Annotated in this window: 48 protein-coding genes and 2 tRNA genes (1 of these 50 running past the window's edge); 25 read left to right on the top strand and 25 right to left on the bottom strand. The window is 69.7% G+C overall.

Features of this window, described 5'->3' with window-relative positions:
• The 3 genes from AC5L30_RS21920 to AC5L30_RS21910 form a co-directional block, all read right to left on the bottom strand.
• Positions 1 to 247, bottom strand: partial view of a glycosyltransferase family 87 protein gene (locus tag AC5L30_RS21920; RefSeq protein WP_494869493.1) — the 5' end (the start) only. 1,262 nt of this gene lie to the left of the window's left edge; only the first 247 of its 1,509 coding nucleotides appear in the window; the start codon lies at positions 245 to 247; the stop codon falls past the left edge of the window.
• A 126-nt stretch (positions 248 to 373) separates the two neighbouring features.
• Complete coding sequence (locus tag AC5L30_RS21915; RefSeq protein WP_494869492.1) at positions 374 to 3,253, bottom strand: transglycosylase domain-containing protein; 2,880 nt, start codon at positions 3,251 to 3,253, stop codon at positions 374 to 376.
• 197 nt (positions 3,254 to 3,450) lie between these two features.
• Positions 3,451 to 3,900, bottom strand: a complete 450-nt coding sequence (locus AC5L30_RS21910) for a DUF5318 domain-containing protein (RefSeq protein WP_494869491.1) — start codon at positions 3,898 to 3,900, stop codon at positions 3,451 to 3,453.
• A 175-nt stretch (positions 3,901 to 4,075) separates the two neighbouring features.
• Here AC5L30_RS21910 and AC5L30_RS21905 point away from each other — a divergent pair, with 175 nt between their 5' ends.
• Together AC5L30_RS21905 and AC5L30_RS21900 are read left to right on the top strand one after the other, a co-directional pair.
• Entirely contained in the window at positions 4,076 to 4,714 is a 639-nt protein-coding gene (locus tag AC5L30_RS21905; RefSeq protein ID WP_030331823.1) for a PadR family transcriptional regulator, read from the top strand.
• Positions 4,715 to 4,737: 23 nt separating this feature from the next.
• Complete coding sequence (locus AC5L30_RS21900; RefSeq protein ID WP_494869489.1) at positions 4,738 to 5,817, top strand: inositol-3-phosphate synthase; 1,080 nt, start codon at positions 4,738 to 4,740, stop codon at positions 5,815 to 5,817.
• A gap of 152 nt (positions 5,818 to 5,969) precedes the next feature.
• On the opposite strand, the gene AC5L30_RS21895 is transcribed toward AC5L30_RS21900, so the two are convergent.
• Together AC5L30_RS21895 and AC5L30_RS21890 are read right to left on the bottom strand one after the other, a co-directional pair.
• Positions 5,970 to 6,449: a methylated-DNA--[protein]-cysteine S-methyltransferase gene (locus AC5L30_RS21895; RefSeq protein ID WP_494869488.1), complete on the bottom strand. Its 480-nt coding sequence runs from the start codon at positions 6,447 to 6,449 to the stop codon at positions 5,970 to 5,972.
• A gap of 185 nt (positions 6,450 to 6,634) precedes the next feature.
• On the bottom strand, positions 6,635 to 8,719 hold the full coding sequence (locus AC5L30_RS21890) for a S8 family serine peptidase (protein ID WP_494869487.1): 2,085 nt from the start codon (positions 8,717 to 8,719) through the stop codon (positions 6,635 to 6,637).
• A gap of 216 nt (positions 8,720 to 8,935) precedes the next feature.
• Between AC5L30_RS21890 and AC5L30_RS21885 the strand changes: the two genes are divergently transcribed.
• Positions 8,936 to 9,457, top strand: a complete 522-nt coding sequence (locus AC5L30_RS21885) for an NfeD C-terminal domain-containing protein (RefSeq protein WP_494869678.1) — start codon at positions 8,936 to 8,938, stop codon at positions 9,455 to 9,457.
• 29 nt (positions 9,458 to 9,486) lie between these two features.
• Entirely contained in the window at positions 9,487 to 11,010 is a 1,524-nt protein-coding gene (locus tag AC5L30_RS21880; RefSeq protein WP_494869486.1) for a flotillin family protein, read from the top strand.
• Positions 11,011 to 11,137: 127 nt separating this feature from the next.
• Here the strand turns inward: AC5L30_RS21880 and AC5L30_RS21875 are convergent, their stop codons facing one another.
• From AC5L30_RS21875 to AC5L30_RS21865, 3 genes are all read right to left on the bottom strand, one after another.
• Entirely contained in the window at positions 11,138 to 13,210 is a 2,073-nt protein-coding gene (locus tag AC5L30_RS21875; RefSeq protein ID WP_494869485.1) for a S8 family serine peptidase, read from the bottom strand.
• Positions 13,211 to 13,521: 311 nt separating this feature from the next.
• A complete protein-coding gene (locus AC5L30_RS21870; protein WP_494869483.1) occupies positions 13,522 to 15,834 on the bottom strand; it encodes a DUF8189 domain-containing protein in 2,313 nt (770 codons plus the stop codon).
• Between the two features lie 604 nt (positions 15,835 to 16,438).
• Positions 16,439 to 17,899, bottom strand: a complete 1,461-nt coding sequence (locus tag AC5L30_RS21865) for a CCA tRNA nucleotidyltransferase (RefSeq protein WP_494869482.1) — start codon at positions 17,897 to 17,899, stop codon at positions 16,439 to 16,441.
• A 126-nt stretch (positions 17,900 to 18,025) separates the two neighbouring features.
• Between AC5L30_RS21865 and murJ the strand changes: the two genes are divergently transcribed.
• The 7 genes from murJ to AC5L30_RS21830 all read left to right on the top strand — a co-directional run bounded on the left by murJ (position 18,026) and on the right by AC5L30_RS21830 (position 26,405).
• Complete coding sequence (murJ, locus tag AC5L30_RS21860; protein WP_494869481.1) at positions 18,026 to 19,777, top strand: murein biosynthesis integral membrane protein MurJ; 1,752 nt, start codon at positions 18,026 to 18,028, stop codon at positions 19,775 to 19,777.
• Between the two features lie 445 nt (positions 19,778 to 20,222).
• The gene (locus AC5L30_RS21855; RefSeq protein ID WP_494869479.1) at positions 20,223 to 21,830 is read left to right on the top strand and encodes a protein kinase family protein; all 1,608 of its coding nucleotides are present in this window, start codon (positions 20,223 to 20,225) and stop codon (positions 21,828 to 21,830) included.
• A gap of 43 nt (positions 21,831 to 21,873) precedes the next feature.
• On the top strand, positions 21,874 to 22,590 hold the full coding sequence (gene sigM, locus AC5L30_RS21850; RefSeq protein ID WP_494869478.1) for an RNA polymerase sigma factor SigM: 717 nt from the start codon (positions 21,874 to 21,876) through the stop codon (positions 22,588 to 22,590).
• Positions 22,587 to 23,591, top strand: a complete 1,005-nt coding sequence (locus tag AC5L30_RS21845) for an RsmA family anti-sigma factor (protein ID WP_494869477.1) — start codon at positions 22,587 to 22,589, stop codon at positions 23,589 to 23,591. The genes sigM and AC5L30_RS21845 overlap by 4 nt, the downstream gene beginning before the upstream one ends.
• A 184-nt stretch (positions 23,592 to 23,775) precedes the next feature.
• A complete protein-coding gene (trxB, locus tag AC5L30_RS21840; RefSeq protein ID WP_452304120.1) occupies positions 23,776 to 24,726 on the top strand; it encodes a thioredoxin-disulfide reductase in 951 nt (316 codons plus the stop codon).
• A 31-nt stretch (positions 24,727 to 24,757) separates the two neighbouring features.
• Positions 24,758 to 25,081: a thioredoxin gene (gene trxA, locus AC5L30_RS21835; RefSeq protein WP_030331849.1), complete on the top strand. Its 324-nt coding sequence runs from the start codon at positions 24,758 to 24,760 to the stop codon at positions 25,079 to 25,081.
• A gap of 160 nt (positions 25,082 to 25,241) precedes the next feature.
• Entirely contained in the window at positions 25,242 to 26,405 is a 1,164-nt protein-coding gene (locus AC5L30_RS21830) for an N-acetylmuramoyl-L-alanine amidase (protein WP_494869475.1), read from the top strand.
• A 14-nt stretch (positions 26,406 to 26,419) separates the two neighbouring features.
• On the opposite strand, the gene AC5L30_RS21825 is transcribed toward AC5L30_RS21830, so the two are convergent.
• Positions 26,420 to 27,085, bottom strand: a complete 666-nt coding sequence (locus AC5L30_RS21825) for a GNAT family N-acetyltransferase (RefSeq protein ID WP_110564833.1) — start codon at positions 27,083 to 27,085, stop codon at positions 26,420 to 26,422.
• A 295-nt stretch (positions 27,086 to 27,380) separates the two neighbouring features.
• Between AC5L30_RS21825 and AC5L30_RS21820 the strand changes: the two genes are divergently transcribed.
• Both AC5L30_RS21820 and AC5L30_RS21815 read left to right on the top strand, forming a co-directional pair.
• Positions 27,381 to 28,694, top strand: a complete 1,314-nt coding sequence (locus AC5L30_RS21820; RefSeq protein ID WP_494869473.1) for an aminotransferase-like domain-containing protein — start codon at positions 27,381 to 27,383, stop codon at positions 28,692 to 28,694.
• Between the two features lie 7 nt (positions 28,695 to 28,701).
• Positions 28,702 to 29,703 (top strand): D-alanine--D-alanine ligase family protein, encoded by a 1,002-nt coding sequence (locus AC5L30_RS21815; RefSeq protein ID WP_494869471.1) that lies wholly within the window; start codon positions 28,702 to 28,704, stop codon positions 29,701 to 29,703.
• Between the two features lie 92 nt (positions 29,704 to 29,795).
• On the opposite strand, the gene AC5L30_RS21810 is transcribed toward AC5L30_RS21815, so the two are convergent.
• The 9 genes from AC5L30_RS21810 to rpmH all read right to left on the bottom strand — a co-directional run bounded on the left by AC5L30_RS21810 (position 29,796) and on the right by rpmH (position 38,572).
• Positions 29,796 to 30,809 (bottom strand): hypothetical protein, encoded by a 1,014-nt coding sequence (locus AC5L30_RS21810; protein WP_494869677.1) that lies wholly within the window; start codon positions 30,807 to 30,809, stop codon positions 29,796 to 29,798.
• Positions 30,810 to 32,380: 1,571 nt separating this feature from the next.
• A complete protein-coding gene (locus AC5L30_RS21805) occupies positions 32,381 to 33,400 on the bottom strand; it encodes a ParB/RepB/Spo0J family partition protein (protein WP_494869470.1) in 1,020 nt (339 codons plus the stop codon).
• 27 nt (positions 33,401 to 33,427) lie between these two features.
• Positions 33,428 to 34,501 (bottom strand): ParA family protein, encoded by a 1,074-nt coding sequence (locus AC5L30_RS21800; RefSeq protein WP_494869675.1) that lies wholly within the window; start codon positions 34,499 to 34,501, stop codon positions 33,428 to 33,430.
• A gap of 508 nt (positions 34,502 to 35,009) precedes the next feature.
• Positions 35,010 to 35,720 carry a 16S rRNA (guanine(527)-N(7))-methyltransferase RsmG gene (rsmG, locus tag AC5L30_RS21795; RefSeq protein WP_494869673.1) on the bottom strand — a complete coding sequence of 237 codons (711 nt, stop codon included), beginning with the start codon at positions 35,718 to 35,720 and terminating at the stop codon, positions 35,010 to 35,012.
• 148 nt (positions 35,721 to 35,868) lie between these two features.
• Positions 35,869 to 36,486 (bottom strand): Jag family protein, encoded by a 618-nt coding sequence (locus AC5L30_RS21790; RefSeq protein ID WP_494869469.1) that lies wholly within the window; start codon positions 36,484 to 36,486, stop codon positions 35,869 to 35,871.
• A gap of 212 nt (positions 36,487 to 36,698) precedes the next feature.
• A complete protein-coding gene (yidC, locus tag AC5L30_RS21785; protein ID WP_494869672.1) occupies positions 36,699 to 37,688 on the bottom strand; it encodes a membrane protein insertase YidC in 990 nt (329 codons plus the stop codon).
• A gap of 2 nt (positions 37,689 to 37,690) precedes the next feature.
• Positions 37,691 to 37,987 (bottom strand): membrane protein insertion efficiency factor YidD, encoded by a 297-nt coding sequence (yidD, locus tag AC5L30_RS21780; RefSeq protein WP_494869468.1) that lies wholly within the window; start codon positions 37,985 to 37,987, stop codon positions 37,691 to 37,693.
• The gene (rnpA, locus tag AC5L30_RS21775) at positions 37,984 to 38,400 is read right to left on the bottom strand and encodes a ribonuclease P protein component (protein ID WP_494869466.1); all 417 of its coding nucleotides are present in this window, start codon (positions 38,398 to 38,400) and stop codon (positions 37,984 to 37,986) included. The genes yidD and rnpA overlap by 4 nt, the downstream gene beginning before the upstream one ends.
• Before the next feature lie 34 nt (positions 38,401 to 38,434).
• Positions 38,435 to 38,572: a 50S ribosomal protein L34 gene (gene rpmH, locus AC5L30_RS21770; RefSeq protein ID WP_007453904.1), complete on the bottom strand. Its 138-nt coding sequence runs from the start codon at positions 38,570 to 38,572 to the stop codon at positions 38,435 to 38,437.
• Positions 38,573 to 39,194: 622 nt separating this feature from the next.
• Here rpmH and dnaA point away from each other — a divergent pair.
• The 5 genes from dnaA to AC5L30_RS21745 all read left to right on the top strand — a co-directional run bounded on the left by dnaA (position 39,195) and on the right by AC5L30_RS21745 (position 45,576).
• A complete protein-coding gene (gene dnaA, locus AC5L30_RS21765; RefSeq protein ID WP_494869670.1) occupies positions 39,195 to 41,024 on the top strand; it encodes a chromosomal replication initiator protein DnaA in 1,830 nt (609 codons plus the stop codon).
• A gap of 775 nt (positions 41,025 to 41,799) precedes the next feature.
• On the top strand, positions 41,800 to 42,933 hold the full coding sequence (dnaN, locus tag AC5L30_RS21760; protein WP_196920367.1) for a DNA polymerase III subunit beta: 1,134 nt from the start codon (positions 41,800 to 41,802) through the stop codon (positions 42,931 to 42,933).
• A 40-nt stretch (positions 42,934 to 42,973) separates the two neighbouring features.
• Complete coding sequence (gene gnd, locus AC5L30_RS21755) at positions 42,974 to 43,846, top strand: phosphogluconate dehydrogenase (NAD(+)-dependent, decarboxylating) (protein WP_203122499.1); 873 nt, start codon at positions 42,974 to 42,976, stop codon at positions 43,844 to 43,846.
• 16 nt (positions 43,847 to 43,862) lie between these two features.
• Complete coding sequence (gene recF, locus AC5L30_RS21750; RefSeq protein WP_494869464.1) at positions 43,863 to 44,996, top strand: DNA replication/repair protein RecF; 1,134 nt, start codon at positions 43,863 to 43,865, stop codon at positions 44,994 to 44,996.
• Entirely contained in the window at positions 44,986 to 45,576 is a 591-nt protein-coding gene (locus tag AC5L30_RS21745) for a DciA family protein (protein WP_494869463.1), read from the top strand. Before recF ends, AC5L30_RS21745 begins: the two co-directional genes overlap by 11 nt.
• A 10-nt stretch (positions 45,577 to 45,586) precedes the next feature.
• On the opposite strand, the gene AC5L30_RS21740 is transcribed toward AC5L30_RS21745, so the two are convergent.
• Positions 45,587 to 45,814: a hypothetical protein gene (locus AC5L30_RS21740; RefSeq protein ID WP_210782103.1), complete on the bottom strand. Its 228-nt coding sequence runs from the start codon at positions 45,812 to 45,814 to the stop codon at positions 45,587 to 45,589.
• A gap of 125 nt (positions 45,815 to 45,939) precedes the next feature.
• Here AC5L30_RS21740 and AC5L30_RS21735 point away from each other — a divergent pair, with 125 nt between their 5' ends.
• Positions 45,940 to 46,428: a MarR family winged helix-turn-helix transcriptional regulator gene (locus AC5L30_RS21735; protein WP_494869462.1), complete on the top strand. Its 489-nt coding sequence runs from the start codon at positions 45,940 to 45,942 to the stop codon at positions 46,426 to 46,428.
• On the opposite strand, the gene AC5L30_RS21730 is transcribed toward AC5L30_RS21735, so the two are convergent.
• The gene (locus tag AC5L30_RS21730; protein WP_494869460.1) at positions 46,413 to 46,967 is read right to left on the bottom strand and encodes a hypothetical protein; all 555 of its coding nucleotides are present in this window, start codon (positions 46,965 to 46,967) and stop codon (positions 46,413 to 46,415) included. The two genes, AC5L30_RS21735 and AC5L30_RS21730, sit on opposite strands and share 16 nt — an antisense overlap.
• Positions 46,968 to 47,488: 521 nt before the next feature.
• Between AC5L30_RS21730 and gyrB the strand changes: the two genes are divergently transcribed.
• The 6 genes from gyrB to AC5L30_RS21700 all read left to right on the top strand — a co-directional run bounded on the left by gyrB (position 47,489) and on the right by AC5L30_RS21700 (position 53,521).
• The gene (gyrB, locus tag AC5L30_RS21725; RefSeq protein ID WP_494869459.1) at positions 47,489 to 49,435 is read left to right on the top strand and encodes a DNA topoisomerase (ATP-hydrolyzing) subunit B; all 1,947 of its coding nucleotides are present in this window, start codon (positions 47,489 to 47,491) and stop codon (positions 49,433 to 49,435) included.
• A gap of 130 nt (positions 49,436 to 49,565) precedes the next feature.
• The gene (gyrA, locus tag AC5L30_RS21720; protein ID WP_124776802.1) at positions 49,566 to 52,088 is read left to right on the top strand and encodes a DNA gyrase subunit A; all 2,523 of its coding nucleotides are present in this window, start codon (positions 49,566 to 49,568) and stop codon (positions 52,086 to 52,088) included.
• A gap of 4 nt (positions 52,089 to 52,092) precedes the next feature.
• Positions 52,093 to 53,007: a DUF3566 domain-containing protein gene (locus AC5L30_RS21715; protein WP_494869458.1), complete on the top strand. Its 915-nt coding sequence runs from the start codon at positions 52,093 to 52,095 to the stop codon at positions 53,005 to 53,007.
• Between the two features lie 150 nt (positions 53,008 to 53,157).
• Positions 53,158 to 53,231: transfer RNA gene (locus AC5L30_RS21710), tRNA-Ile, on the top strand.
• 42 nt (positions 53,232 to 53,273) lie between these two features.
• The gene (locus AC5L30_RS21705) at positions 53,274 to 53,402 is read left to right on the top strand and encodes a DLW-39 family protein (RefSeq protein ID WP_209444550.1); all 129 of its coding nucleotides are present in this window, start codon (positions 53,274 to 53,276) and stop codon (positions 53,400 to 53,402) included.
• Positions 53,403 to 53,445: 43 nt separating this feature from the next.
• Positions 53,446 to 53,521: transfer RNA gene (locus AC5L30_RS21700), tRNA-Ala, on the top strand.
• Between the two features lie 91 nt (positions 53,522 to 53,612).
• Here the strand turns inward: AC5L30_RS21700 and AC5L30_RS21695 are convergent.
• The 5 genes from AC5L30_RS21695 to AC5L30_RS21675 all read right to left on the bottom strand — a co-directional run.
• On the bottom strand, positions 53,613 to 54,899 hold the full coding sequence (locus AC5L30_RS21695) for a tyrosine-type recombinase/integrase (RefSeq protein ID WP_494869456.1): 1,287 nt from the start codon (positions 54,897 to 54,899) through the stop codon (positions 53,613 to 53,615).
• On the bottom strand, positions 54,823 to 54,993 hold the full coding sequence (locus tag AC5L30_RS21690; protein ID WP_494869669.1) for a helix-turn-helix domain-containing protein: 171 nt from the start codon (positions 54,991 to 54,993) through the stop codon (positions 54,823 to 54,825). The genes AC5L30_RS21695 and AC5L30_RS21690 overlap by 77 nt, the downstream gene beginning before the upstream one ends.
• A 49-nt stretch (positions 54,994 to 55,042) precedes the next feature.
• Complete coding sequence (locus AC5L30_RS21685; RefSeq protein WP_494869454.1) at positions 55,043 to 56,836, bottom strand: replication initiator; 1,794 nt, start codon at positions 56,834 to 56,836, stop codon at positions 55,043 to 55,045.
• On the bottom strand, positions 56,836 to 57,102 hold the full coding sequence (locus tag AC5L30_RS21680; RefSeq protein ID WP_494869453.1) for a hypothetical protein: 267 nt from the start codon (positions 57,100 to 57,102) through the stop codon (positions 56,836 to 56,838). The genes AC5L30_RS21685 and AC5L30_RS21680 overlap by 1 nt, the downstream gene beginning before the upstream one ends.
• On the bottom strand, positions 57,099 to 57,671 hold a 573-nt coding region (locus AC5L30_RS21675), incomplete at its 5' end, for a hypothetical protein (RefSeq protein ID WP_494869452.1). The genes AC5L30_RS21680 and AC5L30_RS21675, both read right to left, overlap by 4 nt.

Genomic DNA, 57,671 nt, shown 5'->3' with positions numbered 1-57,671 from the left:
AGGCACCGTCCTGGCAGGGCGATTTCTGCACCCAGTGCAGCGCGAGCGTGAGGCACGTCAGCGCCAGCACGATCCGCACGGCGGTCCAGAAGCGACGCTCCCGGCCGGCCGGCCGATCCAGCGCGGTCGCGTGGTCGCCCAGCGGCCCGCCGATGACGCTGGAGACGCCGCGGACGAACCCGTCGGAGCGGGACGGGTGATCAGTGGTTCCGGCGTCGTCGATGCCGGGCGTCGACTGGGTGCTCATGAAGAGGCATCCTGCCGTACGACAGGGGCGCCCGTCCCGTCCCGGCGCGGAGTTCGGGGTACGAAAACGCCGCCGCCGGCCAGGACAGGTCGTCCGGCCGGCGGCGGCATCGTGCGCTGTTGCGGGTCAGTTCCGGTTCGGTGGCAGGCTGGGCAACAGCCCGCCACCGCCACCGCCGGGGTTACCACCAGGGTTCCCGCCGGGATTGCCCCCAGGGTTGCCGCCCCCGGGGTTGCCGCCCCCCGGGTTGCAGAACAGATCGATCAGCGGGTTACAGGGGGTGCCCTGGCCGGGCAGACCCGGGTTGTTCGGTGGCGGAGGCGGCGGCTCCTTGCCGTTGCCCTTCGTGACGTCGCCCTCGCCGGTGACGCTGGGCAGGGAGATTTCCTCCTGGCCCTTGAGGGCGGTGTTCATGTACTTCTCCCAGATCGGGCCGGGGAGCGTCGAACCGCCGATGTCCTTACCGCTGGCGAGCCGGATCTGCGGCTTCTTCGGATCCCGGCTGCCCACCCACACCGCGGTGGCGTTCTGCGGGGTGTAGCCGACCGTCCAGGCGTGCGAGTTGTCCTTGTTGTCGTACTCCCAGGTGCCGGTCTTGGCGGCGGCTTGGCGGCCGTTCTCCAGGGAGATGTTGTTGGGGCGAGGGATCTGCTTCAGGACGCCGGTGACCTCGTCAGTGATCTTCTTGGGGATCCGCTGCTCCGGCTTGATGCGCTCGCTGCCGACCACCTTCCACTTGCCGGTGTCCTTGTCCTGCTGCTCGATCTTGACAACGAAGTGGGCCTTGATGTACTTGCCGTCGTTGGCGAACGTGGCCATGGCGTTCGCGTGGTCGAACACGGTGATCGGGTACTTACCGAAAGCGGTGTAGTTGTCGAACGGGTTCGACCCCTTCTTCGACAGGTCGAAGGCCTTTGGCGGGTCGACGCCCCACATGGTGGTCACGCCGGCTTTCCGGGCCATGTCGACGACCTTGTCGGCGCCGATCGTGTCGGCGACCCAGTAGAAGGGCACGTTGTACGACTGGACCGTCGACTCTTCGAGAGTGCAGTACTTGCCGCACTTGAGGTTGGTGCGGCCGGCGTTGCCGATCGCAACCTTGGAGCCCTCAGGCTTGTACGGCGTGGGGTCCCAGTGCGACTTGACCGAGATGCCGGCCTCGATGGCGGCGGCCAGGGTGTACACCTTCATCGAGGAGCCCGGCTGGTGCCCACCGGTCAGGTCGCCGTTCTTGTCGATGTTCTTGCCGGCGTAGTCGAAGTCGGCACCGCTGTCACCGCCGTAGTAGGCCAGCACGCGCCCCTTCGAAGGGTCGATCGACACCACCGCCGCCATCAGGTTCTTTGGCTGGTCGTTGAGCTCGGAGCCCTTCTTCGACTGCATCGCCGTGTTTTCGGCGGCGGCCTGGAGCTTCGGGTCGATGGTGGTGGTGATCCGGTAGCCGCCATCACGCAGCGCGTCGACGCAGCTCGTCTTGCCCTCCGCACCGCTGTCGGAGCAGAGGCCCATCTCGTCCATCTCTTGCCGGACGTAGTTGATGACGTTGCCGCGCGGGCTGTCGACACCGAAGCCGACGCCGTCCTTCTTTGGCGGCAGCACCTTCGGGTACTCGGTGGGCGCCGCGGGGTGGTTGGGGGAGTCCAGCCACCCCTCCTTCTTCATGCCGCCGATCACGTAGTCCCACCGCGTCTTGGCATCGGTCGGGTTGACCGCCGGGTCGTACCCCCTGTGAGTGTCGGTCGCCTGCGGCTGCTTGATCAGCGCGGCCAGGACCGCTCCCTCGGCGGGAGTGAGCTTGATGGCCGGCTTGCCGAAGTAGGTCTGCGCCGCCGCCTCGATGCCGTACGCGCCGCGACCGAAGTAGATGACATTCAGGTAGTGCTGCATGATCGTCGGCTTGTCGTACTTGTCGTTCAGCTTGGAGGCGAGGATCGCCTCCTTTACCTTCCGGCCGTACGTGTCGTCCTTGAGGTTCTCGAACGCGTTACGGGCGTACTGCTGGGTGATCGTCGAGGCACCCTGCTTGTCGCCGTTGGAGACGTTGTTCCATGCGGCCCGGACGATGCCCTTGTAGTCGACGCCCGAGTGCCGGTAGAAGTTCCGGTCCTCCGCCGCGGCGACCGCATCCTGCACGTGCTGCGGAATCTGCTGGATGGTCACGAAGGTGCGGTTCTCGCTGCCCAGCTTCGCGAGCTGCGTCTTGCCGTCCTTGGCGTACACGGTGGTGGACAGCGGCAGCGGCATCTCGTTCGGCATGACCACGTTGGTCGAGTAGTAGGTGAACCCGACCACGCCGATGCCGGCGAGCATGATGAAGACAGCCATCCCGGCGATCAGCAGGTTCATCCGCTTGCGCTTCTTCGCCCGCGCCGCAGCGCCCGAGTCACCCGGACCGCGACCGCCCCGACCGGGACCGCCCGGTCCGCCCGGTCCGCCCGGCCCACCGGGACCGCCCGGCCCACCGGAGACCGGTGAGACGCTCGCCCGGGCAACCGCCGCACGGCCACCGACCGCTGCGGAGCCGACGCTGGCCCGACCCGCCGACGCGGAGCCGACGCTGGCCCGACCCGCCGAGGCGGCGCCGACCGCGGCCGCACCGACCGAGGCCCGACCTGCCGGTGCGCCCGGTGCCGGGGAGACGGGCACCGAGGCCCGACCGGCGCCGGCGCGGCCGGCGGCCACACCCGGTGCCGGCGACACCGGCACCGAGGCCCGACCGGCCCGACCGGTCGCTGCCGAACCCACCGAGGCCGACCCGGCGGCCGCGCCGCCACGCGGCGGCACCGAGGCCGCACCACCGACCGTGGCGCGACCACCGGCAGCGCGCGGCGTCACCGAGGCACGGCCCGGGGATGCCGCGCCGCTTTCCGAGGCTGACCAGCCGCTCCCGCCGGAGTCACCGCCGGGTCTGCGGTACGCGTCGTCCGCGCCCGGTCCGGGGTCACCGGCTGGACCCGAGTGCTGGGTCCGTCCGCGCGCAGAACTGGGATCGCCGTACGAGTTCATTCCTCACACCCTGCCGGTCGCGGTGGGGCGCGGCTGCGCCGCCACCGGGTTGCCGTGAGTTGCTTCACCCGGGACGCCGGCACGGGGGTGCCGGATGACCGGGGTCATTGCCGTATCAATCGGGTCAATCGGACCAACAAGCGGTCGACCGTCCCGGGTTTCGTCTGCGGCCCCGGGGCCGGTCCAACCAGCTGTGATCACCGTTGCGCCTCTCGCCTCCGCCGACCGGCGCCGTCGGCGCCCGCCGCGTCCTGTTCGCTGGTGCCGTCGCTGTCGCCGGTCAGACCGTCCCGGCCGAGCAGGTACTGCTCGACGAGATGGTTCCAGTCACAACCGAGGCACACCTCCACCACGAAGACCTGGAACTCACGCAGCGTCATCGCCAGCACGGGCAACTCGGTCAGTGTCCGGGCCTGCCCGGCGGACTGCTTGAGTTCGTCACCGTAAATGTAGTGGACGAGGGTCAGGTTTTCGCTGCGGCAGATCGGGCAGCGCCGGTCGGTCGGCTCGCCGTGGAAGCGAGCGGCGTTCTTCAGGTACGGCGACGCGTCGCAGACGTCGTACGTGCCGACTCGACCGGCCAGGAGTTCACGCAGCACTGCTCGCTTCTGAAGCGAGTAGTCCACGACCTGGCGCTGCGTACGCATGCGGAGAAGGGTACGCGGTCCAGCCCGAGCAGGCGACCACGCTCACAATCCGTGACGGCAGCATCTCGGAACGGGGGTTTGCCCTGGCCCGCGTGAACCGCTAACGTGCGATGTATCGGTCCGATACATCGCGGCGGTTACCACCTCACGCCGGAGGGTAAAGAGAGGGTGGCCAGTGCTTGAGTTCGCCATCCTCGGCCTCCTGCAGGAGTCTCCGATGCACGGCTATGAGCTGCGCAAGGAGTTGACCGCCAAACTCGGCGCGATCCGGGCGGCGATCAGCTACGGCTCGCTCTACCCGACGCTACGCAGGCTCCAGGCGGCGGGATGGATCACCGAAGCTGCTGAGACACCCGCCACCGCCGAGGAGGTTCCCGCGCTGACCAGCCGACGAGGTCGGGTGGTCTACAAAATCACCGCGGAAGGCAAGGAACGCTTCGCCCAGCTGATCGCACAGGCCGGGCCCGAGACGTACGACGACACGGGCTTCGGGGTGCACTTCGCGTTCTTCGCCCGGACCGACCAGGCGACCCGACTGCGCATTCTGGAGGGTCGCCGCCGCAAGATCGAGGAGCGTCGCGAAGGGCTTCGTGACGTGCTGGGCCGGGCGGCCGAGCGCCTCGACGCTTACACGCTGGAACTGCAGCGCCACGGCCTTGATGCCTGTGAGCGCGAGGTCCGCTGGCTGGAGGAGCTCATCGCCAACGAGCGCTCCGGCCGAGCCCCGACGGTCCCGAACATCGGGACAGCCGGCGGCCGACGAGAAGACAACAGCCCGCCTCCGCCTGGAGAGACCAGGAATGAGCGGCCGTGACAGAAAAGAAGGAGGCAGACGCTATGGGCTCCGTCCGCGTCGCCATCGTCGGTGTGGGTAACTGCGCCTCGTCCCTGGTTCAGGGCGTCGAGTACTACCGGAACGCCAACCCGAACGACCGCGTCCCGGGTCTCATGCACGTCGCCTTCGGCGACTACCACGTCAACGCCGTGGAGTTCGTCGCGGCATTCGACGTGGACGCCAAGAAGGTGGGCATGGACCTCGCGGAGGCGATCGTCGCCAGCGAGAACAACACCATCAAGCTCTGCGACGTGCCGCCGACCGGCGTCAGCGTGCAGCGCGGTCCGACCTTCGACGGCCTGGGCCAGTACTACCGCGAGATCGTCGAGGAGTCGGACGCCACCCCGGTCGACGTGGCGCAGGCGCTGCGCGACGCGCGGGTCGACGTCGTTGTCTGCTACCTGCCGGTCGGCTCCGAGCAGGCCGCCAAGTTCTACGCCCAGGCGGCCATCGACGCCGGTTGCGCGTTCGTCAACGCCCTGCCGGTCTTCATCGCCTCGGACCCGGAGTGGGCCCAGAAGTTCACCGACGCGGGCCTGCCGATCGTCGGTGACGACATCAAGAGCCAGGTCGGCGCCACCATCGTGCACCGCGCCCTCGCGAAGCTCTTCGAGGACCGCGGCGTCGAGCTGCTGCGCACGTACCAGCTCAACTTCGGCGGCAACATGGACTTCATGAACATGCTGGAGCGCAAGCGGCTGGTCTCGAAGAAGATCTCGAAGACCCAGTCGGTCACCTCGCAGATCCCGCACGAAATGAGCAAGAGCGACGTGCACATCGGCCCGTCGGACCACGTGCCGTGGCTGGACGACCGCAAGTGGGCCTACATCCGCCTGGAGGGCCGCTCGTTCGGTGACACCCCCCTCAACGCCGAGCTCAAGCTCGAGGTGTGGGACTCTCCGAACTCGGCCGGCGTCATCATCGACGCGGTCCGGGCCGCGAAGATCGCCCTGGACCGGAAGATCGGCGGCCCGATCCTGTCGGCCTCGTCGTACTTCATGAAGTCCCCGCCGGTGCAGTACGCCGACCACGACGCCCACCAGGCCGTCGAGGAGTTCATCGCCGGTGAGGTCACCCGCTGACGCGCTGAACCAGCAAGCAGGTCGAAGGGCCGGGTCCGCACGGACCCGGCCCTTCGCCGTGGGTCCGCTCCGGTCCTGGGTACGAAAGCTGTCCGGTGATCCCCGCCCCCAGTCAACGCTTCCTTCCGGCCGGGGGGACGCCGCGGGACGACTCAGGACCAGGCGTGTCGCAGGGCGACCCCGGCCTCCAGCTCCAGCAACGTGACCTTGCGGGGCAGACCCCCGCCGAAGCCGACCAGCTTGCCACCCGCGCCGACGATCCGGTGACACGGCACGATCACCGGCACGGGGTTGCGGTTGCAGGCGACGCCCACGGCCCGTGCCGCCCCGGGATCGCCGACCAGGCGGGCCACCTCGCCGTACGTGAGCGTCTCCCCGTACGGAATCCGCGTCATCTCCCGCCACACGGCACGCTCGAAGTCGGAGCCGCGCGGCGCCGACACCGGGACGGTGAACGCGGTCAGCTCGCCGGCGAAGTACGCCCGCAACTCGTCGACGGCCTGCCGGGACAACGCGTCGTCGGGCTCCTCGGTGGCCGCCTCGACGCGGCCGAAGTGCGCGCCGCAGACGCTCGTGCCGTCGGTGGCGACGGTGAACTCGCCGATCGGCGAGTGGAGCACGGTCCAGCGCATCAACCCATTGTCCCCGATGCCGCTGTTGCACGGGACAGGCCCGCCCGGTCCCGGGGCGGGTGCAGAACCACTCGGAGTGCCGCCCGTTGCGCTCGAAGTGGCCAGACGGGCGGTGCCCGCCGGAGCCGCCCGGTAAGGGCGACGCCGGCGGGCACTGAGAACTGATTCGGTGGTGCGAAGGCCGATCAGGCCGGGTTGACGAAGAAGCGCTCGCCAGCCGTGAGACCGAAGTCGTCGAGAGCGGCGTTGAAGTTCATGTTCGGGATGAGCTGGCTGGTGCCGGCGCTGCCCGCGCTGACCGCCTGCCCGTCGATGTACGCCCGCAACCAGATCGATCCGTCGCCCCGGTACCAGCGGACGTCGAAGACCTCCCAGTCGGCCACGGCGGGACCTGACGCAACCAGTGGCTTGCTGCCGGCGCCCTCGGCGCTGACGTACTTGCCGTTGGCCAGCGAGCGGAGCGCGAAGAAGCCGAAGTCGATGTCGACCATCTCGAACTTCTCCCAGGTGCTGACCGAGGCGGCCAGCGGGATGAGCGGCTTCGAGCCCGCACCGTCGGCGGAGACATACTTGCCGCTGGCGGCCGACTTGATGCTGACGATCGGGTTCGGCGCCTCGACGTCGAACTTCTCCCAGGTGCTCGCGCTCGGCCGGCTGGCGATCAACGCACCACCGGTGTTCGGTGCGGTCACGAACTTGCCGTTGATCGTGGCCTTCAGACTCACCGTGCCATCCGAATTGTCGATCAGCTGGAATCTCTCCCAGGAGCTGATCGACGACCGGTTGGCGATCAGCGGCTTGCTGCCCGCGCCGTCGGCCGAGACGAACTTCCCATTGACCTTCGCCCGCAGCGCGACCAGACCGCCACCCGCGTCGACGACGTCGAGCTTCTCCCACCCGCCGAGCGCGGGGCCATTGTTGACCAGTGGCTTGCTGCCAGCGCCGTCGGCCGAGACGAATTTTCCGTTGGAGCGTGCCCGCAACCCGTGCGAGTCACGCGCCGGCGAGACGGCAGCCGCAACGTTCAGCAGTCGGTCCGTACCGCCCCACGGGTTGTGCACGGCACCGGCGATGCCCCTGGTGACGATGGTGTCCCGGACCTGCGCCGGGGTCCAGATCGGATTGGCCTGGAGCAGCAGCGCCGCGGCCCCCGCGACGTGCGGGCTGGCCATCGACGTGCCGTTGAAGGACACCGAACCGTTGCCGGTGCCGGCTGCGGCGGAGACGATGCTCATGCCCGGCGCGTAGATGTCGATGCATCTGCCGTAGTTGGTCCACCAGGACCGGTAGTCGACCATGTCGGTCGCGCCCACGGTGATCGCGGCCGACACGTTCGCCGGAGTGTAGGAGCAGGCATCGTCAAAATCGTTGCCGGCGGAGACCGCATAGGTCAGGCCGTAGGCGACGGAGTTGTTGATGGCGTTGGCGACGGCCTGGAAGGTGCCGCTGTCGTAGGCACCGAGGCTCATGTTGACCACGGACGGACCGGTCTTGTGCGTGGTCGCCCACTCGATCGCGGCGACGATGTCGTCCGTACGGGCGTTGCCGTCGCAGTCGAAGACCCGCAGAGCGACGAGCTTGACCTCCTTGGCCACGCCGAACCGGGTGCCGCCGATGGTGCCCGCCACGTGGGTGCCGTGCCCATCGCAGTCCTCGGCGACGTCGTCCTGGTCGGCGAAGTCGTACCCGGAGACGGCCCGGCCACCGAAGTCCTCGTGGGCCACGTCGATGCCGGTGTCGATCACGAAGGCGGTGACCCCGGCGCCCGTGTTCGGGTAGGAGTACGAGCCGTTCAACTTCGGCGAGACCTGATCGACGCGATCAAGGCCCCACGAGGGTGGCGCGGTCTGCGTCCCGCTGGTCGACAGGGTCCGTACCGGCTCCACGTAGGCCACGTCCGAGTTGGTTGCCAACCGGGACGCCTGCTGACGGGTCATCGTGACGGAGTAGCCGTTGAGTGCCTTCTCGAAGACCTGACGGACCGTGCCGCCGTTGCTCTTGGTCAACGCCGAGGCGGCGGCCCTGCGCTGCCCTGGAGTGGCCTTCTTGTCCTTCAGGACGACGATGTAGCTGTCCGGCACGACGGCACTGGGCTTGGTCTGGGGGCGCTTGGCGTGCGTCTCCGCAGCCTGCTGGGAAGACCCCGCCGAGGAGGGGGCGGATGGTTTGGCCAGCGCGGCGCCACCGGTGCCGGCGCTGACGATGAGGGTTGCGGAGGCGAGTGCTAGGCCCGCCACCGCCGAGCGGCGAATGACGCCACGACGTTTCACAGAAAGAACTCCCCGTGTCTCGTTGACCATCCCCCGCGGATGGTCAGACATGCGCACGGCCGGTATCGCATCGATGCGTGCGACTGCGGCGGCGCTCAGTCATGATGGACGATCGCCAGCCACACCCACCTCGGCTTTTCGGTCGACACGCACCCGTGTCGTCGTCGGTTGGCCGACAGAACCACGGGCATCGAAACGTTGCGGGACGTCGATACCGTGCTGGTCGTGGCAACGGGGACGCTCATCTTCCTGATCATCGGCGGGGCGGGCATCGGCGTGCTCGCGCTCGCCCTGCTCGGCACCGAACTGCTCCACTTCGGGCACGCCGACGTGGACGGGCCGATCTCGGTCGAGACGGTCGCCGGCTTCGCCGGGGCGTTCGGGTTCGGCGGCGCCATCGTCAACGAACTGCTCGGCGCGCGTACACCTGGCATGGTCGTCGGGGCGGTGGCCGGCGGCGTGCTCGCCGCCGTGCCCACCGGCTGGTTGGCCTCCCGGCTGAGCCGGGCGGCCAGGAACATGCGCACCGACCCCACCCCCACCCGCGACGACCTGGTCGGAGCGCTCGGCCTGGTCGTCACGCCGGTGCCGGCCAACGGGTACGGCGAGGTTCGCATTCGCCTCGCCGGCCAACCGGTCAAGCTCAGCGCCCGCGCGGACCAGCCGATCCCGATCGGCGCCCAGGTCTTCGTCGTACAGGCGCTCAGCGAGACCAGCGTGCACGTAGAGACCTACTGACCTCCCCCCTCGTAGACGGGACTCCTTATATGGCTCTACTCATCGCCATCGGTGGCGCGGTCCTCCTCGTGCTCATCCTGGTGCTCTTCGTGCTCTCCCGGATCAAGGTGGCCGGCCCGAACGAGGCGTTCATCGTCACCGGTCGCAAGGGCCGCACCACGCAGACCGCCGACGGTGGGCGGTCCACCGACAACTCCGGGCAGAAGGTCGTGCTGGGCGCCTCGGTGTTCGTGCTGCCGGTGGTGCAGAAGCTCCAGTCGCTCGACCTGTCCAGCCGGCGGATCGACGTCGGCATCCGGGGCGCCGTGAGCAAGCAGGGCATCCGCGCCGACCTGCACGGCGTGGCGATCGTCAAGGTCGGCGGCACCGAGGACGCGATCCGGGCCGCCGCACAACGGTTCCTGCACCAGCAGGACGAGATCGACAACTTCACCCGGGAGGTGCTGGCCGGCGCGCTGCGCTCGATCGTCGGCCGGCTCACCGTCGAGGAGGTCATCCGGGACCGGGCGGCGTTCGCCAGCGCGGTCGCCGAGGAGGCCGAGCACTCGATGACCAACCAGGGTCTGGTGCTGGACACCTTCCAGCTCCAGGACATCCTCGCCGAAGGCTCCTACCTTCAGGACCTGGGCCGACCCGAGGCCGCCCGGGTGCTCAAGGACGCGGCGATCGCCGAGGCGCGGGCCCGGCAGCAGGCGGAGCAGGAACGGCTGCTCGCCGAGGAGGCCATCGCCGAGGCGAACCGCAACCTGGCCCTCAAGCAGGCCGGCATCCAGGCCGAGATCGACGCAGCGAAGGCGAAGTCCGCGGCGGCCGGACCGCTCGCCCAGGCCGAGCGGGACCAGGCGATCCTCTCCGAACAGCAGAAGGTGGCCGAGCGCAACGCTGAACTCAAGCAGCGCCAACTCGACACCGAGGTGCGCAAGCCGGCCGACGCGGCCCGGTACAAGGTGGAGCAGGAGGCCGAGGCGTCCCGCAACGCGGCGGTGCTGCACGCGGACGCGCAGCGCCAGTCCGTCATCGCCGCCGCGCAGGCCTCCGCCGAGCAGGCCCGCCTCACCGGTGAGGGTGAGCGGGCCCGGCGGGCCGCGCTCGCCGAGGCCAACGCCATCGAGGGTGCCAAGGAAGGTGAGGCCGAGCAGCGCCGACGCTCCGCCATCGCCGAGGCGGTGGAGCGGGAAGGTCAGGCCGAGGCCGCGGCCATCCTGGCCAAGGGTGAGGCCGAGGCCGACGCGATGGCGCGCAAGGCCGAGGCGTTCGCCGCGTACGGGGAGGCGGCCGTGCTGGACCTGCTGGTCAAGGTGCTGCCGCAGGTCGTCGAGGCGGCCAGTGCCCCGATCGGGGCGATCGACAAGATGACCGTCATCTCCACCGACGGCGCGTCGTCGCTCACGAAGTCGGTGGCCGGCAACGTGGCCCAGGGCCTCCAGCTCGGCAGCGACCTCACCGGGATCGACCTGCCCGGCCTGCTGGCACGGCTCGGCGCCGGACGGACCGACGCCACCGCGCCGGCCACCGGGGTCGACACGGTGGACGGCAGCACCATCTCGCGCTGAGCCCGAGGGACCGGCCGACCGTCAGGGCTCTGACCGGCACCAGATGACCCACGAACGGCCGGCGCCCGCAGGCACCGCCTCCCGAGGGAGGGGTGCCGGCGGGCGCCGGTGGTAATCAGTGACTGGTTCAGGCGAGGTTGAGGACGTAGCGCTCGCCCGCCGAGAGGCCGAAGTCCGGAGCCCAGAAGTCGAAGTCCTTGTTCGGGATCAGCTGGCTGGTGCCGGCGCTGCCGGCACTGACCGCCTGCCCGTCGACGATCGCGTTGATCCAGCCCGACCCGTCCGTGGCCCCAACACCGCGGTGCCAGAAGGTGAATGCCTCCCAGGCATCGATTCCGGCGGCCGAGGCAACCAGCGGCTTCGATCCAGCACCGGTCGCCGAGACCCACTTGCCGTTGGCCAACGAACGCAGGCCGAAGTAGCCGTAGTAGTCCAGATCGAACAGCTCGAACTTCTCCCAGGTGCTCACCGACGCGGCCAACGGGATCAGCGGCTTGCTCCCGGCACCGTCCGCGGAGACGTACTTGCCGCTGGCGGACGATTTGAAGCTGACGATCAGGTTCGTCTCGAGGTCGAACTTCTCCCAGGTGCTGGCGGTCGCCGCGCTGGCAATCAGCGGGCCACCGTTGTTGGGAGCACTGACGTACTTGTTGTTGACCGTGGCCTTCAGGCTCACCGTGCCGTCGATGTTGTGAACCAGCTGGAACCTCTCCCAGGTGCTCACCGACGCGGCTGCGGCGATCAGTGGCTTGCTGCCGGCACCGTTGGCGCTGACGTACTTACCGTTGACGTTCGCCCGCAGCGCGACCAAGCCGCTGCCAGCGTCGACGATGTCGAGCTTCTCCCAGCCGCCCAGCACTGGGCCGACGGCGGCCAGAGGCTTGCTGCCCGCACCGTCAGCCGAGACGAAATAGCCGTTGGAACGCGCCAGCAGGCCGTGCGAGGTACGCGCGGGAGAGAGGGCCGACGCGACGTTGAGCAGACGGTCCACCCCGCCCTGCGGGTTCAGCACAGCGCCAGCGAGCCCCCGGGTCACGATCGTGTTGCGCACCTGCGACGGGGACCACGTCGGGTTCGACTGAAGCAGCAGCGCAGCGGCTCCGGCCACGTGCGGTGCCGCCATCGAGGTCCCGCTGAAGGCCACCGACCCGTCGGTGGTCCCGCTTGCCGCCGAGACGATGTCCACGCCCGGAGCCCAGACGTCGACACACGGACCGTAGTTCGAATCGAAGTATTCGGTCGAGGCCCGACGGTCGATCCTGTCGGTAGCTCCGACGGTGATCGCCGCCGACACCCTGGCCGGGGTGTACGAGCAGGCATCGTCCGCTTCGTTGCCGGCGGCCACCGCGTAGGTGAGACCGGTGGCGATGGAGTTGCTGACCGCGTTGGAGATCGCGGGGTAGTCCGGGTCGTGCGGCCCGCCGAGGCTCATGTTGACCACGGCAGGCTTCTGCGCATTGGCGGTCACCCAGTCGATCCCGGCCAGGACCTGCTCGGTGGTGCCAAAACCCTCGCAGTCGAGCACCCGGACGGCGACCAGGCTGGCGTTCTTGGCCACGCCGTACTTCGTGCCTCCGACGGTGCCCGCCACGTGCGTGCCGTGACCGTTGCAGTCCTGCGCCACATTGTCCTGGTCGACCGCGTCGTAGCCGTACGAGGCACGGCCACCGAAGTCGCTGTGGCTGATGTCGATGCCGGTGTCAACGATGTACGCCTTCACCCCGGCACCGGTGTTGGGGTAGGTGTAGCTGCCACTCAGCTTGGGCGAAACCTGATCGATCCGGTCCAAGCCCCAGGAGGGCGGCGCGCTCTGCGTTCCGCTCTTGTGGAAACGGACCACCGGCTCCACGGATGCGACATCCGGGTCGGCGGCCAGCCTGCCGGCCTGCTTCGCGGTCATCGCGGCGGAGTAGCCGTTGACGGCGTTGCTGTACAACCGGCGAACGCTGCCGCCGTTCTCCTTGGCCAGAGCCGAAGCGGCGGCCTTGATTTTGGCGGGGGTGGTCTTCTTGTCCTTGAGGACCACGATGTAGCGATCCGGTACGACCTCGGCTGGCTTGGCTGCGGCCAACCGGGCGTCCGGCTTGGTCAACTTGGTTGCGGGCTTCGGCGCCATCGGAGCGGACGGTTCGGCCATGGCGGCCCCACCGGTCGCGGCGCTGACGATGATGGTTGCGGAGGCGAGAGCAAGGCTCGCCACCGCCGAGCGGCGTATCACGCCACGGCGTTTCACTAGGTGATCTCCCCGTTTGGTCGTCGCCCGTCCAATCCGGACGGCCGGACGGGCGGTGGGGTCGGCGGCGGTGTCAGTGCACCGGTAGCCGACGGACGCCCAGCCATCATGGATGACGATCAAAGGGCTACACCTCAGCCATTCGGTCGATCCGCTCGCGTTTCGTCGTCGACCAGACAGCTGTGGTCTGCGTCATCCTTCATCGCCGTCGGCCACGTCCTGCACTGACGGCTCCTGCCACCTCACGGTGGCGGGAGCCGTCAGTCAGGCTGACCGGGTCAGGAGACAGGCGTCGGTAGGGCGTGGCCGGAGAATTCTCGAGTCGACGCGATGGACGCACCGCCTGAAGGAATCTGACGGTCGTACACGCGAATCCCGTTGTTGAGGTTTCGGTAAACGATCATCCAGCCGTTGCCATTACTGCTGCTGATCGGTGCGACCGAAGGGTCGGTGGCGGCCGGGTCGCTCAGGTCCGGACTGACGCGGGCCCATTCCCCCCAGGTGCCCGAGCCGAGAGTGGTCTCGAAGACCCGGTAGATCTCGTTGTCGACACCCCGGACCACCACCGCCGTCCGGCCGAGTGCCGGGTCGATGATGACGGCCGGTGAACCTGCGGCGGCCTGGGTGCCCACGCTGATCCAGGTCGACGACCATGCGCCTCCCAGGTCCTGCTGCTTGGTGACGACAGAGCCGTCGGCGGCCCTGGCGAAGATCGCCGTACGGGGACCGGGGTAGACGACCGCGGCGGGGCTTCCTGTGAGCACGCCACCTAGGTCGCGCCAGGCCGCCAAGGAGCCGTCGTTGGCGTAGATCGCAGTTTTGATCGAACCTGCCGCGGTCGTGCCGATGATCTGCACACCGGTGCCAATGTTCGCCGCAGTGACCGAGCCGACCAGGCCAGCGCTACCCAGAACCGACCACTGCGGATTAGCGCCTGACTGTCGGTAGTGCCAAAGCCGACCATCGATGTCAATGCCGAAGACCACGCTGGTGCCGTCGCTGAGCGTCACCGCAGTCGGTGAACCGGCCATTGACCCGCCAATGGTGGAGATGGGGCCCCAGGTCGCCGCGCCCTCGGCCGTCTGACCACCGGCCCAGATGGTGCCGTTGGTGTGCCGAGCGGTCACCTGGACCGGCTTGCCGCCGGGCTGGTTCAGTGCCGGCTGCCCGGTGAGCGCCTCCAGTCCAGACGCTGCGTTCCACTGGATGGTGCTGAAGTCGTCCGGGCTGGTCTGGTGTCCGATCCGCAATTGTCCCGAGTTATCCACGTACGCGTACTCGATGGCTCCGACGGCGGTGCCGGAAGGCCGGGCTTGAAGCACCGAGGTCCGGGCGTACGCGGCGATCGGCAGCGGCGGAACAGCCTCTGCGAACCAGCCCTGAAGATCGATCACCACGTGGACCGTTCCACTGGAATTGTTCCAGATACGCACCTTTCCCTCTGCGTCCACTTTGGATACCAGGAGGCTGGATCGCGCTAGATGACCAGCTGTGAAGTTAAGCGTCGACCCCGGGATCGGGGGATCGGTACCGGCTGGCGGCTGTCCGATCCTGAAGGCGCCGTTCGCAACAGGGTTCACCGCCGTGACGTTGAGAACGACGCCGGCGATTCCCCTGGTGGGCAGCCCATTGCTGCCACCCACCGCAACGTCGATGTAGTTACCAGCAGCGACCGGAACAGCACCGTTGACCGTGCGGGTGTCGAGGAGCCGGCTGGCAAGGATCGGACGCAAACCGGCGCCGGTGGTCGGTTGATCGGTGAAGTAACCCTGTACCGAGATGACGACGTCGACTGCCGATCCGTTGTTGGTCAGTTGCACCGTTGAGCTGCCGTTGAGCTTGACGCTCAATCCCATCGACGTGCTGCCTGGCAGATAGTCGATACCGGTTGCAGAAAGGGCATCGGACCCTACGGTCAGCCAGCCACGGTCCGTCGCCCCGATCACTGACACGTCCAGCATGACTGCTTTGGCTGTACTCGGCAGCACAATCGGATCTGACCCGACCCTCCTTTGCTGCAGGCTGACGTTGCGCGTCTCGCCGCTCGCCAACTTCTTGGGAAGTCCCCACAGTCGGTCCCGAGTGTCCGTCATCACGACGTGGTCCATCGACACGAATCCAGAGCCGATGGTCCCGGTGTTCGTAGTGAAGTAGCCCTGCACGTCCAACTTGAGGTGAACCTTGCCGGCCTGGTTGTGGACGGCGACCTTCCCGTTGGCGCCGAGCTTCACCACGACGGAATTGGAGATGACCTCTCCTGGGGAGGCATGGATCGACGAAGCGGTCGACCTGGTCGTCTGGTCAGGGTAAACGGTCACGACGGTGTTGAGGGTCGGGCTGATAGCCGACACATCGACCAGGAGGGCGCTGACCCCGCTGGCCGGTATCCCAGGTACGCCGAGGGCGACCACCGTCGCCACGGTGTTCGCGTCACGAGGGCCGGTATAGCCGCCGGTGCCATTGCGCGTGTCCAGCAAGACCGTTTTGTTGATCGGTACGTAGTCGCCGCCCTTGCCTGCCGCATCGCCGTAGGCGGCGGGTGCAGGAAGGCCGACCGCGCCAGCGGTGACCAAGAGCAGGACAGCCAGCAATCTTCCGATTGCCAACCGGCCACTGGTTCGAGATTGCAACGATACCGCCCTTTCACAAGTAACACCGAGATCCATCCCGGCGGTCGCTGGGATGGAAATTTGGAAGGCAGTGAATACGCTCGGCAGGACAGGGGCCCATGAGCCAGGCCGGCCATAGGAGAGTCCGCAGCGAACGCCATTTCTGCGGTCCGGCGAGCAGTGCCAGCGTGGAGCGCGCTGCGGACTAGTTGGGTAGAGAGTCGCTCCGAGCCACCGACGGATCAGCGGTCGACGCAGAGAAGACACCGCCGGTCGAAGAAACCGGAGCGCGAGGAACCGAGTCGCCAGGGTCCGACCAGAATCGGCCACCGCCGCCTGACTGTGCCTGCGCCTGCCTGTGCCAGCCCATTGCCAGCGGGTCGATTGTCACCGCGTCACGCCCCCGTGCTGCTCATCATCGATGTGCGGTTGTACCTTCGCAGCGCCGGAACGCAGTGTCAATAAGTGATGGCACAGGGTGAAGGGGGTACCGCAGCAGCCTGGGAGAACTACTTTGGGTAACAGGAGGGCCCGCGCCGACGTGAAGGACAGATGGGACGCGGAGCTGACGTCGGGCAGGCTGGCGTCAGCCGACGATGCCCTCGGCGCGGGCCCAGCGCAGCAGCTCCGCCTCGGCGGCGTCGCGGTCCAGCGGGCCGTGCTCGAGGCGCTGTTCCTTGAGGTGCTTCCAGGCCCGCCCAACCACCGGCCCCGGCGGTACGCCGAGCAGCTCCATGATCGCGTTGCCGTCCAGGTCGGGTCGGACCCTCGCCAGGTCCTCCTCGGCCGCGATCCGGGCGATCCGATCCTCCAGCGCGTCGTAGTCGGCCGCGAGCTGGGCGGCCTTGCGCCGGTTGCGGGTCGTGCAGTCCGAGCGGGTCAGCTTGTGCAGACGGGGCAGCAGGTCACCGGCATCGGCGACGTAACGGCGCACCGCCGAATCGGTCCACTCGCCCCGCCCGTACCCGTAGAAGCGTAGGTGCAGCGCGACCAGTGCGGTCACCTTCGCGGTGACCTCCTTCGGGTACCGCATCGCCTTCATCCGGGCCTTGGTCAGTCGGGCGCCGACCACCTCGTGGTGGTGGAAGCTGACCCGGCCGTCGGACCCGACCGCCTTCGTCGCCGGCTTGCCAGCGTCGTGCATCAGGGCGGCCATCCGCAGGATGAAGTCGCAGCCCTCCTCCTCGTAGGAGACCGCGTTCTCGACGACCGTCAACGTGTGCTCGTAGACGTCCTTGTGCTGGGCGTGTTCGTCGATCTCCAGCTTCAGCCCGGTCAGCTCCGGCAGGAACCGCTCGGCCAGCCCGGTGTCGACCAGCAGCCGCAGCCCGGTGATCGGGTCCGCGCCGCAGAGCAGCTTGGTGAACTCGTCGCGGATCCGCTCGGCGGTGATCCGGTCCAGGTCGGCGGCCATCTCGGTCATCGCCAGGTGCACGTCCGGGTGCACGGCGAAACGCAGCTGGGCGGCGAACCGGGCGGCCCGCAGCATCCGCAGCGGGTCGTCGCCGAACGACTCACCCGGCGTGCTCGGGGTACGGATCACCTTGGCCGAGATGTCGTCCAGCCCGCCGTGCGGATCGGTGAACCGGTGGTCGGGCAGGCTGACCGCCATGGCGTTGATCGTGAAGTCGCGCCGCTTCAGGTCCTCGTCGAGGCTGGTGCCGTACACCACCACCGGGTTGCGGCTGACCTGGTCGTACGACTCCGCGCGGAAGGTGGTGATCTCCAGCCGGAGGCCGTCGCGCTGAGCGCCGATGGTGCCGAACTCGCGTCCGGTCTCCCAGATCGACTCGGCCCAGCCCTTGATGATCCGCAGAGTCTCGTCGGGGTGCGCGTCGGTGCAGAAGTCGAGGTCATCCCCGAGTCGACCGAGCAGGGCATCTCGGACCGAACCGCCCACCAGGTGCAACTCGTGACCGGCGCGGACGAAGCGGCGGCCCAACTCGTCGGCGACCGGGGACACCCGGAGCAGTTCGGCGACGGCGTTGCGCTGCGCGGCGGTGAGTTCGCGGCGGTCGGCGGCGTGAGGAGCGGAGGCTTCGGACATGGGATCGCCAGCTTATCGGGCCGGGGTGTGATCCGATCCGCCGGGCGCGGGTAACGGGTGGGGGTTGACTATGGTCTGTGGCGTGCGGGTCGGTGTCCGACTCGACGTACCCCTGGGAGGCTGGAGATGAGCGGCGGGCTCTACCGCAGCGCCAACGCCGCGAGCGACGGCGGCGCCGGCGCCCGTCCCGGGGACGGCGCCACCTTCATCTCCGCCGAGCCGCTGAACCAGCCGGCCATGGAGTCGACCGCGCCGCCGCAGGAGCAGGTGGCCGAGGCGAGCGCGGCGACGAACAGCGCGGTGATGGCGATCGGCAGCCTGGTCAGCCGGGGTACCGGCTTCCTGCGCAACCTGGTGATCGCGGCGGCGCTCGGCGGCGCGCTGGTGGGTGACGCGTACACCACCGCGCAGATCCTGCCCGGCATGGTCTACGAGTTCCTGCTCGGCGGCGTACTGACCAGCGTGTTGATTCCGGTGCTGGTGCGTCGCCGCAAGGTCGACGCCGACGGCGGCCAGGCGTACGCCCAGCGGCTGCTGACCCTGGCGGTTCTTGCCCTCGGCGTGGCGGCGCTGCTCGCGGTCGCGGGCGCCTCGACGCTGACCTGGCTCTACGGCAGCGGCGAGTCGACCGACGACTACTCGAAGCTGGTCACCGGGCTGGCCCGCCTGATGCTGCCGATGATCTTCTTCTCGGGGCTCAGCGCACTGATCAGTGCGGTGCTCAACACCCGGGGGCACTTCGCCGCCCCGATGTGGGCGCCGATTCTGAACAACCTCGTGGTGATCGGCACCGCCGGCCTCTACATCGCCATATTCGGCGCGGAGATCATCCAGCCAGGTGAGATGACCACCGGGCGGATCCTGCTGATCGGCGGTGGCACCCTGCTCGGCGTCGCCATCCAGGCGATGGGCCTGCTGCCGGCGTTGCGCAAGGTCGGCTTCCGCTGGAAGCTGCGCTTCGACTTCCGCGCGCTCGGGCTGCGCGAGTTGGGCCGCCTCGGGGCCTGGATGATCTGCTACGTCGCGGTGAGCCAGATCGGCCTGATCGTGCTGTTCAATCTGCTCAACCGGGCCGGCAAGGAGAACGCCGCCGGTCCGCTCATCTACAACAACGTCTTCCTGCTGCTGATGACCGCGCACGGCATCATCGCCGTCTCGATCATCACCGCGCTCATGCCGCGGATGAGCGCGGCCGCCGCCGACGGCCGGTACGCCGACCTCGCCGCGGACCTCTCCAGGGGTACCCGCACGGTCACTGCGGTGCTCGCCCCGATCGCGGTCTGCTACGCCGTCCTCGCCACGCCGATCGCTTTCACCCTCTTCCGCTTCGGCGCCTTCAACGAGGAGAACGCCACCGCCACCTCGGTGGTGCTGCTCGCCGCAGCGCTGGCGCTGGTTCCGTTCGCGGTGAGCCAGCTCTTCACCTTCGCCTTCTACGCGCTACCGGACACCCGCACTCCAGCGCTGATCAACATTCCCGTGGTGGCCCTGCGGATCGGTGTGCAGATCGTGCTCTTCGCTGCCTTCTCGGCGAGCTTTGCCGGGGCCGGGATGATGATCGGCAACGCGGTCTCCTATCTGGCTGCCGCCATCGGCTCCGCCTGGCTACTTCGGCCGCGCGTCGGTCGAATCGGCCTCGGCGAGATCATGCGGACCGGCGGCAGGGTGGCGGTCGCGGCGCTCGGTTCGGCAGTGGTCGGCCTGCTGGTGGTGAATCTGCTGCCCGGTGACGACACCCCGAGCCGCCTGGAGGCGATCGTCCAGTTGGTGATCGGTGGTGCGGTGATCGGCGGGACCTATCTGGGTCTGGCCATGCTGCTGCGGATCGGGGAGATCACCGAGGTGGTCGGAATGGTTCGCCGCCGCCTCGGTCGCTGACCGTCGGCACCTGATTACAACAAGTTGACACTCATACGGACCGTGACTACGGATCACCAGGCTGGGGATGCTCCTGTGGATAACTCCGCGATTCGCCGGTCAACCACCGCTTCAGCCTGTGGATAACCAACCGTACGGCTGAGGATGGCAACCCGATCGGTGGGAACGTACGAGGCAGCGCGAGTGCCACGCCAGCCCAGCCCCGGCGTCGGTCACTTGCGGTGAAGCCGTAGATTAGCTAGTACATGTGCCAGCAACGTGGCTGACAACGGTCGTAACCGGACGACCTCTGCGACTGCCGGAACCCCGCCAGGTACGGCGGGAAGATGACATGTCGGAGAGACGGGCAACCCGGGTAAGGTCGCTCTCGACGGGTACGGCAGGGGCCGACGCTGCGCGTCGACACCGGTCGGCCGGTTCCTTCAACGGCAGAGCGGGAAGCCACATGCCCAGCAGTTCGGGTTCATCGATCGACACGATCACCGAGGGAGGACGGGTGACCCAGGTCGGCGAGGGTCAGGAGGCGGACGAAAGCGCTCCTCCGGTCATGACCTTCGGTGCTCCCACGGCCGGTGAAGTCCTCGCCGAGCGGTACGAACTGGTTGAGCACATCAACAACGACAGTGCGGGTCGGCTGGTCTGGCGCGGGGTCGACGTCATCCTGCGCCGTCCCGTTGCCGTGGTGCTGCGTTACCCGGGTGGCGACTCCGCCACCGAGATGCTTCAGGCCGCCGTCGCGGCCAGCCGGGTCATCCACCCCAACCTGGTCGGCGTCTACGACGCGATCGACGAGGCCGACCGGGCGTACGTGGTGCGCGAGTGGGTCGACGGGCAGTCCCTGCGGGATCTGGCAGCCGACGGCCCTCTGGACCCGGCTCGGGCCACCGCCATCGGCAACGCCGTGGCGAGCGCGCTCGCCGCGGTCCACGCCACCGGCATGGTGCACGGCAACGTCCACCCCGGCACCGTCATGATCAGTGACGAGGGCCGGGTGGTCCTGGCCGACGCCCGCACCGACGGCGCCGACAGCCAGGAGAACGACATCCGGGCGGTCGGCGGGGTCCTCTACTTCGCGCTGACCGGTTCCTGGCCGCATGCCGAGGCACCGTTGCGCGGCGCCACCGCCGGCCACGGCCGCGCCGCCATCCCGGACGCTGTCCGGGACGCCGGGGGTGCCATCGCGGCACCGCGCCAGGTTCGGGCGGGCGTTCCCGCGTACCTGGACGATCTGACCATGGATCTGCTCGACGCCGAGATCGCGCCGCCCTCCTCCGACGTGCTCGCCGCCGAGTTGGCGCGGCTGGACGTGCCGGCCGAGGAGGAGCACTACCTCGACAACAGCGGGCCACTGCGGTTCGCCGCCGACACCGAGGAAGAGCCATCACCGCTGGCCGCGGCCGGGGGTCGCAAGGTCGCCGTCGGCATCGCTGGCCTGCTGGCCGTCGCCCTGGTCGGTCTGCTGATCGGGATCATCGCGCTGGGCGGCGACGACGAGGACCCGAAGTCCAACCCGGTCGCCGCGCCGACCTCCAGTGCACCGGCCGGCGACGCCACCCCGGCAGCCGCGACCGCCCGCAAGCTGACCGTGAAGAACGTCCGGATCATCGACCCGGACAGCAAGAACCGCAGTGAGGTCGACGGCGCCGAGAAGGTCATCGACGGTGACGAGGACAACGGCTGGGAGACCGAGACCTACCGGGACCGGCCCAACTTCGGCAACCTGAAGAAGGGCATGGGCGTCTGGATCGACCTCGGCGAGCCGCACACCGTCAAGTCGGTGCAGGCGGTTCTCTCGGCCACCAACGCGTCCGCCCAGCTGCTCGCCGGCACGACCAACCCACCGTCCAGCTCCAACGGTGACAAGCAGTTGGTCGCGAGTTACAAGACCGCCATCGGTCAGCCGTTCGAGGACCACGACGGCACCACCATGACGTTCAACGGCTTCGACGCCGACCAGAAATACCAGTACCTGCTGTTCTGGATCACCGAGTTGGCTCCGGCCGAGGGTGGGTTCAAGCTGGGGGTGCAGGAAATTACGGTCCAGGGGTCGTGAGCCGGGCGCCACGATCCGGGCACCGCACGCACTGGACGCGGTGATGGACGGGCGTGCCGCCGCAGGCGACCTGGAGCTGCTGCGCGCACACGTCGCCGGGGACCGCGACGCCTTTGCCGAACTGTTCCACCGGCACCGCGACCGGTTGTGGGCGGTGGCCCTGCGGACGCTCGGCGACCGCGAGGAGGCAGCCGACGCGCTCCAGGACGCCCTGCTGTCTGCCCATCGGGCGGCGGCCCGGTTCCGCGGTGACTCCGCCGTCACCACCTGGCTGCACCGGATCGTGGTCAACGCCTGCCTGGACCGGATCCGACGCCGGCAGGCGCACCCCACCGTGCCGCTGCCGGACGGCAACCGGGCCGAGGACGGCTCGGGCACCGGCGGGCTGGAGCCGGCGGCACCGGCAACGGACCACGACACCGTGCTGGTGGTCCGCGAGGCGCTCGCCGCGTTGCCCCTTGAGCAGCGCGCCGCGCTGGTGCTGGTCGACGTGCAGGGCTACCCGGTCGCCGAGGTCGCCCGCATCCTCGGCGTCGCCGAGGGGACGGTGAAGAGCCGGTGTGCCCGGGGCCGGGCGCGGCTCGCCGTGCTGCTCGGGCATCTCCGCCCCACTCCCGTCGCGACGCCTTCGGCCCGATCGGACCCTGCCGCGCCGATCACGGGCGTGCCCGGCGTCACGCCGGGGAACCCGGGCCCGGTGGAGGGCGTCGGATCGGGGTTAGGCCGGTACCGGCGGGACGCCAACCAGGAGGACACGTGACGACCGAGGGGTTCCGGGAGGTCGACGCCGACCTCCTCGCTGACTACCTCGGCGGGGCGTTGGACGGCACCCCGCAGCAGGACGAGGTCGCCCACCTGGTCGCCGCGGACCCGTCCTGGGCCGAGGCGTACGCGCTGCTGGCCCCCGCCGTGACCGAGGTCCGGTCGGATCTGACCCGCTGGGCGGAGCCGTCCCCGGAGATGCCGTCGGCGATCACCGACCGCCTGCTGGCCGCGCTGGCCTCCGCGAAGCCGCCGAACGGCAGCTCGACCGAGGGGGCACCCGCCAACGCGGGTCCGGACGGCGACGCGGCGACGCCGCTGGTGCCCGCGCAGGCCGGTCGGCGGCCGGACGTCCGCACACCCGTCGGGCCGGGGCGCTGGGCGTCCACCGGGCCGGGCCGCCGCCGGCGCGGCTGGGCCCGCCGTGGCGCACCCGTGGCCGCCGCCGCGATCGCCGTGATCGCCGTCGCGCTGGGCCTCAACCAGCTGTCGATGCGCGCGGCGGACGACGCCGACGGCGTCAACGCCATGAATCAGCCGGCCAGCGCGCCCGAGGGCGTCGCGGGGGCCGGGACGGTCCGCACCACCGGGCCGGCGCTGCGCAGCGGTACGAACTACACCCCGCAGACCCTCGGCGACGGGTACGGCACGGACGCGCCGAGCACATCTGCCGACAGCCGGGCGAGCGGCAACACCCCGGGCGAGCAGCCGAAGGTTGATGCCGAGGGCGAACGCCGTCCCTCTCCCGACGGGTCGGACCAGCTGGCCCGGTTGACCGACGAGGTCGCGCTGACGACCTGTCTGGCCAGCGTCGCGGCGGAGCACGGATCGGCCCCACTGGTGGTCGAGGTGGTCGACTACGCGCGGTTCCAGAGTGAGCAGGCGCTGGTCATCCGCTTTACCGATGCGACCGGAGCCCGGTGGGCCTGGGTGAGCGGCCCGGAGTGCGGAGTGCCCGGGTCCGGCTCGGACAGCCGGTATTCGGCGCGGGTAGGGTGAATCCACGGTCAATGGCACGATGACCGCCCACGTGACCTGACCCACCGGATGCCCGGCTCGGGAATCCCCGGTTCGTACGATGACGTTCTGGAAGTCAGCTGCCGGCCCCCACCCAGGCGTCGGCAACTCGGATCAGCATCGGTGCTCGCGCCGACGCCGAACACACACAACTCGGGAGACGGCAGTGGACGAGGTCCGCAACCTGATCATCATCGGCTCCGGGCCGGCCGGTTACACGGCGGCCGTCTACGCCGCACGCGCCAACCTGAAGCCACTGATCATCGAGGGCGTGCAGTCCGGTGGCGCGCTGATGACCACGACCGAGGTGGAAAACTTCCCCGGCTTCGCTGACGGCATCCTCGGCCCCGAGCTGATGGACAACATGCGCAAGCAGGCCGAGCGGTTCGGCGCCGAGTTCCTCACCGACGACGTGACCCGCGTCGAGCTGGTGGACACCGGCGACGCCGGCTCTGGCGCGGTGAGCACCGTCTGGGTTGGCGAGACCGCCTACCGGGCGCGCTCCATCATCCTCTCCACCGGTTCGGCCTGGCGTCCGCTGGGCGTGCCCGGCGAGCAGGAGTACCTGGGCCACGGCGTCTCCGCCTGTGCCACCTGCGACGGCTTCTTCTTCCGCAACCAGCAGATCGTGGTCGTCGGCGGTGGCGACTCGGCTATGGAGGAGGCCACCTTCCTCACCCGATTCGCGGAGTCGGTGACCATCATCCACCGCCGCGACTCGTTCCGGGCCAGCAAGATCATGGCCGACCGGGCGCTGAGCAACGAGAAGATCAAGGTCGAGTGGAACAGCACCGTCGAGGAGATCCTCGGCGACGACGGCAAGGTCACCGGGGTACGCGTCCGCAACGTGCACACCGGTGAGACCAAGGTGATGGACGTGACCGGCGTCTTCGTCGCCATCGGTCACGACCCTCGCAGCGAGCTGTTCCAGGGCCAGGTCGAGCTGGACGACGAGGGCTACGTGAAGGTCCACGCCCCGAGCACGCGTACCAACGTGCCCGGTGTCTTCGCCGCCGGCGACGTGGTCGACCACACCTACCGCCAGGCGATCACCGCGGCCGGCACCGGTTGTGCCGCCGCGCTCGACGCCGAGCGGTTCATCGCGACGCTCAGCTGAAACAAGGAACACATCCCGGAGGAGGGGCATAGTGGGAACAACCAAGGCGGTCACCGACAAGAGCTTCGTCGCTGACGTGCTGCAGGCCGACAAGCCGGTGCTGGTGGACTTCTGGGCGGAGTGGTGCGGGCCGTGCCGCAAGGTGTCGCCGCTGCTCGAGGAGATCGCCCGGGAGATGGGTGACCAGGTCACCATCGTCAAGCTCAACATCGACGAGAACCCGGAGACCGCTCGGGCCTACCGGGTGATGTCGGTGCCGACGCTCACCGTCTTCAAGAACGGCCAGCCGGTGCAGTCGATCGCCGGTGCCAAGCCGAAGGGCGAGCTGGTCCGGCTCATCGAATCGGCCCTCTGACCAGCAGAAACATCAACCGAACCCCGTACCCGCTCGCCGGGTGCGGGGTTCGGCGTCTTCGTCGGCGTATTTCTCCGCCCCAGCCACCTCGCCGCCCCGGAGCGCATAGCCTCAAGCCTGGGCCGCCCGGCCAGCCAGTGTCGTGCAGAGGGGGTCGTGCGTGCGTCCGATCCGACCCGGTGACCGGGGACCCGCGGTCACGGAGATCCGTACCATCCTGACCGGCCTTGAGCTGCTCGCCGCCGCCGGCCCGCACACCGACGAGTTCGACCTCGACACCGAGCGGGCGGTCCGCGCGTTCCAGCAGTCGCGCGGGCTCAGCGTGGACGGCCGGGTCGGAGCGGAAACCTGGCGCGCCCTGGACGCCGCCCGCTGGCGGCTCGGCGCCCGCACCCTCTACCACGCGGTTCCCGAGCCGCTGACCGGCGAGGACGTCCGGTCGCTACAGGAGCGACTGCTGGAGATGGGGTACGACGTGGGCCGGGCGGACGCCATCTACGGTGTCCGGACGTCCCGGGCGGTGGCCCAGTTCCAGCGTGAGGTCGGGCTCACCCCGGACGGCTCCTGCGGCCCACACACCATGAACGCGCTCCGCCGGATCGGCCGCAAGGTGGTCGGCGGCCGCCCGCAGTGGCTGCGCGAATCCGACGCCATCCGGCAGTCCGGGCCGGCGCTGGTCGGCAAGACGGTCGTCATCGACCCGGGGCACGGGGGCACCGACCCCGGGATGGTGGTGCCCGACGGCTCGCTGCGCTGGACCGAGGCGGACCTGGTGCACGACCTGGCCAGCCGGCTGGAGGGGCGACTCGCCGCCTCCGGGGTGCGGGTGCAGCTCACCCGGGGCCCGTCGCCGGACAGTTGCCTGCCGGACACCGACCGGGCCCTGCTCGCCAACTCGCTCGGCGCCGACGTGTTCATCTCGCTGCACCTGGACGGCCACGCCAACCCGGATGCGGAGGGCGTCGCGACCTATCACTACGGCACCGACAACGGGGTGACGTCGGCGACCGGTGAACGCCTGGCCGGGCTGGTGCAGCGGGAAATCGTCGCCCGCACCGGGCTGCGGGACTGCCGCACCCACGCCAAGACGTGGGAGTTGCTGCGGCTGACGCGGATGCCCGCCGTCCGGGTCGAGGTCGGCTACCTCACCTCGCCGACGGACCGCGCCCGACTTGTCGACCCCCGGTTCCGGGACCGGGTGGTGGAGGCGATCGTGGCCGCCGTGCAGCGGATGTACTACCCGATCGAACGGGACGTCCCGACCGGATCGCTCGACGTCAGCGAACTGCGTGCCGTCGTGGCCGCCGGCACGGTGGTCGACTGATCCGCCGTCGGGCGTCAGCCGTTGGTGGAGCGGGTGGCCGGGGCGGGCCGGACCGGCCGGAGCAGAGTCTCCGGGCTCATCGACCCGAGCAGCTTCTCCAGCGCGTACTCGACGTCGGACTTCCAGCTCAGCGCCGTACGCAGCTCAAGGCGCAACCGAGGGAAGCGCGGATGCGGACGTACGGTCTTGAAGCCCACGGAGAGGAAGAAGTCGACCGGGGCCACGCAACCGCCGGCGGGGTCGTCCGCGTCGCCGAACTTGGCGTCGCCGAACGCCTCGATGGCCTTGATCCCGCGCTTGGTCAGATCCCGGGCGACACCCTGCACCAACATTCGGCCCAACCCTCCGCCGGCGAACGCGGCGACCACGTTGGCGGTCATCAACAGTGCCGCGTCGGCGGAGACCGGTGAGGTCGGGAACGCCATCGAACGGGGCACGTAGGCGGGCGGGGCGTACATCACGAAGCCGGCCGGCATGCCGTCGACGTACGCGAGTTTTCCGCAGGAGCCCCACTCCAGCAGCGTTTGGGAGACCCACGCCTCCTTCTCCAGGCCCGGGTCGCCGGCGGCGCAGGCCCGGTCCGCGGAGACCGGATCGAGCTCCCAGTAGACGCACTGCCGGCATGGGCGCGGGAGGTCTTCCAACGTGTCGAGGGTCAGGCTGACCAGACGTCGCGACATATGGCGCATCCCCACAATAGGCTCGGTGGTGAGACCGGCATGGAACGACAGCGCCGCCTTCCTGCCCCCGACGAGCGATCGTACGCCGCCGATCGGCGATGCGGGAGGGGACGCGCAGATGCTCACCGCAGCGGGGGACGCCGAGGACGGTCCGCCATGTGGTCGATCTGCCTCGGCACGGAGGCAGCACGACGTTGGCGGACTAGGATCGACAATCGGTGTGTCCGCCGCCATGGTCAGCGGTGTGCGGGGTACCCGGGGCGGTAGCCACCCGAGCAGTGATCGAGGTGAGGTCATGACCGGCACGACACTCGACGACTACACCGACCGGTACGCCCGGCGGGTACGCGGGATGACCGCCTCCGAGATTCGAGCATTGTTCGCGGTGGCCAGTCGCCCGGAGGTCGTCTCGCTTGCCGGCGGCGCACCGTACATCGCCGCCCTTCCGCTGGACGCGGTCGGCGAGATGCTCGGCCGGCTCGGCTCCGAGCACGGCGTGACCACCCTTCAGTACGGCATCGGCCAGGGCACCCTTGAGCTGCGCGAGCGGATCTGCGAGGTGATGTCGCTCTCCGGCATCGACGCCGCGTGCGGGGCCTCCCCGGAGGACGTCGTGGTCACCGTGGGCGGGCAGCAGGCACTGGACCTGGTGGCCCGGCTCTTCCTCGACCCGGGTGACGTGGTGCTCGCCGAGGGGCCGACGTACGTCGGTGCGCTGGGCGTGTTTCAGGCCGCCCAGGCGCAGGTCGTCCACGTACCGATGGATGAGGACGGGCTGATCCCGGAGGCGCTGGAGACGGCCATCGCCGACCTGGCCCGCGCGGGTCAGCGGGTCAAGTTCCTCTACACGATCCCCACCTACCAGAACCCGACCGGCGTGACGCTCAGTGAGGTGCGCCGGGACCGGGTGCTCGACATCTGCGAGCGCGCCGGCCTGCTCGTCGTCGAGGACGACCCGTACGGTCAGCTGGGGTTCGAGGGTGAGGCCCCGGCTCCCCTGCGGGCCCGCCGCCGGGACGGCGTCTTCTACCTCAGCACGTTCTCCAAGACCTTCGCTCCCGGGCTGCGGGTCGGCTGGATCCTGGCGCCGCACGCGGTCCGCGACAAACTGGTCATCGCCAGCGAGGCGCAGATCCTCTGCCCCAGCGGTTACGCCCAGGCCGCGGTGGCCACCTATCTGAGCACGATGCCCTGGCGGCAGCAGCTCAAGGTCTACCGCGAGGTCTACCGGGAACGCCGGGACGCCCTGCTCGACGCGATGGCCGACCTGATGCCCGAGGGCACCAGCTGGACCACACCGGCCGGCGGTCTCTTCGTGTGGGCCACCCTGCCCGACGGGCTCGACTCGAAGGCGATGATGCCGCGAGCGGTCGCCGCCCGGGTCGCCTACGTCCCCGGCACCGGCTTCTACGCCGACGGCACGGGCACCGGCACCATGCGGCTCAACTTCAGCTTCCCTCCGCCGGAGCGGATCCGCGAGGGCGTCCGCCGGCTGGCCGGCGTGATGGAGCAGGAGATCGCCATGCGCCGGGTCTTCGGTGCCGTGGGTGGCGCCGCCGGCCGACGCGGCCGGGCCGGCTCCGACGTGCCCGGGCCCGACTTGGCATGATGCCGGCATGGGTACGACCGCCGAGCACCTCCTCGTGACCGATTCCGCCATCTCGGCCGACCTGCGCGTCGTGGTGCTCGCGGGCGGGCTCTCCTACGAGCGGGACGTGTCGCTGCGCTCCGGCCGTCGGGTGCTCGACGCGCTGCGCGCCGTCGGGGTGGAGGCCGAGCTGCGAGACGCCGATGTGGCCCTGCTACCGGCGCTCGCGGCCGACCCGCCGGACGCGGTGGTGATCGCACTGCACGGCGCGACCGGCGAGGACGGCTCACTGCGCGGGGTGCTGGATCTGTGCGACATCCCGTACGTCGGCTGCGACGCTCGGGCCTCCCGGGTCGCCTGGGACAAGCCCTCGGCCAAGGCGGTGCTCCGCGAGGCCGGCATCCCCACCCCCGACTGGGTGGCGCTCCCGCACGATCGTTTCTCCGAGCTTGGCGCGGTCGCCGTCCTGGACCGGATCGTCGACCGTCTGGGCGTACCCCTGATGGTCAAGCCGGCGCAGGGCGGGTCCGGGCTGGGTGGGGCGGTGGTCCGGGACGCCGCCGCGCTGCCCGCCGCGATGGTCGGCTGCTTCGCGTACGACTCCACGGCGCTGGTGGAGCGGTACGTGCCGGGAATGGACGTGGCGGTCTCCGTCGTCGACCTCGGCGACGGCCCGCAGGCGCTGCCGCCGGTGGAGATCGTGCCGCGCAACGGCGTGTACGACTACGCCGCCCGCTACACCGCGGGGCGGACCACCTGGCACGCCCCGGCCCGGCTGGACCCAGAGGTAGCCGCCACGGTCGCTGACGTGGCCCTCGCCGCGCACACCGCGCTCGGTCTACGGGATCTCTCCCGCGTCGACGTGATCGTGGACGCGGCCGGCCAGCCGCACGTGCTGGAGGTCAACGTCTCGCCAGGCATGACGGAGACGTCACTGCTCCCCCTTGCCGTGCAAGCGGCCGGGCTGGACTTCGGCCGGCTCCTCGGCACCCTGGTCGGTCGGGCAGCGGCCCGCCTCACCACTCACTGAGCTACCCGCCAACCCCGTCGGCCGAGCGGCACCGCCCGCCCCGTCGGCCATGAGGTTGGCCCCGGCAGGCCAACCTCACGGCCGGTTCCAGATCAGTGGCTCGCGCGTACGTCGGGTGTGTCGCTGCCGTTGGTGCGCGCGGCTACGCCCGGAGTGCCGACGCCGCCCTCGGGGGCGGGCTTCCTGACGGTCTCCCCGGAGGCGCCCTCGTTGGCGGGCCCGGAGCCGGCCGGGTGAACGGGACTCGACGGAGTCTCGTCGGCGCCTTCGCTCGTCGGGTTGCCCTGAGGTCCGTCGGGCGTCTCCGCCGGGCCGACGTGGGGTCCGTCGGTGGGCGCCGCCGTCGTGGCTGCGCTGCCGGACGCGGCGGTGGTGGAGTCCCGGACGGCGGATGCCGGAGTGCCGGAGGTCGAGGTGCCGGGTGTGGCGCCGGGAAGGTCGGTGGCGGATGCCGTCCGAGCGGGCTCAGCCGTCGGACCGGTGACCGCGGACGTCCGAGCAGGGTCAGCGGTCCGGTCGACGACGGTGGTCGCCGTCGAGCCGGCGTCGGCGTCCGCGTCCACGACCGGTTCGGTCGGGGGCGCGCTGTCGGCGTCGGTCGAATCGGAGGTGGGGTCGAGCGCTGGTTCCGGGATCTCCGCTGCCGCCTCGATGACCGAGACCGCCTCCATCCCGGCTGCTGCCGCCGAGGCAGCCTCCGCTGCGGCAGCGGCATCCGCGGCGGCGGACTGGGCCAGCAGACTGGACGGCGCCTGCCACTGGATGCGGGGTGGCTCGGCGAGCGGACGGCCACCGAACTCGGCGAGCCAGGCGGCGACGAGCGCCAGATTTTCCCGCCACTGCGCCTCGGAGATCGGCGGCAGGATCGAGTCCCACAGGGACAGGAACGTGCCCCGTAGCTGAAGGCGGCCGTACGGGCGGGCGAGGAACCACATGTGCAGATGAGCCGAGCCGTCGCCCCAGCGATTGACGTGCACCCGCGCGACGCCGTCGAGCGACCGGATGGCCCGCTCCAGACGGACGGTCATCACCCCCAGCTCGGCAGCGAGCAGGTTCGGCAGGTCGCCGAGGTCGAGGTGGGTCCGCGATTCCAGGATGAGCACCATGGGTAGGCCGGTGGGCCGGTCCATGGCGCGGACCCGCCACCGCTCGCCCACCCAGATGTAGGCGTCGTCGGGCGCGTTGCAGGCGGTGCATTCCCGGAGACCCTCGCCCTTCCGGGGCGGTTCGACCGGGACCGGATCATCGAGTTGCTTCACGTGGAGGTCACCCTCGAAGGGAAATGACGGCCACTGGGTGAAGTCCGGGACTGAGGGAGGGGTGTCGTGCACGACGCTGACCCTAACCGAGTCTGGCACCGCTGTCCCTACCTGTTTGAGCCGTCCCGGCCCACCGGATCGGCACCCGCCGTCGACCGGGTCCGGGTGGCCGCACGGGCGCCGAGAGGCGATATCCACAGGCTGCCGAGATCCTGAACACAGGCCGTCATCCACAGGCTGGCACCCGCTCCCACGCGCTGTTTCACGTGAAACGGGGGGTGCCTGTGGACAACCGGTGTGGATAACTTTTCGGCCGGTCGGTCGTTGTCCGCGAACCGCCACTCAGGCGGGTTTGATGGCCCACGGGGGCCGGCAGCGGACGGGTGCGCGCCGGTCGCCTCGCAGGCCGCCGTCGGCGCTCCACCCACCGCCGAACGACGCTCGCTGGCTCACTGCGCACGGTCGGCGTTGACGGCTGGCCCGGTCGCGGACTGCGTGGGGCATCACCCCGGCCCGCACGCCAGAACGTCCTGACGCCCTCGACTCTCGGACGCCCTCGACGCCTAAGGCGGGCAGCTCGAACCGCCGCACCGACATCGCACGCCCGAGACGCGCGGCGACTCCGCTGGACCGTCACTCCGAACGACAGTGGGTCCGCTCGGCGTCAGTGAGCACGGGTCGTCTCGGCGATCCCAGTGAGCACCGAGATGGGCGCAGCGGGTGGCTCTGTTTCACGTGAAACGAGCGGGCCGTCGACGTTCCGGCCGGGTCGGCGCGCCGGACGGGACGCCCTCGTGCCGACGGCCGAGCGAATCTGGCCCGCCGCGACCGACCCGCGCACAGGGCCGTTTCATCGGGCGTTCCGACACGGTCGGTCGCACTGCGGAGCTCGGCTCACCCGAGGATGACCACGGAGACGCGTTAGGCCCCACTCAGCTGCTCGCTGGCGCTTCGAACGGGGCAGGGGGTGGTTGCGGTCGAGTGGACCATTCCGGAGCCTTCTGCGACGCGTGTGGGGATCCACCCGTCGCCTGCCGTCCGTCGTCGCCACCCGCCGCTGTCGCCGCCGTCCGGCGCCGAGCTCGCCATCGGCCCGTCGACCCGCCCACTGCCGTTGCCGCGTCCGCCGCCCGTCGCCGTGTCTTCTGCCGCCGTCATAGCGCCCGCCGCGCGCGCCTGCGGATTCCGACGCCACGTGCGCGGGGTAGCGCGAGCCGTCCACTCACGCGTACTCCCGCGCCCTCATCATCGGTCAGGGTGAGGGCGGGCTAGCTGAGCGAGCCGAGCACGACGACGATCCGTGGGGCATGCCGATCTCCTGAAGCACGGCGGTCGCGTTTCACGTGAAACGCGACGACCCGGGATGCAGAACGGCCGCGCTCCCGGTGGGTAGCGCGGCCGTGGCCGAGGGGGCGGTCTCAGTCCCCGCTCTCCTCCTGCTGCACGCCGATGATCCCGACGATCCGCTCAAGGTCGTCCACCGTCGCGAACTCGATCGTGATCTTGCCCTTGCTCCGGCCGATGTCCACCTTCACCCGGGTGTCAAACCGGTCGGACAGTCGATCGGCGAGATCGGTCAGGGCCGGCGCGTGCGCCTTGGGTCGCCGCTTCGCGGCCTGACCCTTTGCCGGCCCGTCGTTCAGCGCCAGGGCCACGATCTCCTCGGTCGCCCGCACCGACAGTCCTTCGGCCACGATCCGCAGGGCCAACTGCTCCTGCGCCTCCGCCTCATCGAGGCTCAGCAGAGCGCGGGCGTGCCCCGCCGACAGGATGCCGGCGGCAACCCGGCGCTGCACCTGGGCGGGCAGGTTCAGCAGTCGGATCGTGTTGGAGATCTGCGGGCGGCTCCGGCCGATCCGGCGGGCCAGCTCCTCGTGGGTGGCCCCGAACTCCTCCAACAGTTGCTGGTAAGCGGCGGCCTCTTCCAGCGGGTTCAGGTTGGCCCGGTGGATGTTCTCCAGTAGGGCGTCGCGGAGCATGGCGTCGTCACGGGTGTCCCGGACGATCGCCGGGATGCTCTCCCGCCCCACCGCCTGGGCGGCCCGCCAACGCCGCTCGCCCATCACCAGTTCGTACTTCTCGTCGTCGAGCTGCCGAACGACGATGGGCTGAAGGAAGCCGACCTCCTGGATCGAGGTCTTCAGCTCCTCCAGCGCCTCCTCGTCGAAGACCTGGCGGGGCTGCTTCGGGTTCGGCATGATCGCGTCGACCGGGATCTCGGCGAATCGAGCACCGGGCACCGGACTGAGCACGGGCTCCGGCTCGCGCTCGTCAACTGGCGCTCCGGCGGGCACCGCGGCGACGGCGACGGTGCCCGCGTCGTCCACGTGCTCGTGCTCCGGCTCGGCCGTCGCGGTGCCAGCGGCACCCGGCGCCGGTCCGGTCGGGATCAGCGCCCCAAGGCCCCTACCCAGGCCGCCCCGAGGACGGTTCTTCATGCCACGCCTCCCAGCGACTCGTCCGCACTACGCATTCCGGCCCACCGGCTCCTTGACGCCCCGCTCGGCGATCTCCTGGGCGGCCTCGAAGTAACTCGTGGCACCCCGCGAACCGGGATCGTAGGTCATCACCGACTGGCCGTAGCTCGGTGCCTCGGAGACCCGGACGTTGCGGGGGATGACCGCCTGAAGGACCTTGTCGCCGAAGTGGTTCCGCACGTCCTGCTCGACGGCGTCGGCCAACCGGGTGCGACGGTCGTACATGGTCAGCAGGATGGTGGAGACGTCGAGCTTCGGGTTGAGGTGCTGGCGTACCAGGTTGATGTTGTTGATCAGCTGGTTGAGCCCTTCCAGCGCGTAGTACTCGCACTGGATCGGGATCAGCACCTCCTGCGCGGCAACCAGAGCGTTGACCGTGAGCAGACCGAGCGAGGGCGGGCAGTCGATGAAGACGTAGTCGAACTCGCCCGGGTAGGCGGCGATCGCCCGATCCAGGCGCGACTCCCGGGCCACAACCGACACCAACTCGATCTCCGCGCCGGCCAGGTCGATGGTCGCGGGTACGCACCACAGGTTGGGGATGCCCTCGACCGCCTGCGCCACCTCGGCCAGCGGCACGCTGTTGATCAGGCAGTCGTAGACGTCCGGGATTCCGGTGTGGTGTGGGACGTTGAGCCCGGTCGAGGCGTTGCCCTGCGGGTCGAGGTCGACCACGAGCACCCGGTTGCCGTGCAGGGCGAGCGCCACCGCAAGGTTGACGGTGGTGGTGGTCTTACCCACGCCGCCCTTCTGGTTGGCGACGCACATGACCCGGGTCCGGTCCGGCCGAGGCATTGTCACCTCGCCACTGGGATTCAGGATCTGCACGGCGCGCATCGCCTCCATAGCCAACGGTGGGTCATCCTCTTCGCGCGTCGGGGTTTCACGTGAAACGTACGTGGGGTCGGTCGCCACAGCAGCCAACGACTCGGTCGAAGCGACCGGCGCGTCGGCGACCGCCGGGGCGGCGTCCCGGGCGGCGGACGCAGTGGGTTGGTGCGGGACGGCTGGCTCGAAGCGAACCGCTGCGGCGGTGTTCCGCCGGCCCGAGGTCGACCGCACCTCGGCCGCGTTGACCGGTCGACTCAACGCCTCCGGCGTCCGACGAACACTCGCCGGCTCAGCAACAGCCGAGCCCTCTGACCGGCCAGAACCCGACGGCGGGTCGAGCGCTGCCGGCGGATCGTTGTCTGTGGGTCCGGTCGAGGGCCCGGTCGCGCCCGGCGACCAGCTCGGGTAGTCGGTTTCACGTGAAACGGGATCGCTGGTCGACCCGGTCACGCGTGGATCGTCGTACCTGCCGTCGTCATGCACCTGTCATCCCTGCCCGCTTCGGATGGTCGGTCCGCGCCCCGGTCAACTTGGCCGCATCCACGCCCGCAACCCGGAGCGTACGGCCCACGAGAGCGGTCGGAGACCCGCGACGTCCGTCACCCGCTCCACACTATCGACGCGCGGTCAGCCTACGGCGGACGGGCGCGGCCGGTCCACGTCGGGTTCTCATCCCCTCGTCCATCCGTACCGGTACAACGAGGCAACCCACCGGCCGGAAGCCCGATGGCGCGAAGTGTCAGCCTCGGCGGGAACGTCCGCCCCGGGCGCGCTTCTTGGCCGCCGGGCGGGGCGGGCCGACCATCCGCTCGCGCACGATCTCCACGACCGTGGTTGGCGGATCGATCACCCCGACGCCGCAGAGCTGCACGGCCGGCTCGCCACCGCCGAGTCGCGCCACCACCTCGGCGTGCTCCTCGATCTCGGCTGCGGCCGATGAGCCCTTGAGCGCCAGCAGCCGGCCACCGCGAACCGCCAGGGGGAGGCTCCAGCCCGCGAGCCGATCCAGGGGTGCGACCGCGCGCGCGGTGACCACGTCTCCGCTGATCGGCTCCCGGCCGCTCGAACCGCTGGCGGCCTCGTCGGCCCGACCTCGGAACACCCGTACCGACTTGGCCAGGCCGAGTCGCTCGACGACCTCGATCAGGAACGACGTCCGTCGGGCGAGCGGCTCGATCAGGGTAACCGTCAGGTCGGGGCGGGCGATGGCCAGGACGAGGCCGGGCAGACCCGCGCCGGAGCCGACGTCGAGCACCGTCGCGTCGGTCGGGATCCGCTCGGCGACCGCAGCACAGTTGAGCAGGTGCCGATCCCAGATGCGGGGTGCCTCCCGGGGGCCGATCAGACCGCGGACCACGCCGTCGGTGGCCAGCAGTTCGGCGTACGCCGCGGCCAGGTCGAGACGATCGCCGAAGAGGGTCAGCGCGGCCGGAGCCAACTCTGGCGGCAACGCCGCGTCGGCCGGGGACGGGGTGGCGTCGCGCCCGGTCGGTTCGGCCTCGCGGTCGGAGGTGGCGGGGCGGACAGCGGACGGCCCGGGCGGCGTGCCGCCCGGGCCGGACACGGCCTCGGCCGTGATGTCGTCGTGGGTCACCCGGTCAGTCCGCCGGCCGTACGACGATGCGCCGGTTCGGCTCCACACCCTCGGACTCGCTCGCCACGCCGGACATGGCGTTGACGACGTCGTGCACGCACTTGCGCTCGAACGCGGACATCGCCTCCAGGCGGACCGGCTCGCCGTACTCCTTGACCTTCTCGACGGCGTTCTTGGCGACCGCGGCGAGTTCCTTGCGGCGGTTCGCCCGGTAGCCGCCGACGTCGAGCAGCAGCCGGCTCGGCGTACCGGTCTGCCGGAAGACGGCAAGGCGGGTCAGCTCCTGGAGCGCCTCCAGGGTGGCCCCGCGCTGACCGACCAGATTCTGCAGTCGCTCGCCGACCACCTCGACCATCGGCCGGCCGGCGGCGACCAGCTCGTCGATGTCGCCGTCGTAGTCGAGGATGTCGAGCAGGCCCTCGACGTAGTCGGCGGCAATCTCGCTCTGCCGGAACAGGTCGCCCTCGCCCACAGCCTTCTTCGCCCGGGTGCCAGCAGCGGTGTCGGTGTCGTCGTCCACCTCGGTGTCATCGGCTTCGGTGTCGTCGCCGTCCACCGCGAGCGTGGCGGTCTCCTCCTCGTCCAGGGACTGCTCGGCGCGGGGGATGCTGGTCTCGGTCACGGTCTCATCTCCGTACTCACTCGGCCGGACCGTCGGGTCCGACTGGTTTCCCGGGGCCGGCGGGAGGTCGCCGGTGCCCACGGGCACGTCTGTACGGGCAGTGTCGCCCGTGGCCGCGCGGTGCGCGGTCGGTTCCACCCGGCGCCGGCCGTACGGCGGCTGCGCGGTGCGGAACGGGCCGCCGCCGGTGATCCGACGGCGGCCCTCCCAGGTCAGCCCTGCCGCTTGGCGGGGCGGCTCTTCTTCGGGTTGTTCACCGGCTTGGCACCCGGCTTCGGCCCGGCCACCTTGGGTGTGGCGGCCTTGACCGGCGCCGGCGGGGCCGCCTTGCCGCGACCGAACAGACCACCGGACTTGGCGGGCTGCACGGGGTTACGGGAGGCGGCGGGGGCGACCGCCTTCTTGGCGGTCACCGGCGGCGGGAACTTCCGCAGCACCCACTGCTGCTGGCCGAGGGTGAAGAGGTTGTTGGTCACCCAGTAGATGATGACGCCGATCGGGAAGATCGCGCCGGAGATCAGCAGCGACGCGGGGATGCCGTAGAGCATCAGGCGCTGGATCATCCGCTGCTGCGGGTCCTCCGCCCAGCCGGTCTTGAGGATCATCTGACGGCTGGTCAGGTACGTGGTCGCGATCATGACCAGGACCAGGACTCCAGCAATGATCTTCACGGTGCTGCCGTTGGCGCCGAGGCTGGCCAACTCGTCGGCCGTGGAGCCGAACTTGCCGGCGATCGGGGCGGTGAAGAGCTTCGCCTGCGAGGCGCTCTCGAACTGGTCGGCGGTCCAGCCGTAGAGGGTGTTGTTCTGCTTGTCGGGGTCGAGCCGGCGCAGCACGTGGAAGAGGCCCAGGAAGACCGGGATCTGAAGGAACATCGGAAGGCAACCCATCAGCGGGTTGGCCTTCTCCTTCTTGTAGAGCTCCATCATTTCTTTCTGGAGCGTCTCCCGGTCGCCCTTGTGCTTCTCCTGAAGCTCCTTGACCTTGGGCTGGAGCGCCTGCATCGCCCGCTGCGACTTGATCTGCTTGACGAAGACCGGGAACAGGATCACCCGGACGGTGACCACCAAGAAGATGATGGCCAGGATCCAGGCGAAGTTGGTGCCGATCACCGAGCCGACCGGCACCCCGATGGCGTCCCAGGCAGAGTGCCAGGTCAGCAGGATCCACGAAATCGCGTAGTAGATCCAGTCGAGACTCAGACTCAATTCGGGGCTCCAGTCACATCAGCACGGCGGCGGCCGCCCGGCTCCGGCACCGGGTCGTATCCACCAGGGTGAAAGGGGTGGCAGCGCAACAACCGCCGGACCGCCAGCATGGCTCCCCGGAGCGCGCCGTGCCGAGCGACCGCCTCCTGGGCGTACGCGCTGCACGACGGGTAGAACCGACAGCGAGCCGGCAGGGCCGGACTTATCCACCGACGGTACGCGATGATGGGCGCGATCAGCACCTTGGCACCGGTTGTCGACGGGCGTGAGCTGCTCTGCTCGCTGCCGCTCATTTGGACCGCCGCTCGCGAGGTGACCGGGCGACCGCGATGGCGGCGTCCAGGTCGGTGGCGAGCCGGGGGTACGACGCCTGCGCCGCGGCGGGCAGCGCCCGGACGACCAGGGTGCTGCCGGCGGGCAGGGCGGTCAACCGCTCCCGGACCAGCGCCCGGAGTCGACGCCGGACCCGGTTGCGGGTCACCGCGTTGCCGACCGCCTTGGACACGACAAAGCCGGCACGGGACGGCACGGACGACTGCTCCGCACTGTTGTCCCGTACCGGCTCCGGCGAGGTCGGTGTGCTGGGGTCGACGGTCACCGGCATGGTCAGGTGGACCACGACGGCGCCACGTCCGGCTCGTCGGCCACCGCGAACCGCTGCGGCGAAGTCAGTGCTGCGCCGCAGTCGCTGTGCGGCGGCCAGCACGACTGCCCACGTCCCCTGGACCGGCCCGGTCGGCTCAGGCCGACAGGGTGGTGCGACCCTTGGCGCGACGGCTCGACAGGATGGCACGGCCGGCACGGGTGCGCATGCGCAGCCGGAAGCCGTGGGTCTTCGCGCGCCGGCGGTTGTTCGGCTGGTAGGTGCGCTTGCTCACGTCAGGCTCTCCGTTTTCGTACGCGCCCCGCGCGACGGGATCGCCGGGGTCGTGTGGTGGTCCAGGCCACCGCGACGGTGGCCCACGATCGGTGCTGTCCGGCGGAGCGGGGCCTCGGCGATGCGGGGATGCGACCGCGGACAGCAAGCACCCATCACCCTAGCAGAGGGCGAGAAAGCAGCCGTTCCAGCCTACGCAGGGGGGCAATGACCGTCAAACACCTCGAGCAGCGGACAACGGGACGCGCCCGAGGCCGGAGGGCGGTTTTCGCTGATGCCGACAAGGGCGCTGCGGCGTCGCCGGTTGATGGCGCAGGGACAACGCTGTTACCGTGCCCGATTGCGGTGAGCGTCGGAAGCTCCGGTCGTCGCGCAGGCAAGACCGGACAAGGCAGTGAATCGTTCGGCACGGTGAACCCGCTTCAGCGCCCGATCAGGCAGGGGCAGGTCCCACCCGCGTCCGGCGGCCACAATCGGTCGGTACACAGGCTGTGGATAACTTGTGGATGACCACCGGTCGACCGTCCGGGTGGGTGTTGTTCCACCCGCGAACGCGGCGGGCCCGGAACGGCCGGCTGGCAGACAGCGGCGGCCGGGAGCAGAAGCGAGGGGGTGGCACGACGGTGGCCGGTACGACCGACCTTGCCGCAGTGTGGTTAGCGGCGACCGACGAGCTCGCCGACGAGATCATCTCCGCCCAGCAGCGTGCCTATCTCCGACTGACCCGGCTGCGAGCGATCGTCGAGGACACCGCACTGCTCTCCGTCCCGGACGCGTTCACCCGCGACGTGATCGAGTCACGGCTGCGCCCGGCGATCACCGAGGCGCTCACCCGCCGGCTCGGCCGACCGATCCAGGTCGCGGTCACCGTTCGGGTGGCCGAGGATGCCACCGGCCGACCGGCTGGCACCGTCTACCGCAGCGCCCCGGAGCCGGGGCCGCTCGACATCGACGGCCCGGGCGGCTCACCGTTCGACGACGACCAGCGCGCTCGACCGTCGGCCGACGCGATGATCCCTGAGCAGTCGCCCGCGCCGCGTACGCCCGATCCGGTGGCACCACCCGCGCCGGCGGGTCCGCCGCTCGCGCCGACCGTCGACGGGCATCGCTCGGGGCTGATTCCCGCCAGCAGGGACGGGCAGGAGGCGTTGTTCAGCGCCGCCTTCGCGGAGCCGATGCGCCCGCCCCGACCGGGCCCGGACCGACGCGGCTACGACGAGCAGGCCGCCCGCCTCGACCCGCCCGGCCCGGACACCCGGCCCTACGAGCCCCGCTACCGGGAAGACTCGGCGTCACCGCGCGACCAGCACGTGATCCGCTCGCTTCCGCGGGACAGCGGAACGGACAGCGGCCCGGGTCGCAGCGCGGTGGACCATCGGGCCGGTGGCCGCGACGACCGCCGGTTGCCCGGTGCCGACACCGGCGGCAACCGGCTCAACCCGAAGTACATGTTTGAGACGTTTGTCATCGGCTCGTCCAACCGCTTCGCCCACGCGGCGAGCGTGGCGGTGGCGGAGTCGCCGGCCAAGGCGTACAACCCGCTCTTCATCTACGGGCACTCGGGGTTGGGCAAGACCCACCTGCTGCACGCCATTGGGCACTACGCCACGACGCTCGGCAACGCCCGCTCGGTCCGGTACGTCTCGACCGAGGAATTCACCAACGACTTCATCAACTCGCTCCGGGACGACAAGACCAGCGCGTTCCAGCGGCGCTACCGCGACGTCGACATCCTGTTGATCGACGACATCCAGTTCCTGGAGAACCGCGAGCGCACCCAGGAGGAGTTCTTCCACACCTTCAACACCCTGCACAACGCCAACAAGCAGATCGTGATCACCTCGGACCGGTCGCCGCGTCAGCTCGCCACCCTCGAGGACCGGATGCGAACCCGGTTCGAGTGGGGGCTGCTGGCCGACATCCAGCCACCGGATCTGGAGACCCGGATCGCGATCCTGCAGAAGAAGGCGGCGCAGGAGCGGATGTACGCCCCGCCGGACGTGTTGGAGTTCATCGCCTCCCGGGTGTCGAACTCGATCCGGGAGCTGGAGGGCGCCCTGATCCGGGTGACCGCCTTCGCCAGCCTGACCCGGTCGACCGTCGAGCTGTCGCTGGCCGAGGAGGTGCTTCGGGACTTCATGCCCGACGGCGCCGGTCCGGAGATCAACGCCGACCAGATCATGGCCTCGACCGCGGACTACTTCGGGGTGAGCCTGGAGGACCTGCGCGGCCAGTCCAGGTCCCGGGTGCTGGTCAACGCCCGCCAGGTGGCCATGTACCTGTGTCGGGAGTTGACCGAGCTGTCGCTGCCCCGGATCGGGCAGGCGTTCGGTGGCCGGGACCACACCACGGTGATGCACGCCGACCGCAAGATTCGTCAGCAGATGGCGGAGCGCCGCTCGCTGTACAACCAGATCGCCGAGCTGACCAACCGGATCAAGCAGAACAGCTGAGGCGTACGACCGCCTCCGCGCGGCGCACAGCCACGGACACGCCCGGCCGGATCTCCCGGCCGGGCGTTCTTTTTGGTCCGCCAGCTGGACTCTCGACATGGTGTAGGCCACAGCATCGAGGCCGTGACCGCCTCGACCGCCACTCGTTGTCCACAGCTCGTTATCCACCATCGGTGGATAACTACGGTCCGTCCCTCGCCGGTTACCCACAGGCTGTGGAGAAACCCTGTGTACGAGGCTGTGGACGCCTGGGGACGACGGTCACGTTATCCACCGATCATCATCAACCTGTGTACGAGCTGTTGAAGGTTCTGGGGATGATGGCAATGCTGATCTTCCCCGCGATCCACAGGCTTGGGGAGAAAGTCGGTGGATTACCGGTGGACAACCGGTGGACAACGGTGGACAACCAGCCGCCCGGGCCGGGCTGTGGACACACAAGCCGGTTGTACCCCCGGTTATCCACAGCTAAATCACCGGTGGATAACCTGTCTGAGCTGCGCAGACCTTGGTTTTCCACAGTTTGCACAGGTGCGATGAAGACGATGAGTTATCTCTTCTAAGAGAACAAAAACCAATCATCACCGTTGGGCTTTCTGTGGATCGGGCCGAACGCTGTCGGATCAGCCGGTCAGCATCGACACGATCCATGGGGTCGGGCGCACAGCCGATGTCCCCGCGCCCTAAGGTGCGATGGGTACCCGCACGGTCGGGCGGGACGGTAGGCAGCGGTCGGCATGAGAGAGTTGTCGCTGACGTCGACGCGGAGGCATTGATGAAGTTCCGAGTAGAGCGCGACGCGCTCGCCGAGGCTGTGGCGTGGACCGCGAAGAGCCTGCCCAACCGGCCATCCGTACCGGTGCTGGCCGGGGTGATGCTCCGCGTCACCGACGGCAACCTGCGGGTCTCCGGGTTCGACTACGAGGTCTCCAGCCAGGTGACCGTCGAGGTGCAGGGCGACGCCGACGGCGCCGCGCTCGTCTCCGGCCGCCTGCTCGCCGAGATCACCAAGGCGTTGCCGGCCAAGCCGGTCGACATCGCCGCGGTCGGCGCGCACCTCGAGTTGGTCTGTGGCAGCGCCCGGTTCACCCTGCCCACCATGCCGGTGGAGGATTACCCCGCGCTGCCCGAGATGCCGCAGAGCGCCGGCACGGTCGACGCCGCCGCGTTCGCCACCGCGGTGTCCCAGGTGGCCATCGCCGCCGGTCGTGACGAGACGCTGCCGATGATGACCGGTGTCCGGGTCGAGTTGTCCGGCGACACGCTGTCGATGCTCGCCACCGACCGTTACCGGTTGGCGCTGCGTGAGATCCAGTGGCGACCGGACGACCCCGAGGTGAGCATCAACGCCCTGGTGCCGGCCCGCACCCTGAACGACACCGCCAAGGCGCTCGGCCCGCTGGGCGGCGAGGTCACCCTCGCCCTCGCCCAGGGCGCTGCGGGCGAGGGCATGGTCGGCCTCGCCGGCGGCACCCGCCGCACCACCAGCCGGCTGCTCGACGGTGCCAACTACCCGCCGGTGCGGTCGCTCTTCCCGGCCACCCACAATGCCGCGGCCCGGGTGCCGGTCAGCACGCTGATCGAGGTGGTCAAGCGGGTCGCGCTGGTCGCCGAACGGACCACTCCGGTGCTGCTCAGCTTCAGCGCCGACGGCCTGGTGGTCGAGGCTGGCGGTTCCGAGGAGGCGCGGGCCAGTGAGGCGATGGAGGCCACCTTCACCGGTGACCCGCTGACCATCGGCTTCAACCCGCAGTACCTCATCGACGGTCTGGCAAACCTGGGCGCCCAGACGGCCGTGCTCTCGTTCGTCGACGCCTTCAAGCCCGCGGTGATCTCTCCCGCCGGCGAGGATGGCGAGGTCATTCCGGGGTACCGGTACCTCATCATGCCGATCCGCGTCTCGCGCTGATCGCGCCCAGCAACACCCAGATCCACGGAGGTAGAAACACATGCAGCTCGGCCTGGTAGGACTCGGCCGTATGGGCGGCAACATGCGGGAGCGGTTGCGTTCGGCCGGGCACGAGGTGGTCGGCTTCGACCACAACGCGCAGATCAGCGACGTCACGACCCTCGCCGGCCTGGCGGAGAAGCTTGAGTCGCCGCGCGCGGTCTGGGTCATGGTGCCCGCCGGGGTGACCGACGCCACCATCGACGAGCTCGCCGAGGTGCTCGGCGAGGGCGACATCATCATCGACGGCGGCAACTCGCGCTTCAGCGACGACGCCCCCCGCGCCGAGCGCCTCAACCAGCGGGGCATCGGCTACCTGGACGTCGGGGTCTCCGGCGGCGTCTGGGGCCGGCAGAACGGCTACGGGCTGATGGTCGGTGGCGCCCAGGAGCACGTGGACCGGCTGATGCCGATCTTCAACGCGCTCAAGCCGGAGGGCGAGTTCGGTTTCGTGCACGCCGGCCCGGTGGGTGCCGGGCACTACTCGAAGATGGTGCACAACGGCATCGAGTACGGCCTGATGCACGCCTACGCCGAGGGCTACGAGCTGATGGCCGCCTCGGAGTTGGTGACCAACGTCCCGGGCGTCATCAAGTCCTGGCGGGAGGGCACCGTCGTCCGTTCCTGGCTGCTCGACCTGCTGGACCGGGCACTCGACGAGGACCCGGAGCTGGCCGACCTGAGCGGTTACACGGAGGACACCGGCGAGGGCCGGTGGACGGTCGACGAGGCGGTCCGGCTGGCCGTGCCGCTGAACGTCATCACCGCCTCGCTGTTCGCCCGGTTCGCCTCGCGGCAGGACGACTCGCCCGCCATGAAGGCCGTCTCCGCGCTGCGTCAGCAGTTCGGTGGCCACGCCGTCCACAAGCGCTGAGCGGTATCCACAACCTGTGTACGTTCACCGGCTGGAACTGGTCGACTTCCGCTCGTACGAGCGGGTGGCCGTCGACCTCCAGCCGGGGGCGAACGTCCTGACCGGGGCCAACGGCGTCGGCAAGACCAACCTCGTCGAGGCGCTGGGCTACGTGGCGACTCTGGACTCGCACCGGGTCGCCACCGACGCGCCTCTGGTCCGGATGGGCGCCACGTCCGCGGTGATCCGCTGCGTGGTGGTGCACGACGGCCGCGAGCTCCTGGTCGAGTTGGAGATCGTGCCGGGCAAGGCCAACCGGGCCCGACTGGGCCGCTCACCGGCGCGGCGGGCCCGCGACGTGCTCGGGGCGCTCCGGCTGGTGCTCTTCGCCCCGGAGGATCTTGAGCTGGTCCGGGGAGACCCGGCCGAGCGTCGCCGCTACCTGGACGACCTGCTGGTCAACCGACAGCCCCGGTACGCGGGCGTGCGGGCCGACTACGAGCGGGTCGTCAAGCAGCGCAACGCCCTGTTGCGCACCGCGTACCTGGCCCGCAAGACCGGTGGGTCTCGGGGCGGTGATCTCGGCACCCTCGCCGTCTGGGACACCCACCTGGCCCAGCACGGCGCGGAGCTGCTCGCCGGCCGCCTGGAGCTGGTGGCCGCACTCACCCCGCACGTGGCCAAGGCGTACGACGCGGTGGCCGCCGGTCGGGGTGCGGCGAGCATCGCCTACCGACCCTCGATCGAGCTGGCCGAGCCGACCACCGACCGGGCCGCGCTGGCCGAGGCGCTGACGGCGGCCCTGGCCGCGTCCCGCTCCGCCGAGATCGAGCGGGGCACCACCCTGGTCGGCCCACACCGCGACGAGTTGGCCCTGAGTCTCGGCCCACTGCCGGCCAAGGGGTACGCCAGCCACGGCGAGTCGTGGTCGTTCGCGCTGGCGCTGCGGCTGGCCGGGTACGACCTGTTGCGCGCCGACGGCATCGAGCCGGTGCTGGTGCTCGACGACGTCTTCGCGGAGTTGGACACCGGCCGCCGGGAGCGGTTGGCGGAGCTGGTCGGCGGGGCGAGTCAGCTGCTGGTCACCTGCGCGGTGGACGACGACGTGCCGGCCGCCCTGCGCGGCACCCGCTACCAGGTCAGCGAAGGGACGGTACGCCGTGTCGGATAAGCCAGGCACCGATCGGCCAGCGGCAGGCGACGCCCCGGCTGCGCGTACTCCCAAGAAGGACGAGGCGGCGGCCGCCAGCGGGCCGGAGCTGGCCCGGGCGGTGCTCGACGCGGCGCTGTCCCGACGGCAGGCGGCGGCCCGCGCCCGGCGTGCTCCCGGCGGCGGCGACGCTGCCGGCGGCTCGGGGCGGCGGTTGCGCGGCTACTCCGGTCCCGGCCCCGACCCGCGCGATCCGCAGCCGCTCAGCGCCGTGCTGAATCGGCTGGTGAAGGCGCGCGGTTGGCAGCAGCCGGCGGCCGAGGCCACCGTGTTCGGCGCCTGGGAGCGGGTCGTCGGCGCGGAGGTCGCGCAGAACAGTCGCCCGGTGAAGTTGGAGAACGGCGAGCTGACCGTGGAGGCGCGTTCGACCGCCTGGGCCACCCAGCTGCGGCTGCTCGCCGGCTCGCTGCTCAAGCAGATCGCCAGCGAGGTCGGTCACAACGTGGTCCGCAAGCTGCACATTCACGGCCCGGCCGCGCCGTCCTGGGGGAAGGGCCCGCGTCGGGTACGCGGCCGGGGCCCACGCGACACCTACGGCTGAGCCGCGCCGCTCAGCCGCGCCGGTCGGCCTCGCGGGCTGCCCGCTTGCGTTCCCGCTGCTCCCGGGTAAAGCGCTTGCGCTCGGCCAGGTCGCGCTTCCACGCCTCGCGGGCCTCGGCCGAGCCGCCCTGGACGGCGCCCTGCACACCCTCGGCCGGGCCGGCGAGGTGCCGGAAGGCCCAGCGCATCAATCGGCCACCCTCGCCCGGGGCCCTGGTGACCGCGCCGTCCTCGCTCATCTGCCGCCCTCTTTCCCGCGTCGCCTCGCCGGTTCTCGTCCGTCACCCGAGCATACCGTTGGGGCACAGATGGTTGGTGTACCAATGATCGGTACGATAGTCATCGTGCGTGGGGAGGGCAACCGATGAGCGAACGACCGGACGGCGTCGACCCGCTGGCCCTGGAGCAGCAGGTGTGCTTCGCCCTCTCGGTCGCCGCGCGCAGCGTGGTGGCCGTCTACCGGCCGCTGCTGGAGCCGATGGGGCTGACCCACCCGCAGTACCTGGTGATGTTGGCGCTCTGGCAGCACGCGCCGTTGTCCGGCCGCGACCTCAGTCGCCTGCTCCAGCTCGACCCGGGCACGCTGTCACCCCTGCTCAAGCGGCTGGAGGCGGCCGGCTACCTGCGCCGCGAACGCGACCCGAGCGACGAGCGCAGCCTCGCCGTCACCCTCACCGCCAGCGGTGCCGCGCTGCGGAGTCAGGCAGAGCTGATCCCGGCCGCGATCGTGCAGCGACTCGGGCTGCCCGTCGAGGACCTGCAACACCTGCACTCGGTGCTCACGCAGCTGATCGCGGCCGCCAACCGACCGGCCACCCCGGCGGTCGACACGGCGGCTCAGGCGTCGGCGTAGACGGCGAACCCGCGCTCGGCGCAGCGCCGGTAGAACGCGGCCAGCACGCCCAGCTCGGCGCAGGTGAAGTTCCACTGCGGCGGGTCACCGCGCTCGTCGCGCAGCGCGTCGAGCCGGCTCTCCAGCCAGCGCAGCTGCTGCTCGGCCAGTCGACCGTCGCCGAGCAGGGAGCGCAGCACGGTGCTCACCGACTCGAAGGTGACCGCCTCACCGGCCGGGCGGTGCCCGGCCACGAACCGCTCGATGCCGCTGGCGATCCAGGAGCAGCCGTCCGGGTCGATCACCGGGTCCTCGTCCTCGGCGGCGGCGTCTGTGGCGTACAACACACCTTCCAGGCCGAGCAGCAGATCCACCAACTCGGTGTAGGCGGTCGCCCGGATGGTGCCGGTCTTCGCGATCAGCTCGGCCAGCGCCGCGGTCGGCGCGGAGATGCGCGGCAGATCGACGATCTCGCCGAAGTCGACGAACTCGGCCGGCGCGACCGGATCGTAGAAGCGGCCGGTCCGCGGCCAGTGCACCGCGACGTTGTCCAGCCCCATCTGTCACCTCTTAAAGAGCACGTGTCGGGTCGATCGGGTCGATCGTCCCGGTTCCAACCGGTAAAGATCAAGGCTGGTTCCGGGGCGCCGCAAACGTACGGCACGGACGCTTCGGCCGCGACCCCCGACCCGCCCGACCGCGGGTCAACCCGTTCCGGGGCGGCGCGTGCGATGGGAGCCTGGCGTGTGGGGGGAGTCGTGGGCGACGGGGTTCTGCCGGCTACGGACTTCTCAGCCGCCTCGCTGAGGGTGCCGAGTGGTGGTTCTGTCCTCCGCGCACAGTAGGATTGACAGCGAGACGAAGACCCGGTGCGGGAGTGGGACGGGGCCGGTGGCCCCAGATTCATTCTCCACGTCGGGTCGAGCCGATCGCGATCCGCGGGCAACCGCGGCGACCGGCGCGTTCGACCCGCTGTCCGGAGGTCTCCGGCGTCGGTCCGCGCGCCGACGTCGCGTCCTGTCCGCCGAACCCGCGCCCGCCGCGCCCTACCGGCGCGGCTGACGCGAGAAAGTGGCCGAGGGTGGCAGCGCAGGACAAGCAGGAGTACGGCGCAGAGTCGATCACCGTTCTCGAGGGGCTGGAGGCGGTTCGCAAGCGGCCCGGTATGTACATCGGGTCCACCGGCGAGCGCGGTCTGCACCACCTCGTCTGGGAGGTCGTCGACAACGCGGTCGACGAGGCGCTGGCCGGATACTGCGACACCATCGACGTGGTGCTGCTCGCCGACGGCGGCGTCCGGGTCACCGACAACGGCCGTGGTTTCCCCGTCGACCTCCACCCGAAGCTCAAGAAGCCGGGTGTCGAGGTCGCGCTGACCGTGCTGCACGCGGGTGGCAAGTTCGACGGCAAGGCGTACGCGGTCTCCGGTGGTCTGCACGGCGTCGGTGTCTCCGTGGTGAACGCGCTCTCCACCAAGATGGCCGTGGAAATCCACAAGTCCGGCTTCGTCTGGCGTCAGCAGTACAACAACTCCAAGCCCGGCCCGCTGGACAAGGGTGAGACCACCGACCGCACCGGTTCGGCGGTCTCCTTCTGGCCCGACCCGGACGTCTTCGAGACCGTCGACTTCGACTTCCAGACCATCTACCGGCGCCTGCAGGAGATGGCCTTCCTCAACCGTGCCCTCCGCATCCACCTGCTCGACGAGCGGGTGGCCGAGGAGGAGGACGGCCGGCAGCGCGAGGTCACCTTCTTCTACGAGGGCGGCATCGCGGACTTCGTCCGGCACCTCAACGCCTCGAAGAGCCCGATCCACAAGACCGTGGTCGAGTTCGAGGCCGAGGAGGAGGGCATGTCACTCGAGATCGCCATGCAGTGGAACGAGTCGTACGGCGAGTCGGTCTACACCTTCGCCAACACGATCAACACCCACGAGGGCGGCACCCACGAGGAGGGCTTCCGGTCCGCGCTGACCAGCGTGGTCAACCGGTACGGCACCGACAAGAAGCTGCTCAAGGGCGACGAGAAACTCTCCGGCGAGGACATCCGCGAAGGGCTCGCGGCGATCATCTCGGTCAAGCTGGCCAACCCGCAGTTCGAAGGCCAGACTAAGACCAAGCTGGGCAACACCCCGGTGAAGAGCTTCGTGCAGCGGGTCTGCAACGACCGGCTGGTCGACTGGTTCGACCGCAACCCGGCCGAGGCCAAGATGATCATCACGAAGGCATCCCAGGCGGCCCGGGCCCGGATCGCCGCGCAGCAGGCGCGCAAGCTGGCCCGGCGCAAGTCGCTGCTGGAGTCCGGCTCTATGCCGGGCAAGCTGGCCGACTGCCAGTCGACCGACCCCCGCGAGTCCGAGGTGTTCATCGTCGAGGGTGACTCGGCCGGCGGCTCGGCCAAGCAGGGCCGCGACCCGCGCACCCAGGCGATCCTGCCGATCCGCGGCAAGATCCTCAACGTGGAGAAGGCCCGGATCGACCGGGTGCTGAAGAACAACGAGGTCCAGGCGCTGATCACCGCGCTGGGCACCGGCATCCACGACGACTTCGACATGGAGAAGCTGCGGTACCACAAGGTGGTGCTGATGGCCGACGCGGACGTGGACGGCCAGCACATCCAGACGCTGCTGCTCACCCTGCTGTTCCGCTTCATGCGTCCGCTGGTCGAGATGGGGCACGTCTACCTGGCCGCCCCGCCGCTCTACAAGATCAAGTGGAACAAGAAAGGCGACGACGCCCAGTACGCGTACTCCGACCGCGAGCGGGACGGTCTGATCGCGCTGCGCCAGCAGAAGAAGCCGAACGCCAAGCCGGACGACATCCAGCGCTTCAAGGGCCTCGGCGAGATGAACTACCCCGAGCTGTGGGAAACCACGATGAACCCGGCGACGCGTACCCTGCGTCAGGTCACGCTCGACGACGCGGCGACCGCCGACGAGTTGTTCAGTGTGCTGATGGGTGAGGACGTCGAGGCGCGCCGGTCGTTCATTCAGCGCAACGCCAAGGACGTGCGGTTCCTGGACATCTGACAGGCCGCGGTGGATCGGCCGGGCACTGCCCGGCCGATCCACCGGTCCACAGAGTTATCCACAGCTTGGCCGGTATCCACAGCCGTTATCCACAGCACGAAAACGACTCTGAGTCTGATAAGGGTATACAGTGACCGATTCTCCCGAGTCCACACCGAACGAGCCCGAGGTCCCCGCCGAGGCCATCGCCGCGGTGGTCGCGCACGACCGGATCGAACCGGTCGGGCTCGAGGTGGAGATGCAGCGCTCCTACCTCGACTACGCGATGAGCGTCATCGTCGGTCGCGCGCTGCCGGACGTCCGGGACGGCCTCAAGCCGGTCCACCGCAAGATCCTCTACGCGATGTTCGACTCCGGCTACCGTCCGGACCGCGGCTACGTGAAGTGCTCCCGCGTCGTCGGTGACGTGATGGGTCAGTTCCACCCGCACGGCGACTCGGCGATCTACGACGCGCTGGTCCGGATGGCGCAGCCCTGGTCGCTGCGCTACCCGCTGGTCGACGGCAACGGCAACTTCGGCTCGCCGGGTAACGACCCGGCCGCCGCCATGCGATACACCGAGTGCAAGCTCGACCCGCTCGCCATGGAGATGCTGCGGGACATCGACGAGGACACCGTCGACCTTCAGGACAACTACGACGGCCGGGCCAAGGAGCCCACCATCCTGCCGTCGCGGATCCCCAACCTGTTGGTGAACGGCTCCGAGGGCATCGCGGTCGGCATGGCCACCAAGATCCCGCCGCACAACCTGCGGGAGATCGGCGCGGCGGTGCAGTGGTGCCTGGAGCACCCGGAGGAGGACGAGGAGACCACCCTCGAAGCCCTGCTCGGCATCGTCAAGGGCCCGGACTTCCCGACCCACGGCCTGATCGTCGGCACCACCGCGATCCAGGACGCGTACCGCACGGGTCGCGGCTCGATCCGGATGCGCGCCGTGGTGGAGGTCGAGGAGGACAAGCGGGGCCGCCCCTGCCTGGTCGTCAGCGAGCTGCCCTACCAGGTCAACCCGGACAACCTCGCCGAGCGGATCGCCGAGCTGATCAAGGAGGGCAAGCTCGCCGGGATCGCCGACATCCGCGACGAGTCCTCCGGGCGTACCGGCATGCGGATCGTGCTGGTGCTCAAGCGCGACGCGGTCGCCAAGGTCGTGCTGAACAACCTCTACAAGCACACCCAGCTCCAGGAGACCTTCGGCGCCAACATGCTGGCCCTGGTCGACGGGGTCCCGCGCACGCTCAACCTGGCGCAGTTCATCCGCTACTACGTCGAGCACCAGATCGACGTGATCCGCCGGCGGACCGCGTTCCGGCTGCGCAAGGCCGAGGAGCGGGCGCACATCCTGCGCGGTCTGGGCAAGGCCCTGGACGCGCTGGACGAGGTGATCGCCCTGATCCGGCGCTCTCCGACCGTGGACGACGCCCGACAGGGCCTGATCCGGCTGCTGGAGATCGACGAGATCCAGGCCACCGCGATCCTGGACATGCAGCTGCGCCGGCTTGCCGCGTTGGAGCGGCAGCGGATCGTGGACGACCTGGCCAAGCTCGAGATCGAGATCGCCGACCTCAAGGACATCCTGGCCAAGCCCGAGCGGCAGCGGAAGATCGTCTCGGAGGAGCTGGGCGAGATCGTCGCCAAGTGGGGCGACGACCGGCGGACGCAGATCATCCCGTTCGACGGCGAGGTCTCGATGGAGGACCTCATCGCCCGCGAGGACGTGGTCGTCACGATCACCCGCACCGGGTACGCCAAGCGGACCAAGGTCGACCTGTACCGCTCGCAGCGACGCGGCGGTAAGGGCGTCAGTGGCGCCACGCTGCGGCAGGACGACATCGTCAGCCACTTCTTCGTCTGCTCGACCCACGACTGGATCTTGTTCTTCACGAACAAGGGCCGTGTCTACCGGGCCAAGGCGTACGAGTTGCCGGAGGCCAGTAGGGTAGCCAAGGGCCAACACGTGGCCAATCTGCTCGCCTTCCTACCCGACGAGCAGATAGCGCAGATCATTGAGATCCCGAACTACCAGGTAGCCCCCTATCTGGTACTGGCCACGAAGAACGGCCTGGTGAAGAAGACGCGGCTCGAGGAGTTCGACTCCAACCGTTCCGGCGGCATCATCGCGATCAACCTGCGCGATGAGGACGAGCTGGTCGGTGCTGCGCTGGTTGCGCCGGAGAACGACCTGCTGCTGGTCTCGAAGAAGGCGCAGGCGATCCGGTTCAACGCCTCGGACGAGGCGTTGCGGCCGATGGGCCGGGCCACCTCGGGCGTGATCGGCATGCGCTTCACGGACGACGACGTCCTGCTCGCCATGGAGGTCGTGCGGGAAGGTTTGGACGTTCTGGTGGCCACGAACGGGGGATACGCGAAGCGGACCCCGATCGAGGAATACCCGGTGCAGGGCCGGGGAGGTAAGGGCGTGTTGACTGCGAAGATCACCGAACGGCGCGGTGGTCTGGTTGGCGCGGTGGTGATCGATCCGGACGACGAGCTGTTCGCGATCACCAGCAATGGTGGTGTCATTCGGACTCCGGTGAAGCCTGTACGCCGTACGCGTGACCGGAACACAATGGGGGTCAAGCTGATGGACCTCCCGGACGGCGTGACTATCGTGGCGATTGCTCGCAATGCCGACGAGCCTGACGAACAGGACTAGTTGAATGACGGAGACACAGGCGAAGTCGGGGAACACGGGGACCTCGGCCAACCCGGTCGACGAGGAGGCCGCCAAGGGCGGTACACCAGCGACCGGCCGCGCGGCCGTGGGCCGGGCGACGGTCCCCGCCGATGCGCCTGCCCCGAAGTTCACCAGGGCTCCAGGTATGACACCCCCGCCGGAGCAGCCGGGCGAGGACGGCGGGTCGGGCGACAAGACCGAGGCGTCCAGCGCCGAGGCGCCGACGTCGGCCGCCGCCAATCCTCCGGGTCCGGCGGCGGCACCCTCGGCCCGTCCGGCGACCACCCAGCCGATCGGTGTCCGGCCCGGTCAGGCGGCGTCAACCGGGTCCACCGGCACCCAGCCGCGGATCACACCCGGCATGACCCAGCCGCAGCCGGATGCGGCGCGTGCGGCCGCCACTGCCGGCCGCCCGGCCAGCGGTGGTGGCCTACCGCCGGGGATCGGCAACGCGTCCGCCGTCGGGGCCGCCCGCGTCGGTGACGCGGTGCGTGCGGCGCGTACGTCGGTCAGCTCGGCAGCGTCCCGCGGACCACGCCGGGCCCGGCTGAACCTGAAGCGGATCGACCCGTGGTCCGTGATGAAGTTCGCATTCGCGGTCTCGGTGGTGCTCTTCATCGTCGTGGTGGTCGCCACCTCGGTGCTCTACCTGGCGCTGGACGCGATGGGTGTGTTCCAGAGCGTCAACGAGAGCCTGAGTGATCTGGTCAACGCCGGCGGTGGGCAGAGCACCAGCGGCTTCCAGATCACCGCCAAGGGCGTGATCCTCAGCTCGGCGCTGATCGGCCTGGTCAACGTGGTGCTGTTCACCGCGCTGGCCACGCTGGGCGCGTTCGTCTACAACGTCTGCGCCGACCTGGTCGGCGGGATCGAGCTGACCCTCGCCGAGCGGGACTGAGTGACCGGGACGCCGGGGCACCGCGAAAGCGGTCGCTCCGGCGTCCCGTACTCGGGTAGGTTTTGCAGGCGGCGACGGGCCCGGCTCGCAGGCGTGGACCCCGATTTGAGGCCGGCCGAGCGGATGGGTTAATCTTGCTCGTCGCTACGCGGGGCTATAGCTCAGTCGGTTAGAGCGCAGAGCTGATAACTCTGAGGTCGATGGTTCGATTCCATCTAGCCCCACCGCATGTCGTCCGACAGTAGTCGAGCGCGAGGGGTCGCCCCATGTTCAAGAAGCTGCTGATTCTGGCTGGCGTCGTCGGCGTGGCCGCCGTCGTGTTCAACAAGATCAAGGCGTCGAACGACGAGCGTGCCCTGTGGCACGAGGCGACCACCGCGCCCGACCTGCGCTGACCTTCCGGCCCGGCGGCGAGCAATCGACGCCGCGGCCACCCACGGGGCCCTAGCTCAACTGGCAGAGCACTGCCTTTGCAAGGCAGGGGTTAGGGGTTCGAGTCCCCTGGGCTCCACCACACACAGCCTGTGAGCTGCACCGGAGCTAGGTTCGAGATCATCGGGCACAGATCCGGCACACACCAGGAATGATCTTCCCTCGGTCGGCATCTACCGGCGGTGCGCCGCAGCCCGCAGGACATCACCGATGACACCGCGCCGCCGCTCGCGGCGAGGCCACCAGTGAACGTAGGTCTCCAAGGTGATCCGTAGCGTCTGGTGACGCAGGAGCCGTTGCACGTCCTGTGGTTCGGCGTGATTGGTGATCAGCGTCGTGGCGAAGAAGTGCCGCAGCGCGTGAAACCCTCCGTGCTTCTTGGGCCATCCCGCCTTGTCCCGCCACTTGACCCACTCGTTCGACCAGGTCCGGTCCGTGAACGGATTCCCTCGCGTGGTCGTGAACAACAGTGGCACCGAGCGGCGGACCGGGTCGCCGGAGGTTATGTCGACCATCTCGACCTCGACCGGTGGGAAGTCGCGGACGTGAGTTTCGAGCGCTTCCCGCACGGCCTGGTCCAGGTCGAGGGTTCCCGACGAACCGGCTTTGGGCGGGCAGAGGTAGAAGCCGCCGTAGCCCTGCGGGGAGTACCGGAGCTGCTGAGTGACGTGCAGCTCCTGGGCGCTCACGTCGACGCTCTTACCGTGCTCCATTCCCAGCATCTCGCCGAAGCGGCACCCTTGGCCGGCACCGAGCCAGATCGCAGCCCGATACCGAGCCGGAACCGCGTCGAGTAGCGCCAACACCTCATGTTCTGTCGGTACCCACTTCGGCACGCGGGACAGGCCACGGAGCACCTTCACGAGCTTCACTCCGTCGCACGGGTTGTCAGGGATCACCTTGTCGGTGACGGCAGCCGCGAGGATCGCGTCAAGCAGCTCGAAGTACAGACGCAGCGACGATTTGGGGACGTCGTTGGCGAGCTGCGAGGTCAGCCACTCCAAGACGGTGGTCAACGTGATCGAGCGAGGAGTCACCGACCCGAAGGCGGGGAACAGGTGGCAACGTAAGTTCGATTCGACCCGCTTCCGGGTTTCCATCGCCCAGCCGATCTCACGCGACAGCCGCCAGCGTTCGGCGTAGTCCTGGAAGGTCACCGACCGCTGAGCGCGGTCCACCTTTGCGGCGTCGACGTTGCCGGTTCTGGCGTTGGCGTCGAAGTCCTTGGCGTCGGTCTGCCGGTCGAACAGCCGCTCACGACTAACGCCGGAGGCGTCCGAGTAGCGAACCCGCCAGCGTTTGCCGCGACCGTGCCGCTTCGAGGGCAGGCGCTTTCGATCCGGCCCTACCGCCTTGAGGTACCACAGGTCATCGACAGCCATGTCAGGCCGCCTTTCGGTCGAGCCAGTCCCGCACGTCGGCAGGGTCGTAACGGAGGTGACGGCCGACCCGGGAAGCACGAGGCCCGATCCGGCGGTAACGCCACTGGTAGAGAGTCGCCACCGGTACGCCCAAGTAGGTGGACACGTCCTCCACCGTCCACAGCGGGTCGATCGACCGGGGGGTCTTGGTTCCTTCCGTGATCACTGCTTCTCCTGTCTGGTCAGGCGGCGACCGGCACAGTGCCGGCGGGGGTGGTGCCGAGTTCGTGGGCGAGTTCTTCGCGGCCGGTGGTTCGTCGCTCGCGTGCCATGGCTGCGGCGGTGTTGGCGAGGAGTGCGTCTCCGGTGGTGTGCCAGCCGACGCCGGCGAAGGTGAGGGTGCCGACGATGAGCGTCGTGTCGTCTTCGTCGAGGTGGTCGACGGCGCGGAGGGTGCCGGGGTGCTCGTCGGCCTGGTGCTCGTGCTCGTGGCGTCGGTAGGTGACGCGGGTGTCGCGCAGGAGTTGGAAGGTGACGGAGTAGCGGCGGGCTTTGGTGAGGAAGTGGCCGCCGTAGCCGAGCATGTGCGCCCAGCGGCGCAGCCGGGCGTAGGGGTTGGTGGCTTGTGGTCTGCTGGCCGGTTGGGTGTCAAGGGCGGCTTGACGGTGGGCGACGCAGACGGGGCAGGCGGGGTAGCGGGTGTGGGTGCCGCAGTCGGGGCACTCCCAGCGGTCGACGAAGCCGGGCCGGGGCCGGGGGTCGCGGTGTCGCTCCGTCAGGGGGACGGGTGTGCTGGTGGGTCGGCCGATGCGCCAGCAGGCGTCGATGAGACGGGCGGTGTGGTCGCCGTCGGGGTCGGCGTAATCCCCGATGGTGTCGGCGGTGAGGCGGGTGGAGGTGTGCCCGGTGGCCTCGGTGCTCTTGGTGGCGTATTTGGCAAGGTAACCGGCGACCATGCCGTCGGTGACCTCGCCTGTGCCGTCGGTGGCGATGGGTTCCAGGTCGACCTGCTCGCCCCAGGTGATCGGCCAGCCCTCAAGCCGGTCCGGGTGGGTCGGGGTGTGGAAGGCGACGTGTCGGGCGGCGTGCCGGAGCGCGTCGAGCAGCTCGTCGACGCCGAACCCGGCGGGTGGGGGTACGACGGCGTCGGGTTCTTGGCCGTCGACGCCGTCGAGGCGGGCGATGGCGTGGAAGTGCACCGCTCCGCGTGCTTGGAGTTCCGCAACCTTCCCGGGTGAGAGCCGGACCGGCGGGACCTTGCGGATGTTGCCGGAGGCGGTGACGACATCGACGCGGGGAATGCCTCGGTGGCGGGCGAGTTTGGCGAGCCATCGTTCCGCGGCTTGCTTGGTGCGGTGCCACAGTTCGCCGGAGAAGATGTTCCAGACGACCTGGTGGTCGTGGTCGTAGCAGTCCAGGCACAGCGGATGCCCGAGCAGGGTGTCTGCGGCTTCGTGGCGTGCCCAGCAGACGGCGGGACGCCCGTGCTTGCACAGGCCGGTGTCGCGGCGGGCGTGGCAGGGTTCGGCGCGGCAGTCGCAGCGGCGGCGGTTGCGGCAGGTGTGACGCTTGACCACCCGTGCGTGGACGGTCCCGAACGAGGGGGCGGTGAACGTGGCGAAGACGGCAGGGTGCGAGGCGACCGAGTCGGGGATGCCCTTGCCGCCGACGAGGCCGGCGCGCAGCAGTTGGAAGGCGTCGCGCTGGTAGGTCTGCGCACACGACGGGCAGACCCTCGACCGGCGGTTGCCGCAGGCGGTGTAGATCGCGGCGTCGGGCATGGCGTCGGTATGCCGCTGCTCCAGCACCCGTCCGGTGCCCTGTTCGACGGTGAGGAGTTGTCCGGCGAGGCGGATGGGGCGGGTGCAGCCGGAGGCGGCGCGGACGTGTTCGAGCCATCCGAAGTAGTCGGGTTGGGTGGCGCGGGTGAAGGCGGAGCCTTCGGCGGTGTAGTCGTGGACGGGGATGGTGTCGGCGTTCGAGCCCACACCCCGGGCCAGAGCGGTCCGGGGTGTGAGGTCCAGCGTCGAGGCCATCAGCCGCGAACCTCAGCGAGGGTGCGGGTGGTGATGGTGCGTTCGGTGACGATGACCCGGCAGGCACCGCACTGGCGCTTAACCGGTTCGTGCCGACGACACGCAATGGTGGCGGTGGTGTCGCCGCAGCGGATGGTGACCGGTGCCCGGCATGGACCACCGGGGATGACGTCGACCAGGGTTCGGCGGATGTCGAACGGGTGGGCGTCGGGGTAGGCGGGGCAGGTGTGGGTGACCTGCTCGATGTCGACCAAGACGATGGTCATCGGACACCGCCGATGGTGGTCAGGAGCTTCCCGGCGACGGCCGGGCTGATGTCGAGGCGGTCGGCCAGCTCGGCGGGCGTGATGGGTTGCCCGGTGGCCTGTTCGTGCTGCACGGCCGCGAAACGGGCCGTGGGCAGCAGATGAGCGGGGACGTCAACCGGCTCCGAGGCCGGCACGGTGACGGGTTCCGACTCGACGGCCGGGGTTGGCTCGGGTGCCGGGCTGATGGCGGCCGGTGGTGCCGGCTCGGTGGTGACCTGCTCGGCCACCTGAACACGGATCGGCTCGACCGGGGCAGCGGCCTGTGTCATGGGTTGCGCGGTGGGTGCGGGGGCGAGGACGAGTTTGACCAGGGCCATGAACGCCAGCGCGGGAACCGCCGATAGGAGCCACCCGGACGGGCCGGGTTTGGCAACGGCGAGTTGGGCGGCGAGGGAGAGGCCGGCGGCGGCGATGAGCAGGACCATCGGGTAGCCGATGGGAGCGCCAACCCGGCGGCGTCGGCGGATGGTGAGTAGGGCGGCGATGGGGACGAGTTCGGAGATGACGGCGTTGGCCCAGCCGAACCA

This window comes from Micromonospora sp. BQ32 (assembly GCF_059358895.1).
This window is presented reverse-complemented; position numbering and strand designations above follow the sequence as displayed.

What these genes read in the sequence shown, in the direction of transcription:
- AC5L30_RS21915 (WP_494869492.1), bottom strand. Translation starts at nt 3,253, where the DNA reads ATGAACTCGTACGGCGATCCCAGTTCTGCGCGCGGACGGACCCAGCAC.
- AC5L30_RS21910 (WP_494869491.1), bottom strand. Translation starts at nt 3,900, where the DNA reads ATGCGTACGCAGCGCCAGGTCGTGGACTACTCGCTTCAGAAGCGAGCA.
- AC5L30_RS21900 (WP_494869489.1), top strand. Translation starts at nt 4,738, where the DNA reads ATGGGCTCCGTCCGCGTCGCCATCGTCGGTGTGGGTAACTGCGCCTCG.
- AC5L30_RS21895 (WP_494869488.1), bottom strand. Translation starts at nt 6,449, where the DNA reads ATGCGCTGGACCGTGCTCCACTCGCCGATCGGCGAGTTCACCGTCGCC.
- AC5L30_RS21880 (WP_494869486.1), top strand. Translation starts at nt 9,487, where the DNA reads ATGGCTCTACTCATCGCCATCGGTGGCGCGGTCCTCCTCGTGCTCATC.
- AC5L30_RS21865 (WP_494869482.1), bottom strand. Translation starts at nt 17,899, where the DNA reads ATGTCCGAAGCCTCCGCTCCTCACGCCGCCGACCGCCGCGAACTCACC.
- murJ (WP_494869481.1), top strand. Translation starts at nt 18,026, where the DNA reads ATGAGCGGCGGGCTCTACCGCAGCGCCAACGCCGCGAGCGACGGCGGC.
- AC5L30_RS21855 (WP_494869479.1), top strand. Translation starts at nt 20,223, where the DNA reads ATGCCCAGCAGTTCGGGTTCATCGATCGACACGATCACCGAGGGAGGA.
- sigM (WP_494869478.1), top strand. Translation starts at nt 21,874, where the DNA reads ATGGACGGGCGTGCCGCCGCAGGCGACCTGGAGCTGCTGCGCGCACAC.
- AC5L30_RS21825 (WP_110564833.1), bottom strand. Translation starts at nt 27,085, where the DNA reads ATGTCGCGACGTCTGGTCAGCCTGACCCTCGACACGTTGGAAGACCTC.
- AC5L30_RS21820 (WP_494869473.1), top strand. Translation starts at nt 27,381, where the DNA reads ATGACCGGCACGACACTCGACGACTACACCGACCGGTACGCCCGGCGG.
- AC5L30_RS21815 (WP_494869471.1), top strand. Translation starts at nt 28,702, where the DNA reads ATGGGTACGACCGCCGAGCACCTCCTCGTGACCGATTCCGCCATCTCG.
- AC5L30_RS21810 (WP_494869677.1), bottom strand. Translation starts at nt 30,809, where the DNA reads ATGGTGCTCATCCTGGAATCGCGGACCCACCTCGACCTCGGCGACCTG.
- AC5L30_RS21805 (WP_494869470.1), bottom strand. Translation starts at nt 33,400, where the DNA reads ATGAAGAACCGTCCTCGGGGCGGCCTGGGTAGGGGCCTTGGGGCGCTG.
- yidD (WP_494869468.1), bottom strand. Translation starts at nt 37,987, where the DNA reads ATGAGCGGCAGCGAGCAGAGCAGCTCACGCCCGTCGACAACCGGTGCC.
- dnaN (WP_196920367.1), top strand. Translation starts at nt 41,800, where the DNA reads ATGAAGTTCCGAGTAGAGCGCGACGCGCTCGCCGAGGCTGTGGCGTGG.
- gnd (WP_203122499.1), top strand. Translation starts at nt 42,974, where the DNA reads ATGCAGCTCGGCCTGGTAGGACTCGGCCGTATGGGCGGCAACATGCGG.
- AC5L30_RS21740 (WP_210782103.1), bottom strand. Translation starts at nt 45,814, where the DNA reads ATGAGCGAGGACGGCGCGGTCACCAGGGCCCCGGGCGAGGGTGGCCGA.
- AC5L30_RS21735 (WP_494869462.1), top strand. Translation starts at nt 45,940, where the DNA reads ATGAGCGAACGACCGGACGGCGTCGACCCGCTGGCCCTGGAGCAGCAG.
- AC5L30_RS21730 (WP_494869460.1), bottom strand. Translation starts at nt 46,967, where the DNA reads ATGGGGCTGGACAACGTCGCGGTGCACTGGCCGCGGACCGGCCGCTTC.
- AC5L30_RS21715 (WP_494869458.1), top strand. Translation starts at nt 52,093, where the DNA reads ATGACGGAGACACAGGCGAAGTCGGGGAACACGGGGACCTCGGCCAAC.
- AC5L30_RS21705 (WP_209444550.1), top strand. Translation starts at nt 53,274, where the DNA reads ATGTTCAAGAAGCTGCTGATTCTGGCTGGCGTCGTCGGCGTGGCCGCC.
- AC5L30_RS21685 (WP_494869454.1), bottom strand. Translation starts at nt 56,836, where the DNA reads ATGGCCTCGACGCTGGACCTCACACCCCGGACCGCTCTGGCCCGGGGT.
- AC5L30_RS21680 (WP_494869453.1), bottom strand. Translation starts at nt 57,102, where the DNA reads ATGACCATCGTCTTGGTCGACATCGAGCAGGTCACCCACACCTGCCCC.